At 45.0% G+C, this 49,749-nt stretch carries 41 protein-coding genes and 1 other annotated feature (1 of these 42 only partly in view); of the genes, 22 read left to right on the top strand and 19 right to left on the bottom strand.

The genetic code is table 11. The features are described from left to right. The 3 genes in view from AC5O63_RS15855 to AC5O63_RS15865 are tightly spaced (at most 56 nt apart) and all read left to right on the top strand, a layout consistent with a single transcriptional unit that may run on beyond the window. On the top strand, positions 1–418 hold the 3' portion of the coding sequence (locus tag AC5O63_RS15855; protein ID WP_486795676.1) for a sulfite exporter TauE/SafE family protein. Its footprint begins 347 nt before the window's first position; the window shows 418 of its 765 coding nt (coding positions 348–765); its start codon lies off the left edge, out of view; its stop codon occupies positions 416–418. Positions 419–474: 56 nt separating this feature from the next. Next, complete coding sequence (gene lgt, locus AC5O63_RS15860; RefSeq protein ID WP_069667527.1) at positions 475–1,296, top strand: prolipoprotein diacylglyceryl transferase; 822 nt, start codon at positions 475–477, stop codon at positions 1,294–1,296. A gap of 9 nt (positions 1,297–1,305) precedes the next feature. Then, complete coding sequence (locus AC5O63_RS15865; RefSeq protein ID WP_239826714.1) at positions 1,306–2,157, top strand: thymidylate synthase; 852 nt, start codon at positions 1,306–1,308, stop codon at positions 2,155–2,157. Positions 2,158–2,580: 423 nt separating this feature from the next. On the opposite strand, the gene AC5O63_RS15870 is transcribed toward AC5O63_RS15865, so the two are convergent. Further along, positions 2,581–3,726: a Na/Pi symporter gene (locus tag AC5O63_RS15870; protein ID WP_004744858.1), complete on the bottom strand. Its 1,146-nt coding sequence runs from the start codon at positions 3,724–3,726 to the stop codon at positions 2,581–2,583. A 410-nt stretch (positions 3,727–4,136) separates the two neighbouring features. On the opposite strand from AC5O63_RS15870, the gene nhaR reads away from it, so the two are divergent. Both nhaR and AC5O63_RS15880 read left to right on the top strand, forming a co-directional pair. After that, a complete protein-coding gene (nhaR, locus tag AC5O63_RS15875) occupies positions 4,137–5,027 on the top strand; it encodes a transcriptional activator NhaR (protein WP_004744857.1) in 891 nt (296 codons plus the stop codon). Positions 5,028–5,198: 171 nt separating this feature from the next. Further along, complete coding sequence (locus AC5O63_RS15880; protein WP_004744856.1) at positions 5,199–5,498, top strand: ArsR/SmtB family transcription factor; 300 nt, start codon at positions 5,199–5,201, stop codon at positions 5,496–5,498. A gap of 95 nt (positions 5,499–5,593) precedes the next feature. Here the strand turns inward: AC5O63_RS15880 and rpsT are convergent, their stop codons facing one another. Beyond that, positions 5,594–5,854 (bottom strand): 30S ribosomal protein S20, encoded by a 261-nt coding sequence (gene rpsT / locus AC5O63_RS15885; RefSeq protein ID WP_004744855.1) that lies wholly within the window; start codon positions 5,852–5,854, stop codon positions 5,594–5,596. Positions 5,855–6,101: 247 nt separating this feature from the next. Between rpsT and murJ the strand changes: the two genes are divergently transcribed. The 7 genes from murJ (at position 6,102) to AC5O63_RS15920 (ending at position 16,696) form a co-directional block, all read left to right on the top strand. Continuing rightward, on the top strand, positions 6,102–7,664 hold the full coding sequence (murJ, locus tag AC5O63_RS15890; protein ID WP_494505563.1) for a murein biosynthesis integral membrane protein MurJ: 1,563 nt from the start codon (positions 6,102–6,104) through the stop codon (positions 7,662–7,664). 91 nt (positions 7,665–7,755) lie between these two features. Beyond that, positions 7,756–8,700: a bifunctional riboflavin kinase/FAD synthetase gene (gene ribF, locus AC5O63_RS15895; RefSeq protein WP_239826710.1), complete on the top strand. Its 945-nt coding sequence runs from the start codon at positions 7,756–7,758 to the stop codon at positions 8,698–8,700. A 55-nt stretch (positions 8,701–8,755) separates the two neighbouring features. Next, positions 8,756–11,584, top strand: a complete 2,829-nt coding sequence (ileS, locus tag AC5O63_RS15900; RefSeq protein ID WP_494505564.1) for an isoleucine--tRNA ligase — start codon at positions 8,756–8,758, stop codon at positions 11,582–11,584. Positions 11,585–11,649: 65 nt separating this feature from the next. After that, positions 11,650–12,159, top strand: a complete 510-nt coding sequence (lspA, locus tag AC5O63_RS15905) for a signal peptidase II (RefSeq protein WP_494505565.1) — start codon at positions 11,650–11,652, stop codon at positions 12,157–12,159. 140 nt (positions 12,160–12,299) lie between these two features. Further along, positions 12,300–12,731: an FKBP-type peptidyl-prolyl cis-trans isomerase gene (gene fkpB, locus AC5O63_RS15910; protein WP_494505566.1), complete on the top strand. Its 432-nt coding sequence runs from the start codon at positions 12,300–12,302 to the stop codon at positions 12,729–12,731. 26 nt (positions 12,732–12,757) lie between these two features. Then, positions 12,758–13,723: a 4-hydroxy-3-methylbut-2-enyl diphosphate reductase gene (gene ispH / locus AC5O63_RS15915; protein ID WP_494505567.1), complete on the top strand. Its 966-nt coding sequence runs from the start codon at positions 12,758–12,760 to the stop codon at positions 13,721–13,723. 207 nt (positions 13,724–13,930) lie between these two features. Beyond that, positions 13,931–16,696, top strand: a complete 2,766-nt coding sequence (locus AC5O63_RS15920; RefSeq protein ID WP_494505568.1) for a M16 family metallopeptidase — start codon at positions 13,931–13,933, stop codon at positions 16,694–16,696. 103 nt (positions 16,697–16,799) lie between these two features. On the opposite strand, the gene AC5O63_RS15925 is transcribed toward AC5O63_RS15920, so the two are convergent. Next, on the bottom strand, positions 16,800–18,284 hold the full coding sequence (locus AC5O63_RS15925) for a carbon starvation CstA family protein (RefSeq protein WP_494505569.1): 1,485 nt from the start codon (positions 18,282–18,284) through the stop codon (positions 16,800–16,802). A gap of 205 nt (positions 18,285–18,489) precedes the next feature. Between AC5O63_RS15925 and AC5O63_RS15930 the strand changes: the two genes are divergently transcribed. Beyond that, positions 18,490–18,831, top strand: coding sequence for a DUF2799 domain-containing protein (locus tag AC5O63_RS15930; RefSeq protein WP_054962728.1), 342 nt, complete (start codon positions 18,490–18,492; stop codon positions 18,829–18,831). Between the two features lie 49 nt (positions 18,832–18,880). On the opposite strand, the gene murQ is transcribed toward AC5O63_RS15930, so the two are convergent. From murQ to AC5O63_RS15950, 4 genes are read right to left on the bottom strand one after another with little or no spacing between them, the layout of a single operon-like run. Next, on the bottom strand, positions 18,881–19,807 hold the full coding sequence (murQ, locus tag AC5O63_RS15935) for an N-acetylmuramic acid 6-phosphate etherase (protein WP_494505570.1): 927 nt from the start codon (positions 19,805–19,807) through the stop codon (positions 18,881–18,883). Between the two features lie 8 nt (positions 19,808–19,815). Beyond that, a complete protein-coding gene (locus tag AC5O63_RS15940) occupies positions 19,816–20,928 on the bottom strand; it encodes an anhydro-N-acetylmuramic acid kinase (RefSeq protein WP_494505571.1) in 1,113 nt (370 codons plus the stop codon). Next, on the bottom strand, positions 20,921–21,799 hold the full coding sequence (locus AC5O63_RS15945) for a glucosamine kinase nucleotide-binding domain-containing protein (protein WP_494505572.1): 879 nt from the start codon (positions 21,797–21,799) through the stop codon (positions 20,921–20,923). Before AC5O63_RS15945 ends, AC5O63_RS15940 begins: the two co-directional genes overlap by 8 nt. Before the next feature lies 1 nt (position 21,800). Next, positions 21,801–23,393 (bottom strand): sodium:solute symporter, encoded by a 1,593-nt coding sequence (locus tag AC5O63_RS15950; protein WP_494505573.1) that lies wholly within the window; start codon positions 23,391–23,393, stop codon positions 21,801–21,803. 235 nt (positions 23,394–23,628) lie between these two features. Between AC5O63_RS15950 and AC5O63_RS15955 the strand changes: the two genes are divergently transcribed. Both AC5O63_RS15955 and nagZ read left to right on the top strand, forming a co-directional pair. Next, positions 23,629–24,477 carry a MurR/RpiR family transcriptional regulator gene (locus tag AC5O63_RS15955; RefSeq protein WP_494505588.1) on the top strand — a complete coding sequence of 283 codons (849 nt, stop codon included), beginning with the start codon at positions 23,629–23,631 and terminating at the stop codon, positions 24,475–24,477. 9 nt (positions 24,478–24,486) lie between these two features. Further along, positions 24,487–25,473: a beta-N-acetylhexosaminidase gene (gene nagZ / locus AC5O63_RS15960; protein WP_494505574.1), complete on the top strand. Its 987-nt coding sequence runs from the start codon at positions 24,487–24,489 to the stop codon at positions 25,471–25,473. 50 nt (positions 25,474–25,523) lie between these two features. Here the strand turns inward: nagZ and btsR are convergent, their stop codons facing one another. Beyond that, positions 25,524–26,243, bottom strand: a complete 720-nt coding sequence (btsR, locus tag AC5O63_RS15965) for a two-component system response regulator BtsR (protein ID WP_171325691.1) — start codon at positions 26,241–26,243, stop codon at positions 25,524–25,526. A gap of 9 nt (positions 26,244–26,252) precedes the next feature. Further along, positions 26,253–27,929 (bottom strand): LytS/YhcK type 5TM receptor domain-containing protein, encoded by a 1,677-nt coding sequence (locus AC5O63_RS15970; protein WP_494505575.1) that lies wholly within the window; start codon positions 27,927–27,929, stop codon positions 26,253–26,255. A 237-nt stretch (positions 27,930–28,166) separates the two neighbouring features. On the opposite strand from AC5O63_RS15970, the gene AC5O63_RS15975 reads away from it, so the two are divergent. Continuing rightward, entirely contained in the window at positions 28,167–29,240 is a 1,074-nt protein-coding gene (locus AC5O63_RS15975) for a 3-deoxy-7-phosphoheptulonate synthase (RefSeq protein WP_004744837.1), read from the top strand. 22 nt (positions 29,241–29,262) lie between these two features. After that, the gene (tyrA, locus tag AC5O63_RS15980) at positions 29,263–30,390 is read left to right on the top strand and encodes a bifunctional chorismate mutase/prephenate dehydrogenase (RefSeq protein WP_171325687.1); all 1,128 of its coding nucleotides are present in this window, start codon (positions 29,263–29,265) and stop codon (positions 30,388–30,390) included. 63 nt (positions 30,391–30,453) lie between these two features. On the opposite strand, the gene AC5O63_RS15985 is transcribed toward tyrA, so the two are convergent. From AC5O63_RS15985 to ettA, 3 genes are all read right to left on the bottom strand, one after another. After that, positions 30,454–31,446 carry a M23 family metallopeptidase gene (locus AC5O63_RS15985; RefSeq protein ID WP_494505576.1) on the bottom strand — a complete coding sequence of 331 codons (993 nt, stop codon included), beginning with the start codon at positions 31,444–31,446 and terminating at the stop codon, positions 30,454–30,456. Between the two features lie 12 nt (positions 31,447–31,458). Beyond that, complete coding sequence (locus AC5O63_RS15990; protein ID WP_494505577.1) at positions 31,459–31,830, bottom strand: PilZ domain-containing protein; 372 nt, start codon at positions 31,828–31,830, stop codon at positions 31,459–31,461. A gap of 166 nt (positions 31,831–31,996) precedes the next feature. Next, entirely contained in the window at positions 31,997–33,664 is a 1,668-nt protein-coding gene (gene ettA / locus AC5O63_RS15995) for an energy-dependent translational throttle protein EttA (protein WP_272786348.1), read from the bottom strand. A gap of 259 nt (positions 33,665–33,923) precedes the next feature. On the opposite strand from ettA, the gene sltY reads away from it, so the two are divergent. Together sltY and trpR are read left to right on the top strand one after the other, a co-directional pair. Then, positions 33,924–35,879, top strand: coding sequence for a murein transglycosylase (gene sltY, locus AC5O63_RS16000; RefSeq protein WP_494505578.1), 1,956 nt, complete (start codon positions 33,924–33,926; stop codon positions 35,877–35,879). A 13-nt stretch (positions 35,880–35,892) separates the two neighbouring features. Beyond that, positions 35,893–36,189 carry a trp operon repressor gene (gene trpR, locus AC5O63_RS16005; RefSeq protein WP_004749076.1) on the top strand — a complete coding sequence of 99 codons (297 nt, stop codon included), beginning with the start codon at positions 35,893–35,895 and terminating at the stop codon, positions 36,187–36,189. Positions 36,190–36,224: 35 nt separating this feature from the next. Here trpR and yjjX read toward each other — a convergent pair whose 3' ends face one another. From yjjX to AC5O63_RS16040, 7 genes are all read right to left on the bottom strand, one after another. Then, positions 36,225–36,758, bottom strand: coding sequence for an inosine/xanthosine triphosphatase (yjjX, locus tag AC5O63_RS16010; RefSeq protein ID WP_494505579.1), 534 nt, complete (start codon positions 36,756–36,758; stop codon positions 36,225–36,227). Then, positions 36,724–39,069: a putative bifunctional diguanylate cyclase/phosphodiesterase gene (locus tag AC5O63_RS16015; protein WP_494505580.1), complete on the bottom strand. Its 2,346-nt coding sequence runs from the start codon at positions 39,067–39,069 to the stop codon at positions 36,724–36,726. Before AC5O63_RS16015 ends, yjjX begins: the two co-directional genes overlap by 35 nt. Continuing rightward, on the bottom strand, positions 39,053–40,093 hold the full coding sequence (locus tag AC5O63_RS16020; RefSeq protein WP_494505581.1) for a polyamine ABC transporter substrate-binding protein: 1,041 nt from the start codon (positions 40,091–40,093) through the stop codon (positions 39,053–39,055). The genes AC5O63_RS16015 and AC5O63_RS16020 overlap by 17 nt, the downstream gene beginning before the upstream one ends. Before the next feature lie 169 nt (positions 40,094–40,262). Then, a complete protein-coding gene (pheA, locus tag AC5O63_RS16025; RefSeq protein WP_494505582.1) occupies positions 40,263–41,441 on the bottom strand; it encodes a prephenate dehydratase in 1,179 nt (392 codons plus the stop codon). 13 nt (positions 41,442–41,454) lie between these two features. Further along, positions 41,455–41,575 (bottom strand) — a sequence feature (Phe leader region). Positions 41,576–41,688: 113 nt separating this feature from the next. Further along, positions 41,689–42,015 (bottom strand): ribosome hibernation-promoting factor, HPF/YfiA family, encoded by a 327-nt coding sequence (gene hpf / locus AC5O63_RS16030; RefSeq protein ID WP_069667500.1) that lies wholly within the window; start codon positions 42,013–42,015, stop codon positions 41,689–41,691. 344 nt (positions 42,016–42,359) lie between these two features. Next, on the bottom strand, positions 42,360–43,784 hold the full coding sequence (locus AC5O63_RS16035; RefSeq protein WP_494505583.1) for an MltF family protein: 1,425 nt from the start codon (positions 43,782–43,784) through the stop codon (positions 42,360–42,362). Between the two features lie 115 nt (positions 43,785–43,899). Beyond that, a complete protein-coding gene (locus AC5O63_RS16040) occupies positions 43,900–44,625 on the bottom strand; it encodes an outer membrane protein assembly factor BamD (protein ID WP_069667498.1) in 726 nt (241 codons plus the stop codon). 135 nt (positions 44,626–44,760) lie between these two features. Here AC5O63_RS16040 and rluD point away from each other — a divergent pair, with 135 nt between their 5' ends. The 3 genes from rluD (at position 44,761) to clpB (ending at position 49,160) form a co-directional block, all read left to right on the top strand. Beyond that, entirely contained in the window at positions 44,761–45,741 is a 981-nt protein-coding gene (gene rluD / locus AC5O63_RS16045; RefSeq protein ID WP_004742794.1) for a 23S rRNA pseudouridine(1911/1915/1917) synthase RluD, read from the top strand. A gap of 4 nt (positions 45,742–45,745) precedes the next feature. Next, positions 45,746–46,474 carry a peptidoglycan editing factor PgeF gene (gene pgeF / locus AC5O63_RS16050; protein ID WP_494505584.1) on the top strand — a complete coding sequence of 243 codons (729 nt, stop codon included), beginning with the start codon at positions 45,746–45,748 and terminating at the stop codon, positions 46,472–46,474. Positions 46,475–46,586: 112 nt separating this feature from the next. After that, complete coding sequence (gene clpB, locus AC5O63_RS16055) at positions 46,587–49,160, top strand: ATP-dependent chaperone ClpB (RefSeq protein ID WP_004742796.1); 2,574 nt, start codon at positions 46,587–46,589, stop codon at positions 49,158–49,160. Positions 49,161–49,749 lie beyond the last annotated feature (589 nt).

Consider the following 49,749-nt stretch of genomic DNA (forward strand, 5'->3'; position numbering starts at 1 on the left):
ATTTTCTATCCGTGGTAAATCACAAAAAACCATGCCGGGTAGTGCCACTACTATGGTTTATGGCACTGGGATTGGCGTCGTTTCGAGCTTAGCGGGTATCGGTGGCGGCTCATTGTCTGTCCCGTTTCTCAACAGCCATGGCATTGAAATGCGTAAAGCGGTAGGCTCGTCTTCGGTTTGTGGTTGTATGATTGCTATCTCTGGCATGGCGGGTTTTATCTTACATGGCTACAAAGTCGATGCGCTGCCTGATTACAGTATCGGCTATGTCTATCTGCCTGCTTTGGTTGCGATTGCGTCGACCTCTATGTTGACGACGCGCATTGGGGCAAAGCTAGCGACATCCTTACCTACACCAACTTTGAAAAAAATATTTGCAGTTTTTTTAATGTTTGTTGCTGGAACTATGTTGCTCTAGAGCACTCTCATCTATACAAATAAAATCGTCAGAACTTCAAAAAGAGTAATCCACCTATGTCTCAGGGATATCTAACTTTTCCAAATATCGATCCTGTACTTGTGTCCATTGGGCCGCTTTCTATCCGTTGGTATGGATTGATGTATCTAGTCGGCTTTGCCTTTGCTCTATGGTTGGCGAATCGCCGAGCAGACAAAGCAGATAGCGGTTGGACGCGTGAGCAAGTCTCGGATCTTCTGTTCGCTGGATTCTTGGGTGTCGTTATTGGTGGTCGAGTCGGCTACGTTATCTTTTACAACTTTGATCTCTTCATCCAAGACCCGCTTTACCTATTTAAGGTGTGGACAGGTGGCATGTCATTCCATGGCGGCCTACTGGGTGTCATTACCGCTATGTTCTGGTATGCGAAAAAGAATGGCCGTACCTTCTTTGGCGTGGCGGACTTCATTGCTCCGCTGGTGCCGTTTGGTTTAGGAATGGGCCGACTAGGTAACTTTATGAACAGTGAGCTATGGGGGCGCGTTACAGATGTGCCTTGGGCATTTGTCTTCCCTAATGGTGGTCCACTTCCTCGTCACCCATCTCAGCTGTATGAAATGTTCCTCGAAGGGATCGTGCTGTTCTTTATCTTGAACTGGTTTATCAAGAAACCACGTCCTCTAGGCGCAGTATCAGGGCTATTTTTAGCGGGATATGGTACATTCCGTTTCCTAGTAGAATACGTACGTGAGCCGGATGCACATTTAGGTCTGTTTGGTGGATTTATCTCTATGGGACAAATCTTATCTCTACCTATGGTGCTGATTGGTATCCTGATGATGGTTTGGGCGTATAAGCGCGGCCATTACAAAGATGAACTCCCACAACAAACGAAGTAAGGAATTGGTGTGAAACAGTATTTAGATCTCTGTCAGCGTATCGTTGACCAAGGTGAGTGGATTGAAAATGAGCGCACCGGCAAGCGTTGCCTAACGGTGATCAATGCAGATCTAACTTACGATGTCGCGAACAACCAGTTCCCGTTAGTGACGACTCGTAAAAGCTTCTGGAAAGCCGCGGTTGCTGAGCTACTTGGTTACATTCGTGGTTACGACAATGCCGAAGATTTTCGCAAGCTAGGCACCAAAACTTGGGATGCCAACGCAAACCTCAATGAAGCATGGCTCAATAATCCTTACCGTAAGGGTGAAGATGATATGGGGCGCGTTTACGGTGTTCAAGGTCGTGCTTGGGCTAAGCCAGATGGCGGTCATATCGACCAGCTACGTAAAATCGTTGATGACTTAACGCGTGGTGTCGATGACCGTGGTGAAATCCTAAACTTCTACAACCCAGGTGAGTTCCATATGGGCTGTCTGCGCCCGTGTATGTACAGTCATCACTTCTCCCTGCTAGGTGATACCTTGTACTTGAACAGCACTCAGCGCTCTTGTGATGTCCCTCTGGGGCTTAACTTCAATATGGTTCAAGTGTATGTGTTCCTTGCGATTATGGCTCAGATTACGGGCAAGAAAGCAGGGCAGGCATACCACAAGATTGTTAACGCTCATATCTATGAAGATCAACTTGAGCTGATGCGTGATGTACAGCTAAAGCGTGAGCCACTAAAAGCACCAACGTTTCATATTAATCCTGAGATTAAGTCACTAGAAGATTTGGAAACTTGGGTAACACTGGATGACTTCTGGGTTGAAGGTTACGAGCACCACGATCCGATTCAGTATCCGTTTTCAGTCTAGCAAGACGTTATGAATTACTAAGCCGCCCAAGATAGGGCGGCTTTTTTGTAAGAGAAGGGAGGCGGGAACGGACTTCGTCCTATGGAACGCTGCGCTTTTGGAGGGCGGGAGTGGGCTTTGTCCAGATTGAGGAGACCAACACCATATTGGGTCATTCCATAGGGTGACGAAGGAGCGAGTAGGGAATCTCTCAAGGTTTTCAACTTGCTATAAGAGATCCCCAACTCTCTCGTTCCTCGCTCTTGAGGATGACGGTAATAAAACAAAAGGCTGATATGTATATTGTGCCAACCCTTTAAGTTCTCTCCAGCTCTCCGTAGGGCGAAGCCCGTTCCCTTATCCCTCTTTCCCGAATCCCTCTTCCTAAACACAAAAAGCCCGCAACCTAAGTTGCGGGCTTTGTAATAAGCGATGGTCTTTGTATTAAGCTGTCAGCGCTAGGATTGTGCCTGGCAGTGCAACGAACACTGCTAATAGATAACCAGCTACAACCGCTTTGTTCTTCACAGCCATGTCAGAGATTAAGTCAGCACCTTTTACAGGTAGTTCACGTAGGAACGGAATACCGTAGATGAATACGGTCGCCATGATGTTGAACACTAGGTGTACTAGAGCAATCTGTAGTGCGAATACCGCAAACTCACCTGATACTGCTGTCGCTGCTAATAGAGCGGTGATACAAGTACCGATGTTTGCACCTAGAGTGAATGGGTAAACGTCACGTACTTTAAGTACACCAGAACCTACTAGTGGAACCATTAGACTTGTAGTCGTAGAAGAAGACTGTACAAGTACTGTTACGATAGAACCAGAGAAGATACCGTGGATTGGGCCACGACCAATTGCGTTCTTTAGAATCTCACGAGCACGGCCAACCATTAGGCTCTTCATTAGCTTACCCATTACAGTGATTGCTACGAAGATAGTCGCGATACCTAATACGATAAGCAAGATACCACCCATTTGGTCACCGAATGTTGCTAGTGGCTCTTTAACTGCGCTGACTACTGGCTTAGTTAGAGGCTTAATGAAGTTCAAACCTTTAATGCTCATATCGCCAGTTGCTAGGAATGGAGATACTAACCAGTGTGAGATCTTATCAAGAATACCAAACATCATTTCGATAGGTAGGAAGATCGCAACCGCTAATAGGTTAAAGAAGTCGTGGATAGTCGCACTTGCAAATGCGCGCTTAAACTCTTCTTTGCAACGAACGTGACCTAGTGAAACTAGAGTGTTGGTTACTGTTGTACCGATGTTCGCACCCATCACCATAGGGATAGCTGTTTCTACCGGAAGACCGCCGGCCACTAGGCCCACGATAATAGAAGTTACTGTACTTGAAGATTGGATAAGTGCTGTTGCGACTAGACCGATCATCAAACCTGCTACTGGGTGAGATGCAAATTCAAATAGAACCTTAGCTTGATCGCCGGTTGCCCATTTGAAACCACTGCCTACCATAGATACCGCTAGAAGTAGCAGATACAACATGAATGCCAAGTTAGCCCAGCGCAACCAGCGAGTAGTGCTCGAAATTGGCGCCGCTGTAGTAGTAGCTTGGTTCATAATCATTTTCTCCGTGGACCGTTAATGTCTTAGTTTTGGTCTGTTGTTGAAACTGAGGGCGATGTTAGAGGGGAAATATTTCAGTAATATTACAGTTCTGTGTAATAGAATTTTTTTTAACTGAGCAGTAAGTTAATTGCTGTAATTTGAAATTTACGCACTATATAAGCTTTTGTTTTTATTGGCTTTATGTTCAAGAAAATGAGTCTGTTTAGGATGTGATTAGAATCGAAAAAATCGCAGAAAATTTTCGATTGTTCGCCTGTTTGTGACAACTCATTGTCATATTCATAATCCTGGTTTCGGTAAAAGTTACGATAAATAAGTATAAAGTAGGTTTTGTCGAGTTATTGTTGTCACGCGCTGCATTTGCTATAACCTACACACTAAAATAAGAAGAGTATTTCTCTATGTCGCACTTAAACTACAACCATCTTTATTACTTCTGGATGGTATGCAAACAAGGCTCTGTTACTAAGGCAGCCGATGCTCTGTTTCTCACCCCGCAAACTGTGACTGGGCAGATTAAAGCGCTAGAAGAGCGTATGGATGGCAAGTTAACTAAGCGAAATGGCCGTAGCGTTGAACCTACTGAGCTTGGGCAGCTAGTGTTTAAGTATGCCGACCGAATGTTTGGCCTGAGCTATGAGATGCTAGATATTGTTAACTACAGTCAGCGTTCTAACATTCTATTTGATGTCGGTGTGGCAGATGCCTTATCAAAGCGACTAGTGAGTAAAATACTCCTAACCACCGTTCCTGAAGATAACAGTATTCATTTACGCTGTTTCGAATCAACTCACGAGATGCTACTAGAGCAACTCGCACAGCATAAGCTGGATATGATTTTGTCTGATTGCCCAGTCGACTCTAGTCAGAGCCCTGGTCTGTACAGCAAAAAGCTCGGTGAATCCAATATGAGCTTCTTCTGTTCAGGTAACGTCGATAATGTCAGCTTTCCTGCAGTATTAGAGCAGCGCAAACTGCTTATTCCCGGTAGCCGTACAGCGATGGGACGTAAAGTGTTGCAGTGGTTTGACCGTCAGGGGTTGCAGCCTAATATCTTAGGTGAATTTGACGACGTCGCTTTAATGAAAGCCTTTGCTCGTTACCACCATGATGTGATTTTCTTAGCCCCTTCTATCTATATGTCTGAAGTCGAAAGCGACCTTCCTCTACAACTTATCGGTCATATTGATGAGTTAAAAGAAGAGTACTATGTCATATTTGCGGAGCGTATGATTCAGCACCCAGCGGTGAAGAATGTTTGTGATGCAGATTTCACAACCCTATTTAATTAGACTCCGATCTATTTGAACAAATAGATTAGTTGTTACAATTCGATTAATATTTGAAATAATTCACTCTAATATAATTAAATACACAGTGAATCTGGTGACTGATCGACAGCGTTACTTATTGTGTAAGGCTGATGTTTGTAGAAGTATTGTTGTAGGAAGAGGTAGTGGCCGATGAATCTACAAGAGATGGAAAAGAACTCTGCTCAGGCTGTAGTACTGCTTAAGGCGATGGCCAATGAGAGGCGTCTTCAGATCTTGTGCTTATTACACAATCAAGAGCTGTCAGTAGGGGAATTGTGCAGTAAGTTGGAGCTAAGCCAATCCGCTTTATCTCAGCACCTAGCGTGGTTGCGAAGAGATGGTTTGGTGAATACTCGAAAAGAGGCACAGACAGTTTATTACACTTTGAGTAGTGAAGAAGTGAAGGCAATGATTCAGTTGCTACACGACCTTTACTGTTCAGAGAAATAGCAGATTTATCGAGGTTTGTTGTTTAGCCTCGAAATTTAGATATAAAAAAACCGGCAATTGCCGGTTTTTTCTTTCACTGGGAAATCAGAGTTCTATTAAAGAGCTTTGATTGCAGCAGCGAAACGAGACTTATGACGTGCAGCTTTATTCTTGTGAATAAGGCCTTTAGTAGCCATGCGGTCTAGGATTGGTGTAACTGCAGCAAATGCTTCAGTTGCAGCAGCTTTGTCGCCTGCTTCGATAGCAGCAACAGTTTTCTTCATGTAAGTACGCATCATTGAGCGACGGCTAGCGTTGTGCTGACGACGTTTCTCAGCCTGGATAGCGCGCTTCTTAGCAGATTTACTATTTGCCAAGGGTCTAACTCCCAAAAACTTAGTTCAGTGACAATTTAAGGGCGAGGAATATCCCTCATTTGCGCTTAAATGTCAAATAATTTGTGCAAAAACCAATCGAGCCAAACTAATTTTGGTTTGAAAGGTCTTCACGGTTAAGATGGCGGGGATTCTAACAGTATTTTTTTTTCAATGCTAATACTAATCTGCTCTGGTTATGACATTCCTGTTGTAAAGTAGAGCAAAATTTTTGATTCCCGAGGTAAATGTGAGTAAACGCCTACTCAAGTCAGGCATGATAGTTAGTGCTATGACCTTGATCTCTCGAGTTTTAGGCTTAGTTCGAGATGTTGTTGTTGCCAACCTTATGGGGGCAGGGGCCAGTGCCGATGTCTTCTTCTTTGCTAATAAAATCCCCAACTTTCTAAGGCGTCTATTTGCTGAAGGCGCATTTTCTCAAGCCTTTGTTCCTGTCTTGACGGAATACCATGCCGCCGGAGAGATAGACAAAACTCGTCAGCTCATCGCGAGAGCAGCAGGTACATTAGGCGTTATTGTCTCTATTGTTACTGTACTTGGCGTTTTAGGTTCTGGTGTGGTGACGGCGCTATTTGGTTTTGGCTGGTTCTTAGACTGGCTCAACGGAGGACCTTCGGCAGAAAAGTTTGAGCTCGCAAGCTTAATGCTCAAAATTACTTTCCCGTACCTATGGTTTATCACCTTTGTCGCTTTGTCGGGGGCGATTCTTAATACGTTAGGTAAGTTCGCTGTCTCTTCTTTTACGCCGGTTTTTCTCAATGTGATGATCATTTTATCGGCGTGGTTTATCGCGCCTCAATTATCACAACCAGAAATTGGTCTAGCGATAGGCGTTTTTCTTGGCGGCTTAGTCCAGTTTTTATTTCAGATCCCGTTCCTGATTAAAGCGGGAGTTATGGTGAAACCTAAGTGGGGTTGGCGCGATCCGGGCGTGGTTAAGATTCGTACCTTAATGATCCCGGCGCTATTTGGCGTATCAGTTAGTCAAATCAACCTCTTGTTCGATACCTTTATCGCCAGTTTCCTTCAGACAGGTTCTATTAGTTGGCTTTATTACTCGGATCGCCTGTTAGAGTTTCCACTTGGCCTATTTGGTATCGCTATCGCGACGGTCATTCTGCCTGCGTTATCTCGCAAGCATGTGGATGATCATAGTGACGGCTTTGCACAAACCATGGATTGGGGCGTACGTATGGTCACCTTGCTCGGTATTCCTGCCATGCTTGGTTTGATGGTATTAGCCAAACCTATGCTAATGGTGCTGTTTATGCGTGGCGAGTTTACTCCTCAAGACGTGAACTATGCCTCGATGTCTCTGGTTGCTTACGCGTCAGGCCTACTCAACTTTATGCTGATTAAAGTACTGGCTCCCGGTTACTACTCGCGCCAAGACACCAAAACGCCAGTTAAATATGGCATTATTGCGATGGTAACCAATATGGTTTTCAATGCTATCTTCGCTTGGTTCTATGGTTACGTTGGTCTTGCCATTGCAACCGCACTGTCTGCCTTTGTGAATATGTCTCTTCTATATAGAGGCTTGCACATTGCGGGTGTCTATCACCTAACCAAAAGAACGTTACTGTTTATAGCCAAGCTTGTTATTGCTGGTGGTCTGATGGTTGGCGCGATTTTGTGGCAGTTAGAAGATATGAATGTGTGGCTGACTTGGACATTGCTAGAGCGAGTGATGTGGTTAACGGCATTGATAGGATTAGGCGCGGGTGTTTACCTGTTGTCACTGCTTATAATGGATGTTCGTTTAAAAGATCTAAAAGCAGCGACAGAATAAGGGTGATTAGTATATAATCCGTCAGTTTCACGCAACGTTAATTCTTTTTTTGAGAATTTATAATCAATAAACAAGTTTTTAGTAGTCTCCAATGGAATTGATTCGAGGTATTCACAACATCAAACCACACCATCAAGGGTGTGTGTTGACGATCGGGAATTTCGATGGTGTTCACCTCGGACATCAAGAAGTTTTACGCCAAGTGTCTGAGCAAGCTAAACAATTAAGTTTGCCTTCAATTGTAATGACATTTGACCCTCAACCATTGGAGCTGTTTGCTAAAGACAAAGCGCCAGCGCGCTTAACGCGTCTTAGAGATAAGTTTGTTCAGTTGAGCAAATTGAATATCGAAAGGCTGCTTTGTGTGAACTTTAATCATCAATTCGCTAATCAAAGTGCTGACGAGTTTATTAGTGACTTGTTGGTGAAGCGTTTGGGTGTTAAGTTTCTCGTCGTAGGTGATGATTTCTGCTTTGGTCGTGGTCGAAAAGGCAATTTTGCCATGCTGCAAGAAGCAGGCAGAAAGTACGGTTTTGAAGTGGTAAGCACTCAAAGCTTCTGTTTACAACAATTACGTGTAAGCAGCACTGCGATTAGAGAAGCCTTAGCGCAAGACAAGCTTGAGCAAGCAGCCGAAATGCTTGGGCGTGATTACAGTATTAGTGGACGAGTTTCTCACGGGAGAAAACTCGGCAGAACGATCGGTTTCCCGACGGCGAACATTCCACTAAAACGTTGCGTGTCGCCAGTTTCTGGCGTGTATACCGTTCAAGCTCTAGGCTTGGGCGAAGAACCTGTCGGCGGTGTTGCCAATATCGGCAATAGACCAACAGTTAATGGCGTACGCCAACAACTCGAAGTACATTTATTCGACTTTAAAGCCAACTTATATGGCAAACAGCTAGAAATCGTACTTTTAGATAAGATTCGCGACGAACATAAATTCGAATCGTTCGAAGCTTTGAAACAACAAATTGAATTGGATGCTGAAGCAGCAAGGGTGTGGCTGCGTCAGTATAAAGCCCAAGCGGTTTAGTTCGCTGCTTGGCATAATGTCTAACTGTCACCCAACACAACGGAATTAAGAATCGATGAGTGAGTATAAAGATACCCTGAACCTTCCTGAAACAGGGTTTCCGATGCGTGGCAATCTGGCAAATCGTGAGCCAGAAATGCTTAAGCGTTGGTATAAAGAAGACCTTTACGGTGAGATCCGTAAAGCGAAGAAAGGCAAAAAATCTTTCGTTCTACACGATGGCCCTCCATACGCGAATGGTGACATTCACATTGGTCACGCACTAAACAAGATTCTTAAAGACATTATTATTAAATCCAAAACACTTTCTGGTTTTGATGCACCGTACATTCCTGGTTGGGACTGTCACGGTCTACCAATTGAACTAATGGTAGAAAAGAAAAAAGGCAAACCAGGCCAAAAAATCTCTGCGGCTGAGTTCCGTGAAGAGTGTCGTAAGTACGCGGCAGGTCAGGTAGAAGGTCAAAAAGAGAGCTTCAAACGCCTAGGTATCATGGGTGAGTGGGATAAGCCTTACCGCACTATGGATTTTGCGACTGAAGCAAACATCATCCGTGCACTGGGTAAGATTGCTGATAACGGCCACCTACTAAAAGGTTTCAAACCAGTTCACTGGTGTACAGACTGTGGCTCTGCACTTGCTGAAGCAGAAGTAGAGTACAAAGATAAAGTTTCTCCATCTATCGACGTACGCTTTAAAGCGGCCGATGAAGCAGCACTTCTATCTAAGTTCTCATTGAACGAAGGTCATGAAGGCGAAGGCGATATCTCAATTGTTATCTGGACAACCACACCTTGGACACTGCCAGCAAACCGCGCAGTATGTCTACGTGATGATCTAGAGTACGTATTGATCCAAGTAGAAGGTGAGTCGAAGGAGCGCATCATTGTTGCTTCTGAGCTAGCGAAAGATGTGATGGATCGTGCGGGTATCGAGCACTTCCATAATCTTGGCTTTGCAAAAGGTAGCGACCTTGAGCTATCTCAGTTCAATCACCCATTCTACGACTTCACGGTTCCTGCGATCCTTGGCGATCACGTAACCACGGATTCTGGTACTGGTGTGGTTCACACAGCACCTGGCCACGGTCAAGAAGACTTTGCAGTCGGTAACAAATACAACCTAGAAGTGGCTAACCCAGTAGGTTCAAACGGTGTTTACCTGCCGGATACTGAGCTATTTGCTGGCCAACACGTATTCAAAGCGAATGATGCAGTTGTTGAAACGCTAAAAGAGAAAGGCGCGCTGCTACATCACCACGCTTACGAGCATAGCTACCCGCACTGTTGGAGACACAAAACTCCAATCATCTTCCGTGCAACGCCACAATGGTTCGTATCTATGGACCAAGCGGGTCTACGTGCAAAAGCACTAGAGTCAATCAAAGGTGTTGAGTGGATGCCTGAGTGGGGGCAAAGCCGCATCGAAGGTATGATTGAAGGTCGCCCAGAGTGGTGTATCTCTCGTCAACGTACTTGGGGTGTGCCAATCGCTCTATTCGTTCACAAAGAAACGGCAGAGCTTCATCCAAACACTTTAGAGCTGATTGAGAAAGTGGCTCAGTTAGTTGAAGAGAAAGGCATTCAAGCTTGGTGGGATCTAGAAATCTCTGACCTACTAGGTGAAGAAGCGGATAAGTACGAGAAAGTACTCGATACGCTAGACGTATGGTTCGATTCAGGTGTGACTCACTACTCAGTTGTTGATGCTCGTGAAGAGTACAACGGCGCGTCAGCAGACTTATACCTAGAAGGCTCTGACCAACACCGTGGCTGGTTCCAGTCTTCACTCATTTCATCAATCGCGATGAAAGACGAAGCTCCATACAAGCAAGTGCTTACTCACGGTTTCGTGGTTGACGGTCAAGGTCGTAAGATGTCGAAATCTATCGGTAACGTAGTTGCGCCAAAAGATGTAACTAATAAGCTAGGTGCAGATATCCTGCGTCTATGGGTTGCTTCAACTGACTACACAGGTGAAGTTGCGGTTTCTGATGAAATCCTAAAACGTTCTGCAGATGCGTACCGTCGTATCCGTAACACAGCACGTTTCTTCCTTGCTAACCTAAGCGGCTTTAACCCAGCAACGGATCTCGTTCCTGCTGAAGAAATGGTTGCTCTAGACCGTTGGGCTGTAGGTCGTGCACTAGAGGCACAAGAAGAGATCGTTAAAGCTTACGGTGAGTACAACACTCACGCAGTAACACAGCGCTTAATGCAGTTCTGTTCTATCGAAATGGGCTCATTCTACCTAGACGTGATTAAAGACCGTCAGTACACAGCGAAACTTGGTGGCCACGCTCAACGTAGCTGTCAGACAGCGCTTTACTACATCGTGGAAGCACTTGTTCGTTGGATGGCACCAATCATGTCATTCACAGCAGACGAGATCTGGAACGAGATGCCAGGCGAGCGCGATAAGTTTGTCTTCACAGGCGAGTGGTATGAAGGTCTGTTCGGCTTAACTGAAGGCGAAGAGCTTAACAACGAATTCTGGGCTGAAATCCAAGCGGTTCGTGGTGGTGTGAACAAACTGTTAGAAGACGCTCGTAAAGAGAAGACCATTGGTGGTTCTCTGCAAGCTGAAGTGACGCTTTACGCTGATGATGCACTAGCGGCGAAACTAAGCAAGCTGGAAGATGAGCTACGCTTTGCTCTACTAACTTCAGCAGCAGTTGTTAAGCCTCTTAGCGAGAAGTCAGAAGCGGCGCAAGCAACAGATGTCGAAGGTCTATTCGTTGAAGTGAAAGCAACTGAAAACGAGAAGTGTGACCGCTGTTGGCACCACACTCCAGATGTTGGCACAATCGAAGGTCACGAGAAGATCTGTGGTCGTTGTGTGTCTAACGTTGATGGCGAAGGCGAAGTGCGCAAATTCGCTTAAGATTAGCGGAACTTTATTAAAATAATCTAGCCCCAGTATCTACTGGGGTTATTTTTAGGAACTTTATGAGCGAACAAACATTTACTCTAAAGCAATCAGGCGTACGTTGGCTGTGGCTAGCCTTGGTTATTTTCCTTGCGGATATTGGCATCAAGCTATTCGTAATGGATAACATGGGTTATGGCTGGGCGAATCGAATTGAGGTACTGCCTTTCTTTAATCTATTGTATGTCCATAACTATGGTGCTGCGTTTAGCTTTTTGAGCGACCAAGCGGGTTGGCAACGTTGGCTATTTACTGGTATCGCGTTTGCGGTAACGGGTATGCTGACATACTGGATGAGCAAACTTCCGGCACAAGAAAAATGGAACAACATTGCTTACGCCATGATTATTGGTGGTGCTGTGGGCAATGTGTTTGACCGTGTTGTCCATGGCTTTGTGGTCGACTACCTAGACTTCTTCTGGGGTAATTATCATTGGCCTGCATTTAACTTAGCCGATACCACTATCTGTATTGGTGCAGCAATGATTATTCTTGATGGCTTTCGCAAGAAAGAAGATGCCAAAGCCTAATTCGTGATAAATTGAATAACCCTAGGCGCTGTCGGTTGATTCCGGTAGCGCTTTTTAGTATACCCGTCATATTTGAAGCCGCAGCTTCAACTATTTAGGGTATACACCTATAAAAATAACGACCTCAAGGAAGCAGTAACGTGACTACCATTGCCCAAGATTCAGCAGTAACTCTGCACTTTACCATTAAAATGAAAGATGGCTCTGTTGCCGATAGTACCCACAATATGGGAAAACCAGCCAAGCTAGTGATTGGTGATGGCAGCTTGAGTGATAACTTTGAACAGTGTCTTCTCGGGCTCAGTAGTGGCGAGAAAAAGGCCATTGAGCTTAAAGCGCACGACGCGTTTGGTATGCCTAACCCAGACAATATCCACCATATGGACAGAACTAAGTTTGTTGGTGACGCAGAAGTTGAAGTAGGAACGATTATGGCGTTTTCAGGCCCTGATGGGATGGAAATTCCTGGAATCATTAAAGAAATTGCTGGGGACTCAGTGACCGTTGACTTTAACCACCCTCTAGCAGGACAAGATGTGACTTTTGAAGTTGAAATTTTGTCAGTAGAATAGCGAGCCAAAGCGAAAATATAATCATCATGAGCAATGAAATGAAAATTAAGTTAGCTAACCCACGTGGCTTTTGTGCCGGTGTTGATCGCGCGATCAGCATTGTTGAGCGAGCACTCGAAATGTACCAACCGCCAATCTACGTACGCCATGAAGTGGTACACAACCGATTTGTGGTGGAAGGGCTAAAACAACGTGGCGCTATCTTTGTTGAAGAGTTACATGAAGTACCTGATGACAACATCGTAATCTTCTCGGCTCATGGTGTATCTCAAGCGGTACGTAAAGAAGCCAAAGAGCGTGATTTAACCGTGTTCGACGCCACTTGCCCATTGGTGACTAAAGTTCATATGGAAGTGGCGCGCGCAAGCCGTAAGCATATGGAAGTGGTACTGATAGGACACGCAGGCCACCCTGAAGTCGAAGGAACCATGGGGCAATATGCGAGTGAGCAAGGTGGCATGTACCTAGTTGAAACTCCGGCAGACGTGGTTAGCTTAAAAGAGAAAGTGAAAGATCCAAGTCACTTACACTACGTTAGCCAAACAACACTGTCTGTGGATGAAACTGCAGATGTGATTGAAGAGCTGCGACGCGTATTCCCTGATATTCAAGGCCCTCGTAAAGATGATATCTGCTACGCAACGCAAAACCGTCAAGATGCCGTGCGTGAAATGGCAACTGATGTCGATGTTGTGATTGTGGTTGGCTCTAAAAACTCATCTAACTCTACTCGCTTAAAAGAGCTTGCAGAGAAACTAGGCACACCGGGTTACCTGACCGATTGCCCTGAAGACATCGAGCCTAAGTGGTTTGAAGGTAAAGTGAGAGTCGGCGTAACCGCCGGAGCTTCTGCGCCAGAAGAACTGGTTAACAAGATCCTAGATCGTATTAAAGAGCTGGTAGGCACGCGCTCTGTCGAAGAGATCCAAGGCCGTGAAGAAAACATGTTCTTTGAAGTGCCTAAAGAGCTACAAATTAAACAAGTCGACTAACTGAGTTGAATCTTAATCCAGCCCCTAACTTACTCTTAAGTTAGGGGCTTTTTTGTACCTGTTTTTAAATATCTAGTTTGTTAATAATCATATAAGTTTCAAGATTATATGTTGTGAGTCGTATTTTCTTGCCATTGCTTGTTGTGTATTACATTTGAGCCACGCGGAACGATATAGTGCGATTAGTAATTGGACTAGGAGTCGTTCATGCAAGTTATTAAAAAGTGGCTTACTTTTTCTATCGTTTTACTTGTCGTCGGTTGCAATAGTGATCTCGACAAATCCATTCCAGAAGACGCGAACTGGAGCCAGTATCAACTCGATAATGGGTTGCGCTACCACCTCTACCCAACAGAGGATAAAGAGGTTTCAATTCGCCTCATGATTCACGCAGGCTCGATCCAAGAGGCTGACGATCAGCAAGGCTATGCTCACTTTGTCGAACATATGGCGTTTAATGGCAGCCGTTATTTTACAGGTAACGATGTAATTAAACTGTTCGAGAAAACAGGTGGCAGCTTTGGTGCCGATATTAACGCGTTCACTGGATACCAACTGACAACGTATAAAATGGATCTCGCTGATCAAGAACATCTCACACTCGCTTTGACTTGGATGAGAGATGTCGCAGACGGTATTAAGTTTGAACCTGAGCAGGTTGAGCGCGAGAAAGGCGTTATTCTCGGTGAGTTCCGTGCTACTCGACCAGAGAATGAGCCTTTGTTTACCAAAGCTTATCTAGAAGCAATAAAAGGTACGTTGGTAGAGGGGAAGGATCCTCTAGGAACTCAAGAGTCAGTGCAACAGGCGTCTGTAGAAGGGTTGAAAAACTACTACCAAACATGGTACCAACCGCAAAATGCTGAGTTGATCATCTCCGGCAACATCAACAGTGAAGAGCTTTCAAAGCTTATCGCACAGCAATTTTCAACTTGGAAAAGTAATGGTAAGCCAGCGGCTAACAAGCAACGTGATTACAGCATTAACGAAGAGTCACACTCCTTATTAGTGGGGGAGATGGAGTCACCAAGCTTACATTTCCTAGTTGATAGAGGGCCTATCGCCATCACCACTTTTAAGCAGCAGTATCAATACTGGCTAGATGATGTTACTCAGCAGTTAATCTCTCAACGACTTCACGCCGCCTTCAACAATGCCGCTCAAGCGGTGCAATATTCGGGAAGCTACACTCAATGGATTGAATACAACCGATATTCAGCAGCGAGTATCGCTTTTTCGGCTGATAACAGAGAGGCGAGTCAGCAACTGTTTTTAGAGACTTTACGCTCTTTAAGAGACTATGGGGTTAGCCAAAGTGAGCTAGAGAGTATTATGACTGGCTATCGCAATAGTTTGTCTAACTTCGATAGTGAATGGGATAAGCGCAAGCCATTGCAAATTGTGGATGACAAGGTATTCGCTATTGAACAAGCTATGCCAGTACAAAGTCGAGAGACAAATCGCAAAGCCCTGAGTGAGTTTGTCACGCATGTTGATTTGAAGCGAGTCAATGACAACATAGAAGATCTGCTTTCGTCTGATCTCGCTTGGCTTCAGGGTTATAGTGCAGACGAATCTTTGAGTGCCTTAGAACAGCAGTTCAATAAACTCCCTGAGCGGTATGCTCAAGCCGGCTTTAAACCGTTGGCGTTGCAGCAAGTGACCTCAGAACTGAAACAACCCGCAACACAGGGCGAGATAGTGTCGCAAGTGGATAGAGAACGTGACTTCACTGTATGGCAATTGAGTAACGGTGTCGAAGTTTGGTTCCAACGTGACCCTAAAGCTGGTAAAAGGGCACATATTGTCTATGCCAGCCAAGGTGGTAAAGCAGCCCTAACTCCTGATTTGTACGCAGCAAGTGATTTACTGCCACAGTCTGCTGCCCGAAGTGGGTTAGGAGAGTTTAGCGGCGCGCAATTTGACAGCTACTTGCGTAAGAAAGATATCGCAGTGTTTCCATTTATTGGTCTGACGTTTCATGGGGTAGAGATAAACGCTACGGCGAAAGAGTTACCCTTAGCTCTGAATACTATCTTTAACATTACAACTGAGGTGAAGGTTGAGCCGCGTCAACTGGAAGCCGTGAAGCAAGAGTTTTATGAGAACAATAGTGCTTATTACAACTCCCCTGAAGGTAAATGGTACAAAGCGATCAATGCTGGCACTTATCAACCAGATAGTCGTCACCGTTTCGTATTGAACCCAGAATTTGCTGGAGTCACTACCGAGCAACTGCTGGAAGTTCATCAGCGCTTGTTCCGCTACAACCGGGATAATAAGTTGGTCATTATTGCCGATCTTGAGCCTGGGCAAATTGCTCCTATGTTGCGTAAGTACATAGCGTCAATTTCGCTGCGAAAAGATAAGCCTTCCCCGCTGAACTTTGACAATGGTTACAACACAGAGTTAGCACCTCTTATTGAAGTTAATGAAGGCAGTGAAAAAGGCACTATGCTGTTAACTCGTCTGATTAACACGCAACAAAGAGCGAAAACAGCCAAGGATGTTTTTGCTGAGGACGCACTAAAACGCATCGCAAGTGCACGTCTTCTTGAAGAAGTCAGGGAAAAACGTGGCTTAGATTACTCTCCAGAGATTTACCCTGTGACTCAAGATGGAGAGCAAGTCTCTGATTGGTCTGTAACGGCAAAAGTCGCAAGCGAAGATGTCAAAGAGGTACAGCAAGCTTTAGATACCATGTTTGATGGATTAGCTAAGTCTATTACTGAAGAAGAGGTGTCTACTGCGACTAAGCAACTTGCCGTCGCGCTTGAGCCGATCAATGATGATCCTATTCAGCGCGCTTGGTTTTATAGCCGTTACTTAATCCATGGCTATGGCATTGATGCACTGCTTGATATTGAAGGTACGACGAATAGCATTACTTTGAGTGACATTCAGCAGCGAGCAGATTGGACATTCGGTGCCAACAGTCAAAAAATGACAGCGACCTTATCAGCAAAAAACTAAACAGTGTGCCAAGGTGAAACTTGGCCTCTCTGAATTTGGTATTTCTGACTATATAACAAAGGCTCCCGAAGGAGCCTTTTTCGCAAGCAAAGATATTGTTGGTTTACGCAGTTTCAGTGACTGCTTTTGGTTTCTCTTCGTCTGCTAGCTCTGTTTCACCTTTACCTTTCGACGTTTTAATCACGTAACCAGTAACGGCTAGAGCAAACAAGATACCTGAGATGGTTGAAACTTGAATTGGCAGACCAAAGCCTAGTGTGCTGTTGTTCAAAATGAAGGTCGCACACACAGTTGTCATGAAGATAGCAGGAACAGTTGTAATCCAGTGCATCTTATTGTGACGAAGTAGGTAAGCTGAAGCGGTCCATAGCATCATGACAGCGGTTGACTGGTTAGCAAAACCGAAGTAGCGCCAGATAACACCGAAGTCTACTTGAGTTAGGATGCCACCAATAATGAATAGTGGAACGGCCATCATTAAGCGGTTACGCAGTGCTTTTTGGTCAACGTTAAAGTATTCAGCTAGGATCAAACGACTAGAGCGGAAAGCGGTATCACCAGAGGTAATTGGTAGAATCACTACACCTAGGAAAGCAATTACACCACCAAACACACCCAGTAGGCCAAATGACGCGCTGTAAACAACATTGCCTGGGCCACCATTGCTTACTGCCTCAGACAGTGCATCTAGGTTACCAAAGAACGATAAAGCAATCGCACACCAGATAAGAGCAATAACACCTTCACCAATCATTGCACCATAGAACACAAAGCGGCCGTTCTTCTCATTTTCCATACAGCGAGCCATCAATGGCGATTGTGTTGCGTGGAAGCCAGAGATTGCACCACAGGCGATGGTAATAAACAGCGCAGGCCATAGCGGCATATCGTTAGGGTTTAGATTAGTGAACATGTCGCTCACTTTGAAGTCACCCATCACTGTATGTTCGCTTGAGAAGGCAACCGCAGTCATCAAGCCAACAGACATGAAGATCAGTAGAGCGCCGAACAGTGGGTAGAAGCGGCCAATGATTTTATCAACAGGAACAATCGTTGCGATGATGTAGTAAGCGAAAATCGCGATGACCATAGTCGTCATGCTAACCGATAGGCTAGTTTGGTCATTGATTAGATTAGTGATCATACCAGCAGGTGCTGATACGAATACCACACCAACCAATAGCAATAGAACAATGGCAAAGATATTCATAAAGTGTTTTGCGCCATTGCCTAAGTAGCGGCCAGTAATGGTAGGAACAGAGGCACCGCCGTTACGAACAGACAGCATACCTGAGAAGTAATCGTGTACTGCACCAGCGAAAATACAACCGATAACAATCCACAGCATAGCCGCAGGGCCGTATAGGGCACCCATGATAGGGCCGAAGATTGGACCAACGCCAGCGATGTTAAGTAGCTGAACGAGGTAAACTTTCTTGGTAGACATTGGCACGTAGTCAACACCATCGGCTTTGGTATGAGCAGGAGTTTGACGTTTTTCGTTAATGCCGAAGACTTTTTCTACAAAAGCTCCATAAATAAAGTATCCGCCGATTAGGGCTGCAACACAGGTTAGAAACCACAACATAGCACTTGTTCCTTAGTGAAATTGATTAAGCTCACCATGCATACTATGGGGTTACTTGGCTATCATCATCTGGTTATGGAGTGAGTGGTCGTATAACGAAGTGAGTGGCTTGCTGAGAAAATAAGTGGTTTTTACATTTGGTGAGTGGCAATTATTAGGATTTAGTGGTTTGATTAATAGAAGTCTGCAAAAACAAGGAAAAACAATGAGAAACATCGTTATCGCAGCGTTAGTGTCAGTATTGGCGGCTTGTAGCAGTAGCCCTGAGCAGTTAGCTGAGCAAGGGGATTGGTATCAAATTGGTTATCAAGATGGCATCACTGGTCACACTCAACGCTCTTACACTGAATTGGCGAGTTTAGGCAGTGTTAAACACTCGGATTATGAAGAGGGTTATTTAGAAGGGGTAGGCGAGTATTGTAACCCTGATTTTGCTTATCAGATCGGGTTATCTGGTCAGTATTATGAGGGTGTATGTGAAGGTACCGAAACAGCACAAAGATTCCGCATGGAGTGGCAGCGTGGTTGGAATGAACACCAAAATTAACGCTTTATAGAGTTGAGGGAGAAGAGTGATCTTCTCCCTTTTTCATTTTCTATTCACCTTGGTGGTGTTGAACCGCTTTACGTAAGAAACCATCTTGCTTTTCTAGCTGACTCTTAGCTTGAGATAACTCCATACCAGTCAGTAGCATTAAAATCGCCAGTTTCACATCATAATCGGTTTTCTCTAGCGTTTCGGTGGCTAGGCTCTTATCACAATCTGTCGCTTGCATAACGATTCTGGCTGCGCGTGCGACGAGCTTCTTATTCGTCGCTTTCACATCGACCATAAGGTTCTGGTAGCTCTTACCCAAGCGAATCATACTAGCTGTGGTAAGCATGTTAAGCACAAGCTTTTGCGCAGTCCCTGATTTTAAACGCGTCGAGCCAGTCAGTGCTTCTGGGCCTACAACTGGGCTAATGGCTATTTGGGCAATGTCGGCAATCGTTGAGTCTGGGTTACAAGACAGAGCAACAGTCGTCGCTCCAATGTCATTGGCGTATTCCAATGCTCCGATGACGTAAGGGGTTCGGCCGCTCGCCGCAATACCGACCACCACATCTTTAGCGCTAAAGTTAATCGATTTGAGATCGTCAACACCAAACTCACGGGAGTCTTCCGCTCCTTCCTTTGCTTTTAAAATCGCTTCTGGGCCGCCAGCAATCAGGCCAATCACCATTTGGTCTGAAACGCCAAACGTTGGAGGACACTCCGAGGCATCTAACACACCTAAGCGTCCGCTAGTGCCAGCACCCATATAAACAAGTCTGCCACCCACTTTAAATGCAGCGGTGATCTTGTCGACTGCTTGGGCTATCTCGGGTAGGACTTTTTCTACCGCTAATGGGACTTGTTGGTCTTGCTGATTGATTCGCTGAACAATTTCCAGAGAAGGCAATAAGTCGATATCCATCGTCTCTGGGTTACGTCCTTCAGAAACGAGATGAGAAAGAGCGGCGATTAACGCATCGTTAGTCATAGTGGTCCTTATTTATCAGCAAAGTACATCACACCAAGGGAGACCGCTTTACTGGCTCCGGTGACTTCAGGCAGATTGCTTGGCAAATTGTGAATACGGCGATAGGCGAGCCAAGCAAAGGCCATCGCTTCCATATTGTTGCTGTCTACACCCTTGTCATCGGTCAACATGACCTGCCAATCAGCTAGCTGCTGGGTGAGACAACGCATTAGAAGAGGATTGTGTGCTCCTCCGCCGCATACCAGTAGTTCTGGTGAGCTGCCAACGGCGAACTTACCTACCTCGTTGGCAATTGTTATCGCGGTATACTCGCACAAAGTCCGTTGCACATCTTCAGGCTTAATAGAGAACTTAGCGAGGATAGCTTCTAACCAAGGTAAGTTAAACAGCTCGCGACCCGTGCTTTTAGGCGCGCTGAGCGCAAGATAAGGCTCACTGAGTAATTCAGTCAGCAAATCTTGATTGAGCTTTCCTTGTAGTGCGAATTGAGCATTGTAGTCATAGGCATTGCCAGTGTGTTTAGCACACCAGGCGTCCATCAACATATTACCTGGGCCTGTATCATACCCAATAACGGTTTGTTCAGGTCGTAAAACGGAAATATTGGCGATGCCTCCAATATTAAGTACCACCACACTAGACTCTGTAGAACCAAAAATCGATTGGTGAAATGCAGGAACCAGTGGCGCTCCTTGACCTCCAAGAGCCATGTCCTTGCGTCTAAAGTCCGCAATGGTGTCTATTCCTGTTAGGGCGGCAATAATATTGGCGTCACCGAGTTGGGTGGTAAATGGAGTATCTCCAGTCGGTTGATGATAGACGGTCTGACCGTGATTGCCGAGCGCTGTGATCTGCTCGGCAGCATAACCCGTTTTGTTTAACAGAGCTTGAACGGCTTGCGCGTAGAGTTGCCCGAGCAAATGATCAAGTTGACCAATTTCAACTAAGCTCGTTGCCTGACCTAGGCTAACATTTAATAGGCGCTGCTTAAGCGATTGCGGAATTGGATAGTCGAGGCTATCTAGCAAGCGAACTTGATTGTGTTCGATCTCAACCAAAACAGTATCGATACCATCAAGGCTAGTACCAGACATAATGCCAATATACAGCTCTTTACTCATTGTTATTTTCCACTTGTTGTTTTGCTAGCCAAATCGCCCCGTCTAAGGCATCTCCTTTGGGCTGAATCACTCTAGGCTGCCATGGGTTACCAAGCCGTGATTGATAGTATGCGCCTAAACTCCCTAGAAAAGCGATATCTAAGTCATTATTTTCACAGCACTTTGCTATAAGCCTATCAATATGCCGACAGCCTTGGTTCAAGATGGCTGAGCTATCAGGGCAAGACTGCTCAGCCAGTCGAATGACATCGGGAGCGAGTTGGGCAAATTCTGTTGCTGTAGTGTGCTTTAGCCAAGTTATGACCTCAGCGCGAGAGTCGCCAATATTGTGTTTAAGATGATCAGTTAACGGCGAAGGAGAAGCTCCTTCGAGAGTATTGATTAACGCCCTAATGCTTTGCTGACCAAGCCAAGCACCACCACCTTGATCGCCGATAGGAAAGCCCCATCCACCAAAGATTTTCACCTCTCCATCACGGTTAAGCTGACTCGCCACCGAGCCTGTACCAACCGCAATGACGTTAGTTGGTTGACCTTGATTGGCGCCTAACAATGAAATATGAGCATCAGTCGTGATTTGGCAATATGGGTAATTTGTTAAAGCTAATTGTAGTTGTTGTTTTAGCTCCAGATTCCCAGCTCCAGCAACACCAACAACGATTGAGACTTGCTCTGCACGCAGTCTGTGTTGCTCAAGGCAAGCAGCAATGGCATGTTGAATAAGTTCTATTGCTTGCTTGCCTTGTTGTGTAAGGGATGACGGACCAAGCGTTAAGGTGAAAAACGGGTCCGCCGTTAGGGGTTCCAGAGGTGTTAAACGAAGAGCGGTTTTGGTTCCGCCCCCGTCGACAGCAAGAAGGTGTGTAATCATATTAAGCCGTTTGTAGCTGGTCTTGCTCTTGTTTGCTTGTTTTCCCACACAAACAAACACAAAGCGAAACCAAAGTACCAATGCAAAGCTGATACGGGAACGCGAGCTGAACACCAACCCACTCTGGGTTAATAACACCCATGATGCTGTCCCATACATAAGCTTGCAGCAGCAATGTCGTTAAGAAGCCAGCGATAAGCGCCATGGCAACCGAAGTTTCACTACCACGTTTAGTAAAGATGGCGGTGAAGTAAACCCCCAGTAAGCCTGTGTAAGCAAAAACCATCACGCTGAGAGCAAAAGAGAGGAGCGGCATATCCGTATACTGTTGCCAGTAGAAACAAAGAATCCCCATGCTACCCAGTGCGGTTGCGGCCACGGCCATGCCTAATCGGCCTGCTTTGACATAGTGGAAGTCATCTTGTTTGCCATCACGAGCTTCTTTCCAAGGACGATAGAGATCTTGCACCGCCACTGAAGACATTGAGTTCAAACCAGAATTGAGCGTAGATAATGCGGCAGCAACGACGCCAACAGTCACCAGACCACGCAAGCCAGCAGGCATTTCGTTGAGGACGTAGTACATAAAGATGGTGACATTTTCGCCATTGAAGTTTTGTACTACTTCTTTACCTTCAACACCCATAAGCTCTGGTCGTTGATAAAAAACATACAGTAGCAAGCCGATGGTCATAAACACCAGTACGACAGGAATCGAGAAGATAATGGAATTGATCATCGCCTGTGAACCCTGTTTGGCGTTTTTACAGGTCAGAACTCGTTGAGTCATATCCTGATCAAGACCAAATGCACCGATGTTGAGTAACACAAAACCTGTAATACAAGCCCAGAAGCTAAAGGTGCCGGCTGGTGAGAAATCGAGGCTAAAATCAAATAGTGTCAGCTTAGAGATTTGATCATTGCCCGGGTTTTGTAAGGCATGACCAATTTGCCCCATATCCGCTGGAATCTGTCCGAGAAGATAGACGATGACAGCAAGGGCTGCGCCCACATAAACAATCAACTGAATAAGGTCACTCCAGATGACAGAGCGAATCCCGCCCATATAGGTGTAGGCAAGACCGACGATAACCAGAATCACGACCGAGGTAATGACGCTAGATGGTTCAATGTTCGTAAACAGGATCATCGACACGGCGATAGCGGCCATATAAAGGCGAGAACCAGAAGCAAAAACACGTCCCACCAGGTACATCAAGCCTGCGCGCTGTTTGGTTTTTTCACCAAAACGAACCTTAAGCAGCTCGTAAACGGTCGAGACTTTGTTGTGGTAGAACTTAGGAATCAGTACCCAAGCAACAAACAAAGCACCTAATATCCCGCCGATATTGGTGGCTAAGTAAGTTAGGTTACCGCGGTAGCTTGATTCTGGTCCGCCAAGGAAAGTAGCTGCAGACTGAGATGTCGCCAGTACCGATACCGCAACCACCCACATTGGCATACTGTTGCCACCGAGAAAGTAATCCTTGGTTGAAGTGATTTTGACACGGCTGAAGTGCCAACCTGTGTAGGCAATTAGCGCAAAGTAAAGCGCGAATACTGCCCAATCTAATGAGGTAAATAGAGAATTCATAGCAGCTCCATAGCATGAATTGTGTAGGGTATATCTTTGTTATTTTCACCAGTATGCTGTGAAGAATAAGTGATTCAAATAGCTATTCCTTGGTGGAATAGTGACCAGTTGTTTTCTATGACCATGATCCCATTTAATCGTCGAAGCTATTCCGCCGTGAATTGTTTTTTGGAATAGCTATTCCAGATGCAGACTTAGCTGAGTACACTGGCATCAATTGATAGGAGGCTTGATGATGAAAGGGTTAGCGCGAATAAAAACGCTTCTGCCAAAGCTATCACCATCCGATACGCAGATTGCTCAGTTCCTTCTAGAGTACCCTGAGCAAGTCAAGGTAATGTCATCTCCAGAGCTGGCTAAAGCGGTGGGAGTGAGTCAGTCCACCATTGTTAAGTTCAGCCAGAAAATAGGCTACAGCGGGTTCTCTGAATTAAAGGTCAAGCTGTACGAAAGTGAGATAAGCTACCAGCCGACCTCACGTAAGGCGATTCATGGCACTATCTCGCGTAGCGATGATATTCCGCTGGTGATGGCTAAGTTACTTGCGAGTAAACAGCAGTCATTGGAGAGAACTATTGCGCTCAATGAAGGCGATAAGATAGAGCAGGCCACGCGTTTGCTTCATTTAGCGGGCAAGATTCAGATAGCTGGTGTTGGGGCTTCTTCGCTGGTGGCGAAAGACTTAAGTTACAAGCTAATGAAAATTGGTCATGCGGTGCATTGTGAGCACGATGCCCATATCCAAATTGCCAATGCCTCGGCTTTAAATGAGAACGATGTGTTGATCGCTTTGTCTTACTCGGGGCGAAGCCGCGAAATTCTTTGCGTCGCTCAAATAGCTAAAGGGCGTAAAGCAAAGGTGATTACCATCAGCCAATTAGCGCCAACGCCATTAGACAAGTACTCCGATATAAAGCTAATGACTGCCGCCGACGAAGAGCATATTCGTAGCTCATCGATTACTGCGCGTGACAGTCAGTTATTGATTACTGATTTACTCTTTATTGCTTTAACTCAGCAAGAAGAGAGTGCAGATCAACTGATAGAACAAAGTAAATCCGCAGTAGCGGCATTGAAACAATAAGGATTCGTTATGGGACCGTTATGGTTAGACGTAGCAGGCTGTGAATTGACTGCGGAAGATAAAGAGATTCTTGAGCACCCAACGGTTGGCGGTGTGATCTTATTTGCCCGCAACTACCATGACAGTGAGCAGCTACTGGCTTTGAACAAATCGATTCGTCAAGCGGCTAAGCGCCCAATTCTGATTGGTGTTGACCAAGAAGGAGGCCGTGTTCAGCGCTTTAAAGAAGGATTCTCACTGATTCCGGCTGCTCAAAAATATGCTCAGTTTGATAATGGCGAGCAACTTGCAGAGCAAGGTGGCTGGTTGATGGCAGCAGAGTTGGTTGCCCATGATATTGATTTGAGCTTTGCACCTGTTCTTGATAAAGGTTTTGATTGTAAAGCGATTGGTAGCCGTGCGTTTGGTGATGATGTTGATACCATAATCCGCCACAGCCTGGCTTACATGAAAGGGATGAAAGCGGTTGGAATGTCGACGACGGGTAAGCATTTCCCTGGACATGGCGGCGTTGTGGCTGATTCACACTTAGAAACGCCATTCGACAGCCGAGACACTATCTTTGAACAAGATATGGCGATTTTTAAAGCCCAGATTGAATCGGGAATTTTAGACGCAATGATGCCCGCGCATGTTGTTTTCCCACACTATGATGATCAGCCTGCAAGTGGTTCGGAATACTGGCTTAAACAGATACTGCGTGAAAAGCTTGGTTTTAAAGGCATTGTTTTCTCCGATGATCTGACAATGGAAGGTGCATCGATCATGGGCGGCCCCGCAGAGCGTTCACATCAGGCATTGGTGGCTGGGTGCGATATGATTTTGGTGTGTAACAAGCGTGACGCTCAGGTGGAAGTGCTAGACAATCTGCCTGTAATGGAAACCCCGCAAGCAAATGGCTTATTGAAAACACAGAGCTTTAGCTTGTCTGAGTTACATAGCAGTGAACAATGGAAACAGGCTTCCGAGGCCATGAAGCGCATTATTGACGCTTAATCCCGTAGACCCACTCAACGAGCCGCACATCAAGTGCGGCTTTTTTGTTATTAGTGAAAACCTAACATCTCTTTTAAGGTCTTCAAGTAACGTCGACTCACCGGAAGTGGATGGTCACTGACGGTGATAATTTCTGCTAGGCCATTTTCGAGCAGTTTTATCTCTTTGATTGCTTTGATGTTAACCAAAAACTGGCGGTGACAGCGAACCAAAGGCGTTTTCTCTTCAAGTACTTTTAACGTCAGCTGAGATGTGGCTTTCTGTTCATGGGTTTGAACATGGACACCACTGATATCACTGTAGGCAAATTCAACGTCTTGGGTTGGAATAATGACGATGCGGTTTAAGCCAATACATGGTACTTGATCTAAGCTCTGTGGCGTAATGGCGGCAAATTGATGTGTGTCGGCTTGTTTTGATTTGAGTAACCGCTTGACGGTTTTCTCCAAACGACAGGTATCAACAGGTTTTAGCAAGTAATCAAAGGCATTATCTTCAAATGCTTGGACAGCAAACTCATCATAAGCGGTGACAAACACCACATTCGGCATGGTTTCAGGGTCGAGCATCGCTAACAGCTCAATCCCAGTAATCTGCGGCATTTGGATATCAAGAAACACCACGTCAGGCTTGAGTTGATTGATTTTCTTCAACCCTTCAATCGCATTGCTGGCTTGATCTATTACTTCAATGTGACCCGTTTCTTCGAGTAGCTCGGTCAGTTCCTCGCGAGCAAAAAGTTCGTCATCTATGACTAATGCCGAAAGCATGTTGATACCTTAGTACATGTTCTTATTTGGAATGATAAAGCTCATCCGAGTAAAATGGTTAGGCTCGACTTCAATATTGAGAGCTGAAGCGCGACCAAATTTATTGCTCAGTCGTTTGTCGACAATCTGCATCCCCAGGCCCGCATGGTCATCGGCTGGTGGCGTGTAACTGCCTGCATTGTCTTCCACCACAACTTGGAATCCTGCCTCACTTATTTGACTGTAGATGTGAATCTTACCGCCTTCCAGAAGATTAGAGATACCGTGTTTAATGGCGTTCTCAACTAACGGTTGTAGGGTAAAGGTCGGTACTTTTCGAGTTAGCAGCGCTTCATCAATATCAATTGTCACTTCTAAGCGGTCGGTAAAACGCGCCTTCTCTATCGTGAGGTAGGCATTAACGTGGGCGAGCTCTTCTTGCAGCGTGACCGTTTCAATATCTTGCTTCAAGTTGCTACGAAAGAACTGAGAAAGGTGCTGAATAAGCTCCCGAGCTTTAGGTGGATCGCGCCTGATAACGGCACTGATAGTATTGAGAGCATTGAATAGGAAATGTGGATTGACCTGAGCGTGCAGCAGTTTGATTTCGGCTTGAGATAACAGCGTTTGTTTTTGCTGGTAATCGCCAAACAAGATTTGGCTTGAAAGTAGTTGCGCTATCCCTTCCGCCATCGACATATTGATGGTGGAAAATAACTTACGCTTGGGCTCGTAGAGCTTGATGGTGCCAATGACCTTGTCGCCTGCGCGAAGAGGAATGATCAGTGCTGAACCAAGCTTACAATCTGCAGAGATAGAACATTGATACGGCTTTTCTGCACCGTCTAGGTAGATGATGTCGTCTTGTTGAATAGCATCCAAGGTGCTTTGTGAAGAGATAGGAGTATTGGGTTTGTGGTGATCATCGCCGATACCAACAAAGGCAAGAATCTTTTCATCATCGGTAATCGATACCGCACCGACATTGGTCTCTTCATAGACAATACGGGCAATTTTCTCAGCGTTCTGCACATTGAAGCCAGAGGCCAGAATACCAACAGAACGCTCTGCAATATTTAGCGCGCGGCGAGAAAAGGTTGCTGAGTATTCTTCGAAGATGGTTTTTCTGTCCTGCAAAATACTCATAAATAGCGCTGCGCCTACCGAGTTAGCGATGATCATTGGCGCTGCAATAGCAGAAACCAAAGAATAAGCTTGATCAAACGGTTTAGCGACGATCAATATGATCAGCATCTGGACAATTTCAGCAACGAGAGTAATGGCGAACACAACGCTTGGGTTGAACAGTTGGTCAGATTTGTTCTTACGCACAAAGTAGATATGGAACAAGCCGCCAATCAGCCCTTCTGCTGTGGTCGAAATTGCGCAGGCGAGGTCGGTAAATCCACCTAGAGTATAGCGGTGTAGACCTCCGGTTAGCCCGACAAAGAAACCAACGATCGGTCCTCCAAACAGTCCTCCCATCACAGCGCCAATCGCGCGCGTATTGGCAATCGCATCATTAATCTGCAAACCGAAGTAGGTTCCCATGATACAAAATAGCGAAAACAGCACATAGACGCTCAGTTTGTGACTAAGACGGTTAGAGATATTTAGCAGAGGCAAAAAGATAGGCGTCTTGCTTAGCATATAAGCTAAAACCAAATAGACACACATTTGCTGAAGAAGAGAGAGGATCAGATCCATAACGAGTCAACTAGCGGGATTTAGGCTTATTTTAGTTAAGATTCCTTCTAGAAAACATGCTTATCTCATACTTTGGTAATAAAGAGAGTTAAAATATGAGGTGTAAATTAATTTTTACGTATGTGTTTTTTTATATTTACACCTTGAAATCTATATTCAGCCTGTTATTTTATGCTTATTCCAACCTAGTAAACACGGATACAGCTAGGTGTAAAAATTAATATACAGGTTAGAGTTATGCAAAAAAGTGAATTGAGCAATATTAACATTAGTGATGAACAAGTTCTTATTACACCTGAAGAGCTAAAGGCGAAACTACCTTTGAGTGACAACGCTCGACGTTTTATCCAAGAATCTCGTCAAACCATTGCTGATATCATCCATAAGAAAGATCACCGCTTACTTGTCGTATGTGGTCCATGTTCAATTCACGATGTTGATGCTGCAAAGGAATATGCTAAGCGTCTAAAAGTACTCTCAGAACAACTGAGTGATCAACTGTATATTGTTATGCGTGTTTACTTTGAGAAGCCTCGTACTACTGTCGGCTGGAAAGGCTTGATTAATGACCCACATCTAGATGGCTCATTCGATATCGAGCATGGTCTGCATGTTGGTCGTGAACTGTTAGTGGAACTCGCTGAAATGGAAATCCCACTTGCGACGGAAGCGTTAGACCCAATTAGCCCACAATACCTAGCAGATACCTTTAGCTGGGCCGCAATTGGCGCCCGTACTACGGAATCACAGACGCACCGTGAAATGGCGAGTGGTCTTTCAATGCCAATCGGCTTTAAAAATGGTACAGATGGCAGCTTGGCAACGGCAATCAATGCGATGCAGGCTGCTTCTTCAAGCCACCGTTTCATGGGTATCAACCGTGAAGGCCAAGTCGCTCTACTGACGACTCAAGGTAACCCAAACGGCCACGTTATTCTCCGTGGTGGTAAGCAGACTAACTACGATTCTGTTTCTGTCACTGAGTGTGAGCAAGATATGGCTAAGCACGGCTTAGAAGCGTCACTGATGGTTGACTGTAGCCATGCAAACTCGCGCAAAGATTTCCGTCGTCAGCCGCTTGTAGCAGAAGATGTGATCCATCAGATTCGCGAAGGCAACAAGTCTATCATCGGCTTGATGATTGAAAGCCATATCAATGAAGGTAATCAATCTTCAGATATTCCTCTCAATGAAATGCAATATGGCGTATCGATCACCGATGCGTGTATCAATTGGGATACAACTGAGGCACTATTACGTCATGCACATGAAGAGCTAGTCCCTTTCCTAGAAGACCGCTTGAAAGGGTAAGTAGAGAGCACAAGGAATATCAATGGCAGTTGAATTGAATGAATTGCGTGATCAGATAGACGCAGTCGATAAACAAATTCTTGATTTATTATCCCAACGACTTTCTTTAGTTGAGAAGGTTGGCGAAGTAAAAAGTGAGCATGGTTTGCCAATCTATGCTCCGGATCGTGAAGCCGCAATGCTGGCTTCGCGTCGTGAAGAAGCCGAGAAAAAGGGCGTACCACCTCAGCTGATTGAAGATATTTTGCGCCGTACTATGCGCGAGTCTTATGCGAGCGAGAAGGATTCTGGCTTTAAGTGCCTCAACCCTGAATTGCGCTCTGTTGTCATCGTTGGTGGTAATGGTCAACTGGGTGGACTGTTTGGTCGCATGTTCACACTGTCTGGTTATGATGTAAAAGTACTTGGCAGCAAAGATTGGCACCGCGCTGATGAACTGCTAGAGAATGCTGGCATGGTCGTAGTGACCGTGCCAATTCATCTGACTGAAGGTGTGATTGAGAAGTTGGGCAAACTGCCTGAAGATTGCATTCTGTGTGATTTAACCTCGATAAAATCTAGACCGTTACAAGCGATGTTGAACGTCCATAAAGGGCCTGTTGTTGGTTTACACCCTATGTTCGGTCCAGATGTGCCAAGTTTAGCTAAGCAGGTGATTGTCTACTGTGATGGACGTGGTGAAGAGCAATATCAATGGCTGTTAAAACAATTCTCTATCTGGGGCGCGAGCTTATGCCAGATTGATGCAAGTGAACATGACCACGGTATGACTTTGATTCAGGCGCTAAGACACTTTACGTCGTTCGCCTACGGTCTACACCTAAGCCGAGAGAACCCAAATATCGATAAGCTACTGCAGCTTAGCTCACCTATCTACCGTTTGGAGTTAGCAATGGTTGGTCGTCTGTTTGGCCAAGATCCTAACCTATACGGGGATATCATTCTCTCTTCTCAGGAAAACATCGACATGATCAAGCGTTTCCACCGCTGTTTCGGTGAGGCGTTGGAAATTTTGGATGGTAATGACAAACAAGCATTTGTCGAGAGCTTTGATAGAGTGAGTGACTGGTTTGGCGATTACTCAAAGCAGTTCCTTGATGAGAGCCAGAACTTGTTAAAACAAGCCAATGACTCCATTCATCGCGGCTAATAAGTCGAGAATGAATAGAGAAAGAGCGACCAAACGGTCGCTCTTTTTGTTTTCTCAGGAAGGCTATTGCACTGTAAGATTATCAACCTGTGGCTCTTGGTCGTTTTTTACCGTGCTGACAGAGCTGTCTTGATAAGGGTTGTTGGTCAAGTTAACTTGTAGTCTGACTGTATCATCAATCAGCTTAACCAGTGGGGCCCACTTTACCTTTTTCTCTTTCTCGAACAGATAGTTAAAGTTCTCTGGCGTCCAGTCCATGGTGTATTGAGGATTCAGAGCACGCCCGAGGAAGCGCACTTCATAATGCAAATGAGGGCCAGTGGAGTTACCTGAGTTACCACAAGTGGCAATCAGATCACCTTTACTGACAAACTGTCCGCTACGCACTTTAAACTGATGCAAGTGGGCGTAGGAGCTCATAAAACCAAACGAGTGGCGAACGGTTAAGAAGTTGCCAAAGCCTTTTTTGCTTGGACGGACGGTTTCAATCACGCCATCAGCTGGTGCATAAATCTCTTCACCACGCTTACAGGTAAGATCGATCCCGGTATGGGTATGTCTTTTGCCTGTGATTGGGTTAGTACGACGACCAAAGGAAGACGAAATACGCTCGTAGTTCATTGGTGTGTCGTTTGGAATTAAGCGAAACATGGTGGCGCGAACTGCAGAGTCGACTGCTGCCGCATCAATGCGGTTTTCTAGGCTGACATCATCCGTTAATGATTCATCTGCAAGACCAAGAACGGACTCCACATCGTAGACGCGTTTGCCCAAGACATGTATTTGATTGCGCTTATCTTCTAGCTCTTGGGAAAGAGAGTGAGTGGTATCAACCTGTTCTTCATAAAGCACTTCAAGCTCGCTGAGCTTATCGACGAGCGCATGGTACTTTTGTTGAGTGGTTTGTTCTTGATACCACTGGTAGTAGCCATAACCGACACCTGAAAAAAGGGTGCCAGCGATGACCGCTATAGAAGTAAACAGAGTCTTTCTTGAAACATCAAAAGTTTGTACCCCCGATGAATCGGGGATAGAAATGGTAATTTTCTTCGACATAAACTAGTTAGTTTAGGTGTATTCACCTAAATCAGAGAGGTGTTCGATATCCCTGTGTAACAGGTCATCATCACCTACATTTAATTCAACTAATCGCTTCAAATGTCCGATACTCTCAATATCAATATGATCAATGCTGACACGAATCACATTGTTATTAAGCCCAACGATATTTCCTACAAGTTGGATCGTGACATCACTTCCTGCAAGCGAAAATTCAACATCTACTTGTTTATCTGTGTCGAGCTGGTCTGATTGTTCGCTAGTAAGGAGTAGGCCATGTAGCGACAAGTCACACACTAAGGCGTTAACCACAGTGGATTCTTGAGTCAGTGTAGCTTGAGTTTGATAAACAATGCGCGAAAAACGACGACGTTCGATCATAATCTTCTCTCTATATTTCAACTCGTAAGAGTAACAAAACTAAAGTGGCTACTATGCGCGGTTGTTCGCATTCTTCGCTTTAATCAATACCGAAAGTTATCCGTATTGTGAGCTATATAATAAAGGCCGCTAATATTAGCGGCCTTTGCACAAATTTCAAGCGTATTTACTTAGCAATACGTTTGTACTTGATGCGATGCGGTTCCGCTGCTTCAGGACCAAGGGTCTTCTTCAGCCACTCCATGTATTCAGTATAGTTACCTTCGTAGAAGTTAACCTGACCTTCATCGCGGTAGTCGATGATGTGCGTAGCGATACGGTCTAGGAACCAACGGTCGTGCGAGATAACCATGGCACAGCCAGGGAACTCAAGTAGTGCTTCTTCTAGTGCACGTAGCGTTTCAACATCAAGATCGTTGGTTGGTTCGTCGAGTAGTAGTACGTTACCGCCAGCTTTGAGAAGCTTAGCAAGGTGTACACGGTTACGCTCACCACCAGAAAGCTCACCAATGATCTTCTGCTGATCTGAACCTTTGAAGTTAAAGCGTGAGCAGTAGGCACGAGCAGGAATTTCGAAGTTGTTGATCTTGATGATGTCAGCGCCTTCAGAAATCTCTTGGTAAACCGTTTTTGAATCATCCATAGAGTCACGGAACTGATCAACAGACGCAAGTTTAACCGTGTCACCCATCTCAATTGTACCTGAGTCAGGTTGCTCAGTACCGCTTAGCATTTTAAACAGAGTGGACTTACCTGCACCGTTGGCACCGATGATACCGACGATTGCACCTTTAGGCATGCTAAATGATAGGTCATCAATCAGAACACGGCCGTCAAAAGACTTAGATAGGTTATTTACTTCGATAACCTTATCACCTAGACGCTCACCTGGCGGGATGAAGAGTTCGTTGGTTTCGTTACGCTTCTGACGATCACCGCTTTGCAGTTCTTCAAAGCGAGCCATACGTGCTTTAGATTTAGACTGACGACCTTTAGGGTTTTGACGAACCCATTCAAGCTCTTTCTCAATCGTTTTCTGGCGCGCTTTCTCTTGAGAGGCTTCTTGTTGTAGACGAGCATCTTTTTGCTCTAGCCAAGAAGTGTAGTTACCTTGCCATGGGATACCTTCGCCACGGTCAAGTTCAAGAATCCAGCCAGCAGCGTTGTCTAGGAAGTAACGGTCGTGGGTGATTGCCACAACAGTACCTGTGTAATCCACTAGGAAGCGTTCTAACCAAGCAACAGACTCTGCGTCAAGGTGGTTGGTTGGTTCGTCGAGTAGTAGCATGTCTGGCTTCGAAAGAAGTAGGCGACAGATGGCGACACGGCGACGCTCACCACCAGATAGGTGTTCAATCTTCTGATCCCATTCAGGAAGGCGAAGTGCATCAGCAGCACGCTCTAGAGCATTCTCTAAGTTGTGACCTTCTTTCGCTTGGATTAGCGCTTCAAGTTCACCTTGCTCTTTTGCTAGCGCATCGAAGTCAGCATCTGGTTCTGCGTAAGCTGCGTATACTTCGTCAAGACGCTTCATCGCACCTGCAACATCGGATACCGCTTCTTCAACGATTTCACGTACCGTTTTAGATTCGTCCAGTACTGGTTCCTGTGGTAGGTAACCCACATTAAGACCTGGTTGTGGACGCGCTTCACCATCAATATCGGTATCAATGCCAGCCATGATGCGTAGTAGGGTAGATTTACCTGCACCGTTTAGACCCAAAACACCGATTTTTGCGCCAGGGAAGAAGCTTAGAGAGATGTCTTTAAGAATTTGTCGCTTTGGTGGCACAATTTTGCTCACTCGCGACATGGTATATACGTATTCAGCCATTGCCGATCGTTCCTAAATAGTCAATTCACGTAAAAGGTTATTTTATACTAACCGAGCTCAGTTTGTTACCAGAGAAAGCAAGACACTGAAATAGATTCTCTTTGCTGATGAATTACTAATCAACAATTTGCCCAAAGCAAGCTGAATGTCACAGTTGTGTGAATTTATTATTATTTACATCTACGCCCTTTACAGCGCTGATTACAATAAGCATTAATAGGGAACACCATAGATATCTAATCTCAGGATGAGACTCTTTATGACGCTGACTTTTCTCAAGTCGCTGCATCGTCTTCCTTCATCGATTTTATTTGTATCTTCGATGGTTTGCAGCGCAAGCTTTACCACATCAGTGGTGGCTTCTGATCTTCAACAACAGCGAGACTTATACGATCAAGCTCAGTCATTGCTTGATGACAAACAGGTTTCTCAGTACAAAAAATTACGTCCTCAGATAGCGAATTATCCGCTTACGCCTTACGTCGACTACCGTAGCTTCTTGGTTGATATTGGCGATAAAACGCCTAATGAAGTTGATCAGTTTATTACCACTCATCAATCTTTCCCTTTCTCGAATCGAATGCGGGCTCCCTACATCGATGCTCTGGCAAGGAAAGAAAAATGGCGCACGCTGTTGGAGTTTCAAACTGAAGAACCTAGAGGCGAAACGTATCAATGTTACTTCTACAACGCTCATGCGCAGGCAGGAGACAAGCAAGTCGCATTTGCCGGGGCTGAAAAACTCTGGTTATCAGGGCATAGCATCGCCGATGCTTGTGATCCGCTTTTTGACGCTTGGGACAAGGCAGGACTCAAAACCGACCAGTTAGTCCTTGAACGTATGTTGTTGGCGTTTGAAGCTCGTAATGGCAGCTTGATGAATTATCTGAAAAAGCAGCTCAGTTCGACGCAGGCAAAGCGCCAAGCCGATGAAATGAAAGCGCTGTTTAGTAAGCCAGAATCGGTTCAGGCGTTTGCCAAAAAACATAAAGTCACTGAGTTTTACCAAACTCAAACCAAGCTCGCATTTAAGAAGCTGGCACGCAAAGATGTCGAAATGGCGCAGCAGCAGTTCGATGGGGTGGTTAAGGGCCAACACTTCGACAAAGCCACGGCACAACATCTTGCTGACTATGTTTCGTTTCGTTTAATCAATACAGATTCAGAATCGTTGGCTAAGTGGCGTGACAAGAAAATTACGACCTCTTCAAGTGTGCCTTTGATTGAGCGCCGTGTGCGCCTTGCAATTCAGTTTGCTGATTGGCAGGGGGTTGAAGGTTGGATAGAGCAGTTACCGCAAGATAAGCAGCAGAGTTTACGTTGGCAATATTGGCTTGCGCGCAGTGAAATGGCGCAAGGTGAGAAGCAGCTTGGCCAGCAACGTTTAGAGGCTTTGATTGGTCAGCGTAATTTTTATAGCGTCGCGGCAGCGAAAGAGCTTAAGCGCTCGATTGAGTACCCTACGTCAGTGATTGCACTCGACCAACAGCAGATAAAGCCTTATCGCAGTGAACTGATTCGAATTGAAGAGTTGATCGATCGCGATAAGATTGCTGCAGCTAAGAGTGAGTGGCGCTGGTTACTGACGCGAGCCGACAAATCTCAAAAAGAGATGCTAGCGGCATTCGCTTCATTCAAAGGTTGGCACCATCTGACGGTGACTGCGAGCATCCAAGCAAAGATGTGGGATAACCTTGAGATTCGTTTCCCGGTTGCGCATCGTTGGTGGTTTAACTTCTATGGTGACAAGCACAGTATTGACCCAATTACTCTGATGTCTCTGGCAAGACAGGAAAGTGCATTAGATATTGAAGCAAGATCGCCGGTTGGTGCGCGCGGCATCATGCAAATTATGCCGTCAACGGCTAAGTACACTGCCAAGAAATACAAGATTGAATATCAGGGCTACAAAGACCTTTACCAAGTGGGTAAGAACATAGAGATAGGTAGCCACTACTTGGATGGCTTACTCAAACGCTACGATAACAATCGAATTTTCGCGTTAGCTGCGTATAATGCAGGGCCTCATCGAGTGAAAACTTGGCGTGAAAGAACGCAAGGAAAACTAGATGCTTATGCGTTTATTGAAGCAATTCCGTTTAAAGAAACTCGTGGATATGTACAAAATATCCTGATGTTTGAAACCTACTACCGGGAGGTGTTAGGTGTTGATGGCGCTTTCTTAAACCCGCATGAGCTGAACGCGAAATATTAGCGAGCACCAGTAGATGTCTTTAGAACCTGAATATAAAGAGTGGCAACAGATACTAGATCTGATTGAACATAGCACAGAGTCACAGCAACATCAGATGTTGTTGACCATGTTATTGACACCAGATGAGCGTGAAGCTCTTGTTGCGCGCGTCAATATTTTTCGGGAGTTGCTCAAAGGGGAAATGTCGCAGCGGCAGATCAGCCAGATGCTTGGTGTGGGCATTGCGACGATTACCCGCGGTTCTAACGAGCTAAAATCAAAGAGTGAAGACGAAAAGCAGCAAATCGCCGCTCTACTCGAAAACAAATAAGGATGCCTCGGCATCCTTAATTTTTTTTAAACATATTACAAATTAGCAGGGAAATGCTCTGGGTTAGCAAATGGAATCAAGGCCAATATTAATGCTTGATGATACACCGAACTGCGGGTGAGCAAGTCGTGCGTGAGCAAGCTTATTGCGCCCCCTTTCTGTTTGATATTCTCTGTACCGAAGACTTCATCCATGACATCACCAAGTTCATTGGCGTGTTGAAGCTTCTCAATAACAACCGGTGGCAACATTAAACTGGCTGAACGGGACTCACCGCGTTGGGTTTGCGATTCCACCACCATCCAAGCAAAAGTAACAGAACCTTCGATGCCAGCTTCTAAGCCAACATAATAGTCTGCATCGGCACATTCAGCTTTTGCATTGACTACACGGTTAAGTGCACCAGTATGTGTTTCTTGATTGGACATTGGCTGATCTGCGACGCCGCTATCAACATTTACGCCAGAAAAATTGAATGCTTGCTTAGGGAATGTAGCTTCAAATGCACTCTTTACCGCATTGATTTTGGCGGGATTAAGCGAAGCTACAATAACAGTCTTCACCGACATTGAGATTTCCTTTCGGGTCTATATGGACAAAACTTAACTGCGAAAGTGACAGTGGTGGCGATAGATGATAACCCTGCATGTAATCACACTTGTTATCCGCTAACCAGCGATGCATCTCTTCTGACTCGATCCCTTCCGCGGTCACCATCATAGATTGCGAGTGACAAAGGTCAACCAAAGGTTTTACCACCTGATGATTATTAGTTTTGATTAGAGTTTCTAAGAACTCGCGATCAAATTTAATCTTCTGTACCGGGTATTCGACCAACTGAGTGATCGAGGTGTAACCTGAACCAAAATCATCAATGGTTAACTTAAAGCCCATCTGTGCTAACTCATGAAGGAGTAGGTAGCTTTGTGAATCTGAAGCAAAAGTTTCGGTGATCTCGAAATCGATTAAGTGCGGTTGCACGGGATATAGCTCCATCAAACTTTGAATATCAGCCGCTAGTTGTAAAGAATCCAGTTCTGCTGATGACAAGTTAATCGATAGCTGAATAGGACTATCAAAGCAACTCTGTAGCTGTTGGAAGTCGATAAAAGCTTGCTTGATGACCCAACGGTCAATGGTGCCAAATAGACCAATTTGCTCTGAAATAGGGATAAACTCGCTTGGAGTGACTTTGCCTAACTTTGGTGAGTCCCAACGCAACAGAGCCTCGACGCCTTTGATGACCTTGCCGTCGCGGTCGTAATAAGGTTGATAGAGCAGGGTAAACTCGTTTTCTAGATCACCTTTACGCAGTGCGCGCTCTACTTGAGTTCGTCGACGTACAATTTCATCGAGCTCTTTTGAATAATGAGCAATTTGATTTTTACCCGCGCGCTTAGCTTGATACATGGCGGTATCAGCATGAGAGAGCAACTTGGCGAGATCCATTCCATCTTCTGGGTAAGAGGCAATACCAATACTGGCGGTAATCGGGAAACTCCCAATGGATGCGTTGGTATGATTTTGAATAGGATCTAATACCGCTTGAGCTAATATGTCAGCAAAGGTGCCCGCTTTGTTGGCGGCAATAAAAATAGCGAACTCATCACCAGATAATCGTGATGCTAGTGACTTAATACCATATTTTTTCTCGCTCTCTCCACTGAGTTTCTTGATGTGTTCAGCGAAGTTGACCAGTAAGGAGTCACCGACATGATGACCGTACTTATCATTGACATACTTAAAGTTGTCTAGGTCGATGTAAAGAATCCAAGCGTGGCTGTAGTTAAATTTGTTGGCCAAGATTCGTTCCACATAGACTTGGAATTGATAGCGATTTGCCAGTTGGGTGAGGTGGTCATTCTCTGCCATCGCTTTGGTTTTTTGATAGCTAGAGTTGAGCTCCTTATACATGTCATAGAAACGGGCAGATAAACGACCTATTTCATTGTCACTATCTAAGCGTTCAATATTAGACCGCTTACGTTGTTCAACTTCTCTTAACTGGCGATCAAGGTGAGTAATGGGTTGAATGACATGACGATAAAGCAGTACCAAAAGAATCAAAACCGTAATCAAGGACGACACGCCAAATGAGAGCATTAAGCGCTGTTCAATCTTGGCGAGTTTCTCTGTAGTAAGATACTGTGCCGGATCTAACACAGCGTAGAGGCCTGATTTTAGTTCGACTGATTGAGTGAGTCCTGATTTAAAGATCGGCTCTTCAGAGAAAAAGATGCTGCTGTCGTTGTCAAACTCAAGGATATGCTTGAGTTGATCGAACTTCTCTAGTGACAGCGATACAACGATGAAGAACACTTGATCCTTATTGTAGCTAAGTGGCGATACGAGCGTGTTGTTGTCCAACACGTCATAGCGGATCAAGATACTTTGTCCTTGGTAGCTTTTAGCAAATCCCGTATGGCTCGTTTGTCCGGTTGTTTCATAGGTTTGTTGCACGTAGTGACGAACATTCTCATCTAGCGCGGAAAAAGGGTCGTTTTGGTTATCGGCGTAAAAGCGGACTCTGTGCTGGCTATCGACAATAGCGACGGCGATATCATCCTGCTTATTCGGTTGCAGGTTTTCGATGGTAGTTTGTAGGTTTTCAATCAGTTTCATCTCTCGATAAGGGTTCTCTGGCTGCCCAAAGTAGTGATGAATAATGTCACTTTTGGTTAGGGTCAGAGAGTAGCTGTTGATCAATGCCATAGATTGACGAAAGTGACCGGCTAGCTTTTCCATAGAGAGTTGAAGATAACTTTGCTCGCGCTTTATTAAGGCGTCTTTTTGATTGAAGTAAATGCTATAACTAGAGACAGCAGCACTCAACAAAATGACAGGCGCAACGAGTAATAAAACTCTAGTGTTTAGCTTCATGACGTTTAAGTATTTGGTTAATTATTTTTGCCCGTAGGCTTATATTTTCTGCAGAGAGCTCGCTATCTATACGTGCGTTTTTTAGTCTTTCTGCTGGTGGAAATAATGATGCATCATTTAAGTACCATTCGGGCAGTAGTTTCGTAGCACTTAAATTCGGAGTAGCGGCTTTGATATCCATTGCATTTGTTGCAGCCACTTTGGGAGACATGAGGTATTCAAGAAACGCGATAGCTTGTTGTTTTTGCTCTGAATGACTGGTTACGGCTAAGCAATCTACCCACAAGAACAGCTCTCCTTCAGGAATGACATAATCCCACTTATCTTGTTTGAAGGTTCGATTCAAAGAGTATTGGTCACCACTGTAGGCGAGGGTCATTTGCATTTGATTGATGTTTGCTTGACTGCGCACATAGCTCAAAATGTACTCGTACGTGAGAACTTTTTCGCTAAATGCCATCATTGCTGGATACGCTGCTTGTAACTGTTTCGTGTCTTCTGTCGTCGGCGTAATTCCTAGGCTGTACAAGACAGGTAAAAAACTTTCCACGCTGTCGTTGATCATGCCAATCTTGCCAATCAATTCCTCAGGCGGGTTTACGAACTCTTGCCACGTAGTGGGTGGCTGTTCGATGTTATCTTTGCGATATGCAATGCCTACCGTTCCCCAAAAGTAAGGAACCGCATAAGGGCCGCATGCTTGGTTCCATTTGGGGTCGTTGTTTGCGCGGTTCTTAAGACCTGATAACTCTTCAAAGGCACCTAAACGACCATAGATTTGCGCAGAAACATTATCTAAAACAACGACATCAAAAGGCAGCTGGATGCTCTTCATCATCAGTAAACTGCGCTCATCATCATTATCGAAATGAGACAAGGTTAGTGGGGCACCAGATTTTTGCTCCCAATCTGAATGGACATTAGGTGAGAGCGTGTCTTCCCACATATAGACATTCAGTGCTGATTCTTGAGCGATAACGGAGGCATTAAAAAGGGCGAGTAAAGATAAGAACGAAGCTCTCATACTGACTAGGAGGTACCTTATTAGATAAATCAGACGTGTACTGCTTATCAGAGTCAGTTGGAAAGGGCTGACACAACACTAATATGCAACTAAATATCCTGTGATATTAAGAATATTAATAAATTGTGTCAGCTACTAAGTGGTATTTATTTGAGCTATGTAGATATATTTATTGCAGTTTTACTTGAGTCGGTTTTACATTTTCACTCGGATAGCAGCCGAGGACTTTCAGGTGTTTTGTGATCTTAGTGAGCTCGTTAAGTGCTTGCTGCATTGCTTGAGAATCAAGGTGTGCTTCAAGGTCAACATAAAACATCTCTTCCCAAGGGTTACCCATGATAGGACGCGACTCTAGCTTGGTCATATTGATGCCGTAACGCTGAAGAACCAATAGAGTTTCAACCAGTGAGCCTGCCTCTTGTGACGTCGACATGATCAAGGTTGTTTTCGCTGGAATTTGAGCCGATACTTCGACTGGCTTACGTGCGACGATAATAAAGCGCGTATGGTTTTCTGTTTGATTGGCGATGTTGCCTTGAATCGGCTGCAAGCCATACAGTTTTCCACTTGACGCATTACCAATAGCAGCGACATCCGAGCGATTCATCTCTTTAACTTTGCGCATTGCATCTGCGGTACTGGCGCAAGACTCTAGCTTAACGCCGTCTAGTTTGCTTAAGAAATCGCTACATTGAGCATGGGGTTGAGGGTGTGAGTAAAGGGTTTTTATCTCTTCTAAACGTAACTCTGACGTAGCAACCAAGCAGTGCTCAATTGGCAAGGTCAGTTCACCGACGATGTAGAGAGTGGTGTGTTGGAGAAGGTCATACACCTCATTGATTGAGCCTGAGCTGGTATTTTCAATCGGTAACACGCCATAGTCTGCGTGGCCTGATTCCACAGTGTGTGTCACTTCTCTGAAGTGTTCGCAGTTCAGCTCAATCAGCTCTGTGTTCTTGCGGCTGAAGTACTCTCGGCTTGCAAGGTGGGAGTATGAGCCTTTTGAACCGAGGAAAGCGACGCGAGCGAGTGGCTTGCGGCTCAATTCAGGGTTCGCCAAGTTTTGTAGGTATGACTGTTGAAGGAGGACTGAGTCTTCAATAATAGTATGGAAAAGTTTGGTGATGTACTGAGCATCAAGCTGGTACTTTTGGTGACCATTGTTGATTAGCTTAACCAATAGTTGCTGTTCACGATCGGCATCGCGAACAGGTTTTGAGGTTTGTACTTTGCTTTTTGCTACTTCAATACTCATTTGGCGACGCTCAGACAGGAGCTGGAGCAGTTGGTCGTCCAGTTCGTTTAAACGCAGTCGTATTTCATCAAGTGAGTATTTTTGGTCAGTCATCCTGGTATTCCTTATAAAAAAAGCCTCCCTTTGGGAGGCTTTCTGTTCGTTTTTGACTTATCTTTCGAAAACGCGAGAGCCTCCAAGCTTAGTGGAGAAAAAAGAAGTCAAAAAAGAACAGAGTGGTTTGGTGCATAATCATCAACTAAGTAGTGAACCCTTGAACACAATAAGCAACACGCTATAGGGCGTCAAGCAAAAAAATAGCGCCAATTGGCGCTATTTTTACAATCCTCTAGATTTGGCTTTATTCTACTTCTTCCTCAAGCTCTGGCTTCTCAGTACGGCGTGCTTCTGGCTTGTGGCGTAGTTTGTTTAGCTGACGTTCTAGTTTCTGTTCTACCTCGTTAACGGCAGCGTATAAATCTTCGTGAGTGGCGGACGCAATAAGCTGCCCTTTAGGTACGGTGATTACAGCTTCAAATTTCTTCTGTTTGTTTGGCTCCTCGCTGAAGCTTGCCTGACAACCGATAATGTCTACTTGCCACTTTTCTAACTTTTTAAATTTGCTCTCAATGTGATTGCGGATTGCAGAGGTGATGTCGATATTTTTACCAGTGATGTTTACTTTCATAGATGTTTTCCTCTGTGTCATCCCTCATGGGTTAACTCCAGATTACTTATCCAAGGCTAAAAATATGTGATCTAAAACACTTTTTGGTGAGTGGTTTTAGGCGTTGAAATTAAACGTGATCTATCTCAAATACTAGCTTGATTATGAGTCGAAAAAGCTTGTGTCACGAGAAAATCTCATTAGATTGGAAGAGGTAACACGCTAAAATTCAACTGTTTTTTAGGGACTTCCTGCGACCTAATAAAAACACTTGATTGCGAATTAACCATCTACAAAATGTGAATTAAATTCCATTTTCTTATCCGCTCTCGTTTTTGTCTCTTTGCTGTTCGCTTGCCACTTTGTTAAGGCTCTTCTGCCACTCTGTTTAGCGCGGCCTGATTTTCCCTTATTAGCCTCAACGAGTTGAGCTGTTTGTAGATAATGAAATAGCGATTGATGTTCGAAACGTAATGGACGGGCTCTCGTCCAATGTTTCTTCTCGCCATGATTTCAACATTGCGAAACCACTTATTCGGGTCATAGCCATTCTTTTCAGCCAGTCGGCGCATCTTGCGAATATTAGCAGGTCCAGCGTTATAGGCCGCAAGCGCGAAGTAGACTTGGTCTTCAGGCAAGATATTCTGCTCGCTAAAGTAGCGGTCTTTAATAAATCGCATGTATTTCACACCGGCATGGATGTTGTTATCGACTTGATAGATATCCGGAATATTGACGTTAGGGTCTTTCGCTGTGCTGGGTAAAACTTGCATCACGCCTACCGCACCTTTGTGCGAAACCTTGCTTTGATCTAGCCCTGATTCTTGAAAACCTTGCGCCGAGATCATCAATGAGTCGAAGCTGTATTGATCTGAATAGAGCTCGAAGATAGGCGTTAAGGATTCAAGTTTGTTGATGTGGTTAGGGTTTAAGATTCGTTTAAGCCATTGAGTGTTACCTAAGTATTTCCCATAAATAACATTACCGAGAAGGGTGCCTGAGCGATAATCTTTGAGGTATTGGTTCACAAAGGCTTCTAGCTTAGGGCTATCTTTACGCATTGCCCAAGCGATCTGTCCCTCTTCACGCAGTGGAATATTGGCGTGAATCTGGATGTTTTCCATCACCTTTAACCACAGCTCGGTTTTGTGGCTATCGAGTATGGTTGCGGGAATATGTCCTTGGTTGATCATTTCAACCAGTTCGTAATCTTGCAGTGTTTCTTCAACAAATCGAATTGTGATGGGCTGTAAAGATTGGCTATCGAGTTGTTGGTTAAGCTTTTGTAAGCTTTCAAAATAACTGGAACTGGCACGAACCCATACTTCTTGCCCGCTCAGTTGTTCCAACGAAACAATCGGTTCAATGGCATTGTGGGTAACCAGTAGCTCCTGTACGCCTTTTAAAACAGGGGCACTAAAATCGATTTTTTCTAGCCTTGACTGGGTAATGGTTAGGTTGGCGACAACTAAATCGCCGTAGCCCTGCTCAAGGGATGGAATTAACTCGTCGCGGTGGACGGGAATAACTTGCAAGTTGAAGTAAGAAGAGCGTTGACGCAGCTCTTTTTCAAAGTGATAGAGAAGCTCTGCGAGTATCCCTTTGGGTTTACCTCCTTCAACATAGTAAAAACCCAAATCAGCAGCGACGAGAACTCTGATGACGCCTTTCTTTTCAAGCGCAGGAAGGTCGCCAAAATAAGGCTGTTTCTTTAATGGCGACAAAGAAAGAGCTTGAGCGCACTGGATAGAAAGCAAGATTAATAAAACGGAAACAACTGCTCGCAGCATGACAGACCTCTAAACAACATTGATTAAAATGTAGTTGTAAAGTGGTGCGGGTGCAAAAATTAGGCATAAAAAAAGCGCCATACGATAAAGGCGCTTCTTCTATTAAATTAGCAAGTTACTGAGGGTTTAGCTCGATGAGTTCCTCAGTTCGCTTAACCGCATCTTCTAAACCTAGTTGCTGATAGGCTTCAAGCTGAATCTCTAAAGACTTACGTGCTGCTTCTGTGTCAGGGTAAGTTTTTTGTAGCTCTTGAGTACGATTAATCGCAGCAATCCAAGCTTCACGACGCAGGTAAAAATCCGCCGTCGCTAGGTCGTAATTCGCTAATCGATTTTTAAGTGCGTACATACGTTTTTGTGCGTCTTCTGCATATGGGCTAGCTGGGTAACGCTCAAGTAGCTTCTTAAAATCAGCAAATGCTTTTTTCACTGGTTCTGGATCGCGATCGCTACGATCCATGTTAAACACGTCATGCATAAAATTACGATCTTGCGCCATATGAGTCAGGCCGCGCATATAAAGTACCCAATCTAATTTTTCATGGGTTGGGTTGAGGCGCATAAAGCGTTCAATTGTTGCTAAGCCTAGCGCTAAGTCGTCATTTTTGTAGTAGACGTAGATAAGGTCGAGTTGCACCTGCTCTGAGTAAGCACCAAATGGGTAGCGAGAATCTAGCGCTTCCAGTTTGCTAATTGCAGTCAGCCAGTTACCACTTTGAAGCGAAACCTGTGCTTCTGAGTAAAGCTCAGATGGTGGCACATCTGGCACAACTTCTTCGCTGCTAGAGCAGCCTACCAGTACGGATAATGCCAACAAACCAGATAAAGTATGCTTTTTCATGTCAGGATTCGATTCCTTGAGATAAATATTTCTGTTGCTTCCGTTACTTTCTTTGGCGTAACAGATACAATGTCCAAATAGTATATTTTTCCACAGTAGTGACAATTAGTCTCACAGTTTTTAAAAAAGTTCGATATGGCTCAGCAGATTGAATTAACAAATACAGTAAAAGATAGCCAATTAGGTCAGCGTTTAGACCAAGCTATCGCCGAATTATTCGCCGACTTCTCACGTTCTCGCCTCAAAGAATGGCTTCTGAATGGTAAAGTTCAAGTGAACGGAGAGGTAATCACCAAGCCACGTACCAAAGTGATGGGCGGCGAAGAGATTACTCTGCAAGCGGAACTTGAAGATGAAGAGCGTTGGGAAGCGCAAGATATTCCATTAGATATCGTTTATGAAGACGACGACATCATGGTGATCAATAAGCCTCGTGGCTTTGTGGTTCACCCGGGTGCCGGAACGCCAGATGGTACTGTGCTCAACGCATTGCTCCATCACTACCCTGATATCGCGGAAGTCCCGCGTGCGGGTATCGTGCATCGTCTTGACAAAGACACCACGGGCTTAATGGTGGTCGCAAAGACAGTTCCTGCTCAAACACGTTTGGTTCGCGCCCTTCAGAAAAAGCGCAACTTCGTTCGTGAGTATGAAGCGATTGCAATCGGCCGTATGACCGCGGGTGGTCGTGTTGAACAACCAATTGGTCGTCACTCGACAAAACGTACCTTGATGGCAGTCAGCCCAATGGGTAAACCAGCGATCACGCATTATCGAGTAGCGGAACATTTCCGCGAGCATACTCGTATTCGTCTTCGCCTAGAAACCGGCCGTACTCACCAAATCCGTGTTCATATGTCTTATCTGCAGCATCCGCTTCTAGGTGACACTGCATACGGTGGTCGCGCTCGTATACCAAGCGGAGCTTCGCAAGAGTTGGCAGAACACATCCGCTCTTTTGACCGCCAAGCTCTGCATGCGGTGATGCTTAAGTTCGAACACCCAATCACGGGTGAAGAAGTTGAGTTCCACGCACCAGTGCCAGACGACATGGTAGAAATGGCAGAAGCACTTCGCCAAGATACCCGTGAGCATGGCTTAGAAGACGAGTACTAAACCTATGGATCTGATCGTTCCTAACTGGCCAGCTGCAAAACAGATTAAAGCCTTTGCTTCGACTCGATGTGACGGCTTTTCGACTGGCGTGTACCAAGGTTTGAACTTAGGTACTCATGTTGGGGACGAACTGACAAAGGTTGAACAGAATCGTCAATGGCTCACAGAACAGGCAAACATGCCAAGTGCGCCTGTTTGGCTTAATCAAACTCATTCGACAGTTGTTGAAGAGGTGAATGCTCCAACTAGTCAGGTGCTAAATGCTGATGGAGTTTTCACTTCCACTACTAATGTTGTTTGCTCGGCAATGACGGCAGATTGTTTGCCTGTGCTGCTCACCAATGTTCAGGGAACGCAAGTTGCTGCCGTTCATGCGGGGTGGCGTGGACTTGCCAGCGGCATTGTTGAAAATGCGGTTGAAAAGTTTGATGGCGAAGTCATGGCTTGGATTGGACCTGCTATCGGTGCTCAAGTATTCGAGGTAGGTAAAGACGTTGTTGACGCCTTCGTTTCTATCGAAGCAAAGGCGATGGCGGCATTTACTCCACGCAAGCAAGAAGGGAAGTGGCTAGCTGATATGAATCAACTGGTTACGCAAAGATTACAACGAGCAGGAGTGAATCAAGTTTATTACAGCGAACTGTGTACTTTTGAAGATGCAGAGCGCTTTTACTCCTATCGCCGCGATGGAGTAACTGGGCGCCAAGCGACATTTATCTGGATTGAAAATTAATCGTCTGTTTTCATAGCGGAAACAGACTCTTTCCCCTTGAAATTCCCGCCTAGCGTATCCATCTTTCATACTGATTAGTTAATTTTTTCTCAGTTGAGGTAGGAAGGTAGGTATGCGTCTTGACAGATTTACTAGCAAATTCCAAATCGCTATATCTGACGCTCAATCATTGGCTTTAGGCCGAGATCATCAATACATCGAACCTGTGCACCTAATGGTGGCACTGATGGATCAAAATGGCAGCCCAATTCGCCCACTTTTGACCATGCTTAATGTTGATGTTACCCATTTACGCTCTAAGTTAAGCGAAATTCTAGACCGATTACCTAAAGTGAGTGGTATCGGTGGGGATGTGCAGCTATCGAGTGCGATGGGCACCATGTTTAACTTGTGCGATAAAGTTGCACAGAAACGTCAAGATGCTTATATCTCATCTGAAGTATTCCTGCTTGCCGCCTTAGAAGATAAGGGGGCTTTAGGCGCTCTGCTAAAAGAACTGGGTCTAACAGAGGCTAATGTTGCTGAAGCAATAGATAAAGTTCGTGGTGGACAAAAAATCAATGACCCAAACGCTGAAGAGTTACGCCAAGCTTTAGAGAAGTTCACCATTGACCTCACAGAGCGTGCAGAGCAAGGTAAGCTTGACCCCGTTATCGGCCGTGATGACGAAATTCGTCGTACGATCCAAGTCTTGCAGCGCCGAACAAAAAACAATCCGGTGATTATTGGTGAACCTGGTGTTGGTAAAACAGCAATTGTTGAAGGTCTTGCTCAGCGAATCATTAATAACGAAGTGCCTGAAGGTCTTCGTGGTCGCCGGGTACTCTCTTTAGATATGGGCGCACTGGTGGCTGGGGCTAAGTATCGCGGCGAGTTTGAAGAACGTCTTAAGTCGGTTTTGAATGAGCTGTCTAAAGAAGAGGGTAACGTCATCCTCTTTATCGACGAAATTCATACTATGGTTGGAGCGGGTAAAGGCGAAGGCTCGATGGATGCAGGCAATATGCTTAAACCTGCGCTTGCCCGTGGTGAGCTTCACTGTGTTGGCGCGACGACACTGGATGAGTATCGACAATATATAGAGAAAGACCCTGCGCTTGAGCGTCGTTTCCAAAAAGTGATCGTGGATGAGCCGAGTGTAGAAGATACCGTAGCGATCTTACGTGGTTTGAAGGAACGTTATGAGCTTCACCATCATGTAGAGATAACTGACCCTGCGATTGTAGCAGCGGCAAGTCTATCTCATCGTTACGTCTCTGATCGTCAGCTTCCGGATAAAGCAATTGACCTTATTGATGAGGCGGCTTCAAGCATCCGTATGCAGATCGACTCTAAACCAGAATCTCTCGATAAGTTAGAACGCAAGATCATTCAGCTTAAGATTGAGCAGCAAGCCCTAACCAACGAACATGATGACGCAAGTGAAAAGCGTCTAACTATCTTAAATGACGAGTTGGCCGAGAAAGAGCGCGCGTTTGCTGAACTTGAAGAAGTTTGGAATGCAGAAAAAGCGGCCTTGTCTGGCACTCAACATATTAAGTCTGAGTTAGAACAAGCGCGAATGGATATGGAGTTTGCTCGCCGAGCAGGTGATCTTAATAGAATGTCAGAGCTTCAATACGGGCGTATTCCTGAACTCGAAAAGCAGCTCGACCTTGCGACTCAAGCAGAAATGCAAGAGATGACCTTGTTACGCAATAAAGTCACGGATAACGAAATCGCAGATGTCTTATCTAAGCAAACAGGCATTCCGGTGTCTAAGATGCTTGAAGCAGAGAAAGAAAAACTGCTACGTATGGAAGATGTTCTGCACAAACGTGTTATTGGCCAAACTGAAGCCGTTGAAGTGGTGGCGAATGCGATTCGTCGCAGCCGAGCTGGCTTATCCGATCCAAATCAACCCATTGGCTCGTTCTTATTCTTAGGCCCAACAGGCGTTGGTAAAACGGAACTATGCAAAACGTTAGCAAGCTTTATGTTTGATAGCGAAGATGCAATGGTACGTATCGACATGTCCGAGTTTATGGAGAAACACTCCGTTGCTCGTTTAGTCGGTGCGCCCCCTGGTTATGTTGGCTATGAAGAGGGCGGTTATCTTACAGAAGCCGTTCGTCGTAAACCATATTCAGTGATCTTGTTAGATGAAGTAGAGAAGGCGCACCCAGACGTTTTCAATATATTACTACAAGTGCTAGATGATGGTCGTCTCACCGATGGACAAGGTCGAACAGTCGATTTCCGTAATACCGTCGTCATCATGACCTCAAATTTGGGTTCAACTCGAATTCAAGAAAACTTTGGTTCTCTTGATTATCAGGGAATGAAAGAGCAGGTCATGGATGTAGTCGGCAAGCATTTCCGCCCAGAGTTTCTTAATCGTGTTGATGAAAGTGTTGTCTTCCATCCACTAGGTCAGGACCACATCAAGTCGATTGCTTCTATTCAATTGGAACGTCTATCTAAGAGAATGGAAGAGAAAGGTTATTCACTCGATGTTTCCGATAAAGCGCTAGATCTGATTGCCCAAGTGGGCTTTGATCCTGTGTATGGTGCAAGACCACTTAAAAGAGCTATTCAGCAGAGCGTGGAGAATCCATTAGCGAAAGCGATTCTGGCAGGGAAAGTCATTCCAGATAAACCGGTCAAACTGCTGGTGAACAATGATCAGATTATTGCGCATCAGTAAATTAACTGGTTGAACTAGAAAAAGAGCTCTATTTAAGGGCTCTTTTGTTTTCTTTTTAGACTTATTGTTCGTTTGCTGAGCGAACGGATTAAAGTTGGTGATTTTTTTTGATTTTGCTCTTGTGCTTCAAAGCTAACTCTCTATAATGCGCCTCCGTTGTCACGGGATACCGAGCTGAAAAGCAATGACAACAGAGACGGTGAAAGTTAAGCATTAACTTTCGAAGAAATAACGAAAAAAGTGTTTGACACTTGAAGTTATATCGATAAAATGGCCGTCCGTTTTGAGCAGAGTCCAAAACGAAGTTCTTTAAAAATATAGACCTATCAATCTGTGTGGGCACTCGTTGATGATAATCCAATTAGAAACTTCGGTTTCAAATTAGGTTTCAATGAAACGAAGTGACCATTGAATCTTCGGATTCAGCACAGTCAATTCAAACATTACTTTATGTAATGTTCAGTATTCATTGAGCCGAACAAAATCTTAAATTGAAGAGTTTGATCATGGCTCAGATTGAACGCTGGCGGCAGGCCTAACACATGCAAGTCGAGCGGAAACGAGTTAACTGAACCTTCGGGGAACGTTA

Source organism: Vibrio sp. SCP2 (assembly GCF_059295395.1).

Bases quoted from the DNA above. Each gene is read 5' to 3' on its own strand.
- lgt (WP_069667527.1), top strand. From the start codon at position 475: ATGTCTCAGGGATATCTAACTTTTCCAAATATCGATCCTGTACTTGTG.
- AC5O63_RS15870 (WP_004744858.1), bottom strand. From the start codon at position 3,726: ATGAACCAAGCTACTACTACAGCGGCGCCAATTTCGAGCACTACTCGC.
- nhaR (WP_004744857.1), top strand. From the start codon at position 4,137: ATGTCGCACTTAAACTACAACCATCTTTATTACTTCTGGATGGTATGC.
- AC5O63_RS15880 (WP_004744856.1), top strand. From the start codon at position 5,199: ATGAATCTACAAGAGATGGAAAAGAACTCTGCTCAGGCTGTAGTACTG.
- ribF (WP_239826710.1), top strand. From the start codon at position 7,756: ATGGAATTGATTCGAGGTATTCACAACATCAAACCACACCATCAAGGG.
- ileS (WP_494505564.1), top strand. From the start codon at position 8,756: ATGAGTGAGTATAAAGATACCCTGAACCTTCCTGAAACAGGGTTTCCG.
- lspA (WP_494505565.1), top strand. From the start codon at position 11,650: ATGAGCGAACAAACATTTACTCTAAAGCAATCAGGCGTACGTTGGCTG.
- ispH (WP_494505567.1), top strand. From the start codon at position 12,758: ATGAGCAATGAAATGAAAATTAAGTTAGCTAACCCACGTGGCTTTTGT.
- AC5O63_RS15920 (WP_494505568.1), top strand. From the start codon at position 13,931: ATGCAAGTTATTAAAAAGTGGCTTACTTTTTCTATCGTTTTACTTGTC.
- AC5O63_RS15925 (WP_494505569.1), bottom strand. From the start codon at position 18,284: ATGTTGTGGTTTCTAACCTGTGTTGCAGCCCTAATCGGCGGATACTTT.
- AC5O63_RS15930 (WP_054962728.1), top strand. From the start codon at position 18,490: ATGAGAAACATCGTTATCGCAGCGTTAGTGTCAGTATTGGCGGCTTGT.
- murQ (WP_494505570.1), bottom strand. From the start codon at position 19,807: ATGACTAACGATGCGTTAATCGCCGCTCTTTCTCATCTCGTTTCTGAA.
- AC5O63_RS15940 (WP_494505571.1), bottom strand. From the start codon at position 20,928: ATGAGTAAAGAGCTGTATATTGGCATTATGTCTGGTACTAGCCTTGAT.
- AC5O63_RS15945 (WP_494505572.1), bottom strand. From the start codon at position 21,799: ATGATTACACACCTTCTTGCTGTCGACGGGGGCGGAACCAAAACCGCT.
- AC5O63_RS15950 (WP_494505573.1), bottom strand. From the start codon at position 23,393: ATGAATTCTCTATTTACCTCATTAGATTGGGCAGTATTCGCGCTTTAC.
- AC5O63_RS15955 (WP_494505588.1), top strand. From the start codon at position 23,629: ATGAAAGGGTTAGCGCGAATAAAAACGCTTCTGCCAAAGCTATCACCA.
- nagZ (WP_494505574.1), top strand. From the start codon at position 24,487: ATGGGACCGTTATGGTTAGACGTAGCAGGCTGTGAATTGACTGCGGAA.
- btsR (WP_171325691.1), bottom strand. From the start codon at position 26,243: ATGCTTTCGGCATTAGTCATAGATGACGAACTTTTTGCTCGCGAGGAA.
- AC5O63_RS15970 (WP_494505575.1), bottom strand. From the start codon at position 27,929: ATGGATCTGATCCTCTCTCTTCTTCAGCAAATGTGTGTCTATTTGGTT.
- AC5O63_RS15975 (WP_004744837.1), top strand. From the start codon at position 28,167: ATGCAAAAAAGTGAATTGAGCAATATTAACATTAGTGATGAACAAGTT.
- tyrA (WP_171325687.1), top strand. From the start codon at position 29,263: ATGGCAGTTGAATTGAATGAATTGCGTGATCAGATAGACGCAGTCGAT.
- AC5O63_RS15985 (WP_494505576.1), bottom strand. From the start codon at position 31,446: ATGTCGAAGAAAATTACCATTTCTATCCCCGATTCATCGGGGGTACAA.
- AC5O63_RS15990 (WP_494505577.1), bottom strand. From the start codon at position 31,830: ATGATCGAACGTCGTCGTTTTTCGCGCATTGTTTATCAAACTCAAGCT.
- ettA (WP_272786348.1), bottom strand. From the start codon at position 33,664: ATGGCTGAATACGTATATACCATGTCGCGAGTGAGCAAAATTGTGCCA.
- sltY (WP_494505578.1), top strand. From the start codon at position 33,924: ATGACGCTGACTTTTCTCAAGTCGCTGCATCGTCTTCCTTCATCGATT.
- trpR (WP_004749076.1), top strand. From the start codon at position 35,893: ATGTCTTTAGAACCTGAATATAAAGAGTGGCAACAGATACTAGATCTG.
- yjjX (WP_494505579.1), bottom strand. From the start codon at position 36,758: ATGTCGGTGAAGACTGTTATTGTAGCTTCGCTTAATCCCGCCAAAATC.
- AC5O63_RS16015 (WP_494505580.1), bottom strand. From the start codon at position 39,069: ATGAAGCTAAACACTAGAGTTTTATTACTCGTTGCGCCTGTCATTTTG.
- AC5O63_RS16020 (WP_494505581.1), bottom strand. From the start codon at position 40,093: ATGAGAGCTTCGTTCTTATCTTTACTCGCCCTTTTTAATGCCTCCGTT.
- pheA (WP_494505582.1), bottom strand. From the start codon at position 41,441: ATGACTGACCAAAAATACTCACTTGATGAAATACGACTGCGTTTAAAC.
- hpf (WP_069667500.1), bottom strand. From the start codon at position 42,015: ATGAAAGTAAACATCACTGGTAAAAATATCGACATCACCTCTGCAATC.
- AC5O63_RS16035 (WP_494505583.1), bottom strand. From the start codon at position 43,784: ATGCTGCGAGCAGTTGTTTCCGTTTTATTAATCTTGCTTTCTATCCAG.
- AC5O63_RS16040 (WP_069667498.1), bottom strand. From the start codon at position 44,625: ATGAAAAAGCATACTTTATCTGGTTTGTTGGCATTATCCGTACTGGTA.
- rluD (WP_004742794.1), top strand. From the start codon at position 44,761: ATGGCTCAGCAGATTGAATTAACAAATACAGTAAAAGATAGCCAATTA.
- pgeF (WP_494505584.1), top strand. From the start codon at position 45,746: ATGGATCTGATCGTTCCTAACTGGCCAGCTGCAAAACAGATTAAAGCC.
- clpB (WP_004742796.1), top strand. From the start codon at position 46,587: ATGCGTCTTGACAGATTTACTAGCAAATTCCAAATCGCTATATCTGAC.